This is a genomic window from Gottfriedia sp. NPDC057991 (assembly GCF_042886615.1).
In the GTDB taxonomy this organism is placed as follows: Bacteria; Bacillota; Bacilli; order Bacillales; family Bacillaceae_G; genus Gottfriedia.
Genome location: NZ_JBHVQN010000001.1, coordinates 1,116,438 through 1,174,108, shown reverse-complemented (window position 1 = coordinate 1,174,108; position 57,671 = coordinate 1,116,438). Strand labels below are relative to the sequence as shown.

Here is a 57,671-nt window from a genome sequence, read left to right as displayed (position 1 = left end):
TCTTTTTTTACGGCAAATACGGATGAACTGCAAATAAAATCCGGAAATCGCAAATAAAGTACGCAAATCTGCAATTTAAAATTGAAAACTGCAATTAAATCCAAGTGTATCGCAAATAAAATTAATAATTACCTATACCAGTAAGAGTATTCAGGGCTAATAATTGTCCAATAGCAGAGACTTTTAAATAGAAAACTACTAATATTGTCTAACACATACTAAATCGTACAAAAAACTTCTAATCATCATAAATAAAGAACCGTTTTTTTAACTACAGATGAAAAGTACTATTGAGATACCCCCACTACTTAGATCAACATAACTCAAGTAAAGATATATTATGTTCCCAAAGTGTTCGCATATTCTATTTAAAACCTATTGAAAAAAGAGGCGCCTTTTGTGTCAGTTAACTTGACTTTTGAGACAGCCCCTTCGTTTATTCTTAAATAAAGATATCTAAAATTAATGTAAGTCCAAACGCTACAAACGATAGAAGCGTTTCCATTACTGTCCATGTTTTGAATGTTTCTTTGACTGTTAATCCTAGGTATTCTTTTACTAACCAGAACCCTGCATCATTTACATGTGAAAACATTAGTGAACCTGCGCCAGTCGCAATAACAAGTAATTCTAAGTTTACACCAGTCATATGTGCCACTACTGGAGAAACAATTCCAGCTGCTGTTGTTAAAGCAACCGTAGCTGAACCAGTAGCTATTCTTATTAACCCTGCTACCAAGAATGCAAGCACGATCGGTGATAGTGACATTTGTTCAGCCATTGTTGCAATGGCAGTACCTACACCGCTTTCAATTAGAATTTGCTTAAATGCTCCACCTGCACCAATGATTAAAATAATTGAAGCTAAAGGTGTTAAACATTCATCAGTTAATTTTTTTATTAACGTTTTGTCCATTCCTTGGCGATACCCTAATAAATAATAAGCTGCAAAACAAGAGATTAATAGAGCAATTACAGGGCTACCGATTAAAATTAAGAATTTTGCAATTGCACTTGGTAGAGATAAGTATGGTGTAATTACCGTTAACACCATTAGTAAAACTGGTAGTAAGATGATGAAAAATGATACACCTGTACTTGGTAAAGCATTTGACTTCGTTTCAACTCGAATTAATTCTGGTTCACCAATTGGTGTTACACGTTTGTGAATCCATTTTGAAAAGATCGGACCTGCAATGATTGCAGTTGGAAAAGCAATAATTAATGAATAAAGTAGTACTCGTCCTAGGTTTGCATTATAAATACCAATCGCTGTCATCGCACCAGGATGTGGTGGCACTAAACCATGTACAATCGATAAACCAGCAAGTACTGGGATACCAATTAATAGAATATTTGAATTGGTAGATTTACGAATTGATATAACAAGAGGTAACAAGATTACTAGACCGACCTCGAAAAATACTGGAATTCCAATAATAAAACCTGAAAGCAACATTGCCCATGGTAGGTTTTTCACGCCGAATTTTTTTATAAAGAAATCAGCTACTTGCATACCTGCTCCAGAATCTGACATCATTTTTCCTAAAATCGTTCCTAAAGCTAAAATCCCAACAAGATGACCGAGAACGGCGCCTACCCCTGTTTCATAAGCAGTTACAATTTTATCCATTGATACGCCAGAAAAAACGGCTAGGAAAAGGCCAGCTACAGATAAACTAATAAATGCATGCCATTTCCACCACGAAACTCCTAAAATAACGATAACGATTGCTACTAATGTAATTCCAATCAAATATAAATCCATTATGCACTCTCTCCCTTAGTAATCGCTTACATTTTATAAAATGAAGATTCATTACTGCGCTGAATCATTGTAGGTTACAACGTAATTTTGTTTGGCCGTATTATAGTAACCTTCGCTGATTTCTAAAACATTTCCATCTTCATCACTAGAACGACGTATTCTTTTTAATGTGGTTGTGCCTTTTTCTAAATTTAAAATCTCACAAACATGATCCGGAGCAATCGCTACTGCAAATTCATCTCGGAAAGATTCTAATCGAATATTATTTTCTTCTAAGAAACGGTATAGGGAACTGATCTGTATATCTTCTATTTCTTCTTCGGCTACTTCAATTGAAATAAAGTGTGTAAAGTGAATATACGGTTCATTTTCTAGTAAATAAATTCGCTCAATTTGGACATATTTATCACCAAATACAGAATAAGGGATAGAATCCGCTATTATTTCCGGCTTTTTTATACTCAGTACTTTTTTAGTAATATGATGTCCTTCCTCAACTAAAATTTCTGTAAATCGTTTCCCTTTTGAAAGTTTTGCGCTCGTTACATTCGCAATAACCTTTGTTCCTTTACCACTTTTCTTTTCTAAGTATCCTTCTTGAACAAGTTCTTTTATGGCATTTCTAATCGTAATTTTACTAACACTAAACTCTTCTTCTAATTGAGGTTCAGAGGGAATATTTGTGTGAATTGGATAAACTCCATGTAAAATTCGATCCTTTATCATCTCTTTAATTTGTAAATACAACGGTCCTTTTTTACGATTCACACTCATTCCCTTACCTCTCCTTTTTTAGCGCTTAATATCATCAATTGTTCCAGCCAAAGCTGATAAAATTTCTGCCTCAGTTGACATCGGAGTATCTCCAACGATCGTACATGCTAACATACCTGCTGTTTGTGCAAAATGAACGGTTTTTTCTGGTGAAAACTCAGTTAACACACCATGTAGTATACCGCTAGTATAAGCATCTCCAGCACCAATTCGATCGTATACGGAAAAAGAAGTATTTTCCGAAAAGTGAAATTCACCATTAGTAAATAGATATCCACGTAATGAATGTGAATTGTCACTATTAATTGCTCTGTGTGTTCCTGCAACAGTTTGTATGTTATATTGTTTTGCAACTTTAGGAATCAGGTCTTTCAGTTGTGCTTCCCTAGAAGTTCCTTCTGTCTCCATTCCTAAAACATACATCGCATCTTTCTCATTCATCATGACGATATCAGCTAATGCTAGCATATCTTCATAATGAGGTTTTGCTTTACTATATCCTTCCTCCCATAAAGAAGGTCGGTAATTACAATCGAAACAAACTAATCCACCATTTTCTTTTACTTTTTTCGCAAGAATTTTCATTGTTTCTTTTGTATCATCTGTCATCGCTAGTGTAATCCCACAAAAGTGGATAACATCTGCTTGTTTTGCAATTAGATCAAGATCATAATCCATATAAGATGCCGTATTAAAGCTACTTTCTAAACGATTAGTATATGTCACACGACTAGAGCGCTGTCCAAAACCATTTTCTAAAAAATACAGTCCAAGATATTTTCCGCCTCTAGTAATATAATTTCGATTAATTCCTAATCGTTGCAAGAAAGCAATCGCAGCATCTCCTAATGGATTGTTCGGCAATTTTGTAACTAGATAGCCATCATGACCAAGCTTAGTCATCGCGGACGCAACGTTTACACCAGTTCCTGAGAAAGAATATTGTAATGCGTTTGCTTGTGCCAGTAGTTCATACCCTGGCACTTGCAAACGCATCATTACTTCTCCGAAAGCAACAATTTGTTTACGCATATTTTTCAACCAAACTTTTAGTGATTGCTAATAATCTTCTTACATCTTCAGGATTAGTTTTTCCAGTTTCTTCATTAATAATTGAAGAATATACGTGTGGGATAATTTTAGGTACTTTTTCTTCCAATGCAATTTCTAAAATCTCTTCAAAATTCTCTAAATCAATACCACCAGTAGGCTCTAAAGCAAAACCTTCTTCACCACATGCTTTTGCTACAGCACGAAACTCTTCAACGTGTTTTAATCCTTTCATTGGGAAGTATTTTAATGCATTTCCACCCATGTCACGAACTAACGCAATTGCAGATTTGATTGGTACAATCGCTGTTTCGCTAGCAGCACTTACAGGTCCAGTAGAAATATTTACATAGCCTACTTTTCCAGTTGGAGATACTAGAGAATTGATCCAACTATCTTTTTCACCTAAGTTAGCGCGTGTTGCACCTACTGCAGGAAATACTTGATTGATATGACTTCCTGGATAATGTTTAGCGATTTCTGCTACAACTGCCGCTTGTTTGTTATCACCAGCACCAAGACCAATCGATACTGCTTCATCAATAGCTGCACCGTATTCTTTCATTGCTGTAACAGCAGCCTCTACAGTTGGGTAATCTTTTGAAAGAACTCCTACTAATACATGACCTTCTGCAGCTTCAAAAACTTCAACTGCATTTTCAATACTATTTGCTAAAACATTTAATGCTACGCGGTTGTTATAAAAACGTTTTTCAATATTTGTCATTGTTCAGTTCCTCCTAATATTGCTCTAACTTGAGCTTCAATTACGTAAATATCATCTGATTGTAGTGGTCGTGGATCAATATCGAAAAAGCCTTGACGAACTCCGTAATCACGAGTATAGATCGCAATATTACCATTCTTTAATTGATCATTTACAACCTTCGCTGTCGTTTTCGTTACAACAGGATCAATTTGGATTCGAGCTCTAAAAATAGCTCGTCCCGCTTCATCTTGTACAATCGTTACTTTTATACCATCGATTGACTCTAGTGATTTCAAAACTTCTAAACTAGCTTTTTCATTTTCACTATTGTCTTTCTTGACAAAATATTCATCCAAAGCTTGCAACAGGCCAAAAGTGGTTTCTTTACCAACTTTCATACTTCTACCGATACAATGTAATTGTACTTTTAACCATTCGATATATTTTTTTCTGCCGGCAACAATACCTGAAGTAGGTCCTTCAATCGCTTTCGAACCGCTATATATTGCTAAATCTGAGACTTTGACATATTTTTGTAAATCTTCTTCAGCGGCAGCATCAATAATTAATGGTACATTATTTGCTTGAGCTATTTCCCAAGCTTCTTCAACTGATATCATATTTTTTTGAACAGCATGATGAGATTTCACATATAAAATTGCAGCTGTTTTTTCATTAATCGCATCTGCAATATGCTCAACTTTCCCCTCATTTGCATAACCAACTTCTACTAATTTACCTCCACCAAGGAAAATCATTGTTTCTACTGGAGCGCCATACTGAACGTTATGACCCTTTAGCATAATGATTTCATTTTTTTGAATTGGTTCTTGGTGTAATCTTTCGCTTTTACGTCTGTTTCCTTCAGTCACAATTGCCGCTACTGAAAGGGCAATTCCACTTGAAGCTGAGTTAACAACTACAGCCGCCTCTGATTGAAGTAGACCCGCAATATGATTTCCAGCCTTATCAACTAAGTCCGAAATTTCAACGTAACTTTGACCACCAATTTTCATCGCTTCCATGACAGTGTCCGTTGGGGCAGAAACACCTAATATACTCATCCTACCGCTTGCATTAATAACTCTTTTCAATCCATATTTAGCATTCAATGTGTTCTCCATTGATAACCACTCCTTTTACTACGATTTTTTGTTCAGCTTTACGCTCGTCTCCTTCAGAATCTAGTAAGGATGTCACTTCATCTTCAACAGTAAATAAAGTGAGGTTCGCAAGATCTCCTACCGAAATTCTTCCAAGTTCTGGTTTATTAAGCCACTTAGCCGCATTAACAGTAACAGCATCAATAATCTCTTCTAGTGAATAACCTAAGTATAAAAATTTTGATAAAACATGAGACATACTATAAACTGGGCCATTCAATCGATTTTTTCGATAAATATCAGTACTAATCGTATTGAATTTAATTCCATGTTCTTTAGCTTGAAAAGCCGTTTTGAACGAAAAACTTGCATTTCCGTGCCCAACATCTAAATGAACACCTCGATTAATTGCCTCTAGAAATTTTGGAAGAGGTCTTCCCATCTCATCAAATAAGTTATTTGCTTTACCATTTAAGTAATGCGTAATTATATCTTTATTTTCAAGTAAGTCTAGAACATCATTAATATCTGGCGGTCCTGAACCAATATGAACCATAAGTGGTAAGCCGGTTTCGTTTGAAAACTTACGAGCTATTTCTAGAGGTTCTACACCATTTTCACCTACTACACTTTTACTAATCCTTGCCTTCAGTCCGATGATAAAATCTTTATGTTCTGCAATTGTATTTTTGAGTTGATCCTCGTCTAACCAAGACAAATCAGATAACTCGTCAATTCGTTTTAAGCCAATTCGTGAAATATTTAAAAATGCGAAAACATTTGTTTTTGACTTTTTACAGCTACTTACCAATTTGGACATATTATCAGCGCCAGTGCTACCTGCATCAACAATTGTAGTAACACCTGTTTTATAACCAATCTCGTCGACTTCATCACCATATGGCTCAAATTCTGCATATGCATGGACATGCAGATCAATCCAACCACTAGAAACAAATACATTGTGCTTGTAATCTACTTTTTGCTCACCATTACCAGTTCCAGCAACTACAATGTCTATAATCTTTTTATTTTCTACTATGATATCAACAGAACTTCCGTCTATCATTTTTACATTCTGTAGTACGAAATGATCCTTCATTTCCCCTCATCCTTTTCAGTAAATCATCTAAATTGATTAATGTATTCGTTTACATCTTCTTGTTTATTATTCCAATGTAGAATAACATCTAATTTCTCATTAGTCAATATAACGTTATAATGTTTAATTTTTTTTTATCATATTCCCATAAACCTATTACGAATAAAAGGCGTCAGATGATTCTAATCGTGTCTTACATCCTACTTTAAATTTACCTTTTAAATTTTTTTATTATACAAAAAAAGCTTGTAAACATGGAGGAAACTCCAATTGTCTACAAGCTAAATGGAAAGTGAACTTACCGCATACGTTGTCATAAGCAGTAAATATTATTCTTTTAGTTTACAATTAATTCTTTCTTAAATACTTTTTGTGCTTTTGTGTTTTCGAAACCAATCTTTTTATAAAAAATAAGTGTCTCTAATCTAGTTTCATTTGTTCGTACTCTTATTTCTTTAAATCCCAATAATTCTGACCATTCTTCGCATCTTTCCACTAGAAACTTACCAATTTTTTGCCCCCTATATGTACTGTCAACAATCAACCCACCAATTTCAACATAGGGTGGAGACTCAACCAAATATCGTCCGTGGGCATGAATCCATCCAATAAGTTTACCTTCAATTTCTGCTACAAATACAACATGATCTTTCTGATTTACTATTTTATTTAATCTTTCAATGACTTGATTTTTTTCGACATTGTAACCCAATTGACCTGATAATCTAGCAATTTCTGAACTATCAGTTGTTGAGGCAATTCTATATCTAATATCCATACTACACCTCACATTTAAACTTGTTTTTACAAATTGTTACTTGTACTTCATTTACTAAGGAATGTTCTGATTGAATAATAATACTATTAATTGCCAATTTAAAAAAAGAGTAGAATGATTCAAATTCGCCTACTCTTTACTTTTTTAATTAACATTTAGAGTTTTATCCTTTTGACGTTTAATATTTAGCAATTACATTTCCTTTTTCATCATACGCTGTTCCAGACATTTCCCAATCTTGATACACTGTCGTTTCATTCTCAAAGAATGACTTATCCGGATATCCAATGAACATATTATTTTTTACTGGTATATCCACTTCAATCTTTTCATTAGGGTATTTAATATTTTTGTATATTACTGTTACTTTTGCTATTTTTTTATCTGTTTTTAAAGCTCCCCATATTACATTTCCTATATTTTCAATATTAATTGACCGAATTAAGAATGGAATCCCTGCTTCCGAATCAAAAGTAACTCCATCTTCGTATTTTGTTGAATAGTTGAACTTACCATTTTTTTTCTGAAAAGTACTAAATACATACTGCTTATCCTTTATACCTTCTGTAAAAATCAAAGTTTGTTTCTTGTTTTCTACATATCCGATTTTAACTGTATCGTTATTTTTATGTTTTGATTGGACCGCTTCATTCAAAGTATTAAACGAACAACCTGTAAGTAGTATAACTGTGCTTATAAACAACAATAGACATCTCACTTTATCCTTCTCCCTTATACACCCTGAATATAAGTACTATTTCACTAATTATTTCTCCTGCAAATTATATTTGCATGTACTACAAATAATACATTGCGTTAGCTTAATAAGAGTTATTTATGAAGTTGTGCTAAGGAAAAGCTTTGTGCTGCAACTAAAATAATAATTACCGATAAGACAAAGAATACAATTGACCAACTTTTCTTTTTTAAAATAAATTGCTCGATCCCCGATAAAAACATTGTTGCCGCAAGAGTTATTCCTATAAGTCCCGAATAGAAAAAATTAACTGAATATGATTTTAATGAAAATATAAAAAATACTATGTATGGAATTCCCAGTATTGTCTGAGTAATTGCGATAGGCTTTACTCTATTCTTAAAAAAACGATCACTTAATTTAACATTAATCTCCCTCTCATGACTTTTTTGGATAAAAAATTTACATAAAAATAAACCCCCATACCCGATACTTTAAAAATCGCCAGTAGTTGCAAAAAAGGCATATTTAATCCTCCATCCAATCAATTATTGTAAGGATCATAACAAAGGGTTCATTGACAAAATCAATAAGATGATACCTATGAATAATGAAAGATAACCTATGATTCTTGGTATTACAACCGCTATAGTATTAATTCCTCCAAGAATAAGAGTCAGTGACATCATTGGAAAAAAAATTGGATTTTTAGTGTTAGTTATTAGGTTAATTATGTACATCACCAATACAACTATTGCGAGTAATAGATTAATATATGCTAATGTTTTTCTTGATATCAAAACTCTTCCTCCTAATCGGTGTTTACTACTTTCTTTATTTATAACAAGACAGTAAGTATTTTTGATTTGGGGGAATTTCACCTTTTTATATTTAGAAAGTCCTTGTACAAAATTATCCTGCCATTTACTTTAATAAAAAAACTGCAATTAAGCAGGTTGTGATCTTAAACTAAAGCATTGCAACTGTTGCTAAAGATTGTAAATACTTATTTATTTAAAAAGAAAAATTCTTCGTCAATTGATTTTCCATACTTTTAATTTCATCTTCTAAATTGAAACTATTATTTTAGGAATATTTATTCATTATCAGATTGTGCTGAAACCAAAATGCTTAGTCCTCTTTTTTCTCCATAGTCCCACATTTTTACCCAAGGATAAGTTTTTTCTGGTAAAAAGAAAGAACGCTCTTCTAGAGGTTTTATTACACTTATATCACATTTTATGCCATTAAGTTCAGTAGCAGGATGAATGCTTACTTCTCTACCTGTATCATTATAAAATTTGAATTTCATTGATTTCACTCCTTACTAATGAAACGATCTACTACATCGAATTAAACAATTTATTATATCATTCCTTATGTAACAATAATGCTATTTAGTTCATCAAGAATAGCAACAATCAAAAAAACCTATCCAATTGGATAGGTTCAAAATTTTAATTTATGCCTAAAGACATCTTAATGGAATCAATTGTTTTTCCATTATACTCTTTAACAGCAGTAGGAGTATCTAATAAATAATCATTCTCTTTTAAATAATTAGCTTCTAGTAATTTGAAATCCAACGAGTCTACTTTACCATCAAAATTAATATCAGCATTGCGGTTATTTGTTCCCCAATTTTGTTCAAGAAGTATTACATCATAAATATCAATTACATTATCTTTATTAAGATCTCCAGCATTTTCTCTTACAGTTGGATAAGTAATATTTTCACCTATAAAAACATCTCGATTATTTCGGCCAATTTCCATTGGTGTGTATGTGGTAAAATGACCTGGAACATCTATGATGACAGTATATAATTGTTCTGTAATTGGAAGTTTATTGAATACGATGTTTCCACTTTTTTGAATTTCACCATTATAAATTTGACCTTTGGAGTCTTTCGCTTTTGCTTGTGCACCTATTGTTGTGTAGTCGATCGCAAAATTAAAACTACCATTTGCATTTAACAATCCAGCAGCGTTGATTTTTGCTGTTGCAGTTGAAAAGGCTGGATAGCTCGGTAAATAACCGACCTGAGTATATGGGTTTACAGTTTTACCATTAAGATCTTTATAACTGGATGAATTGATATAGAAAAATGTAGTATTAGGATTAACAAATTCATTTACGTTCGTTTCTACTTGTATATCAAATAAAGGTAGATCCCCTCTTAAACCATCTCCTGGTGCTTTAATATTAATTGTATTTGATTTGCTAGTAGTTCCTGTTGCTGTAGCGGTAAATTGAGTATCATCGGATAAAGCTTTATTTTTATTAATTACGACTGAATTAAAAAATCTTGATGTGTAATCAAATTTAAGTGTAAGATCCTTTGCATTTTGCAAACCGTGAGCATAGAACGTATAAGTTAATTGATCACCCATTGTAAAGGATTCTTTATTTGGTTTGGCATAAATATATTGTGCCCCTGGTTTCATATAGTACACGACTTTTGCCATCGTTGAATTACCAGCTCTGTCCGACGCTACAAATTGGAGCATATTGACTGGATTTGATGAATCAACAGATATTTCTTTCGTAAACTTGCCATTTGCATCAGCAGCAATACCAATGGCCGGAGAGTTAGGACCATACCAGGCATTATTATTTGCTTGAGTTACAATCATCCCGCTATTTTCCATTTCCTTTGCTTCATCATCTACAATACTACCAGATAAGGTAACTGTTTTTTGTCCAGGTGCTAATTCAACAAATGGCAGATCCCCTTTAGGTATTGCGTTTGTGTCATCTAGTGTGAATGTTGGACGGCTATTATCGATATATACTTGGTCTGTCTTTGTATACTGTTTACCGTCTAAATTTGTACCAATAACTTTCATTTTGTATAATCCTGTTCTTGCTAGGATCGATGTGTAGCCAACCGGTTTCTTCGCATTACCAGTAAATGGAAAATACCTACCTGTAAAGGCTTTTTGAATATAGAGATCCTTATCAACTCCTGCACTTGAAACATTAATCGTACCGATTAATCCTAAATCTTTATTTGTTTTTGAATCTACTAAAATAAAATCTAATGTTTTCATAGGTGAATTTAATTTAAAATCTAAATCAGACGCCTTAACACTATAAGGTGCATTTTCACGTGTTGTAGAGATGCTCGGAGAATGAACTTTGAAATATTCAAAGCCTTCTTCTACTAAACGGAAGCCAAATGGAATTTGATAATGATCATCTGGATCTTTTTCATTCACAACATGAATATAACCTTCATATGTTCCTTTACTAGCAGTTGTTGGTATAGTAAGTGTTGCAGGAATCATCTCCTGGCTATTCTTTTTCATTTTTAAGTCATTAGGTACTGTTATTTTAACACCGTTTGCTTTAGCATCCAAAGAACCACGAGTGCCGACATTATACTCTACAGAAATATTATATTTTTGCATTTTATCAGTATGATTTGTGATTAATATATTTGTAGTTTTCGAAATACCATTATTGTCAACTGGTATAAAACCATAGCTAAGTCCACCAGTTTGCTCATCAATATTTACTTTTTCATTATTTTTAATAAACGGCGTTGTATCCTGAACTCCTAGTTCGATGCGTGAATAAATCGCTTCATAAGGATCTACTCTTCCTGCTCCAACTTCAAACACACTGTATTTGCTTCTTAAAGGATCAGCTGTATTCATTAATACAGTTTTTATATCTGCAGGAGTATAATCAGGATGAGCTTGTAAAAGTAATGCAGCAATCCCAGTTACATGTGGTGTTGCCATTGACGTACCAGACATACGTAAATATGCGGATGAATAATCTGTTGCGTTATTTTTATTATTGATATATGCAGGAACAGTTGATAAAACATCTACACCCGGAGCTGTAACTTCAGGTTTAATATCATATAGCGTTCCCGATGGACCTCTAGAGCTAAAGCTAGCTAAATCATCACCAGGAATTTCAGACACACCAGTTTTCCCTAGTGTTACTGAAGGAGTTCCCTTGCTAAATAAATCCTTTACCGCCAAGGCGTCTTTATTCGTCATTGAAAATACTGGTATATTATCATTACTTTCTCCCAAATAATACGGAATTTGTCCTTCTGTTGCATTATTGTTGTAAATAATTATCCCAATAGCTCCATTTTGTTTTGCATAGTTCATTTTATCAACAAGTGCATACGTACCACGTGCAACGAATGCAATTTTACCTTGAACATTTTTTCCTGAATAATCTGCTGATCCACCTTCTCCAACATTTACAATCTCAAAAGTTTTTCCAGACAAATTAGTAAAATCATCTGTCCATTTTTTAGTCATCAATTGTAAAGTACTATCCGTACTTTGACCGTTTACTAAAAATTTACTTCCGAAAGTAGTAACTTTAGTAGGAACAGAGCTCGCACCAACTGTTAAAGCAAGTGCTGCTGCACCTGGAGAGCCTAATGTGTACATACTATCTCCAGAGTTTCCTGCTGCAACGACAGCTGTAACACCATTTAAAACGGCATTATCAATCGCTAAGCTTGTTGCTTCTAACGGATCGTTTATTGAGGCTCCTAGCGAAAGATTAATTACATTCATTCCATCGGCAACCGAACGGTCAATACCTGCAATTACTGCAGAATTCGAACCCGAACCATAAGGACCCAATACGCGGTATACATATAAATCTGAATCAGGCGCTACTCCAGTTACTTTATACTCAGAATTATTTTTTCCCCGACCAGCAATCGTTCCAGAAACATGCGTCCCGTGTTCAGTATAATATGCGCTTCCATTAACAAATTCAGCTTTTTTAGAGGCTTTCCATTGATCGTATGTAGTTTCCATCGGATCATTATCATTATCTACGAAATCATAGCCACCTTTGTATGCATTTTTCAAATCGGGATGGTTATAATCAATACCCGTATCGATTACGCCAATCTTAATATTTTTACCTGTAAAACCTTCCTCATGCAATTTATCAATCTTTAAAAATGGTAAACTATCAACCTTTGTTTGTTCCTTTTCTACTGGTTCAACAGGTGGCTTAATTTGTATTGTTGAATCACTATACACCGCTTTAACTGTATCCAAATCTAACAAATCTTTAATTTGATTTGCTGGAAGTGTCAATGAAACCCCGTTAAACGCATTCTGGTATGTATATTTAATTTGAACTTCTTCATTACTTGATTTCTCTTTATTTCCTAATTTTTCTTCTAATTCTTGTTTAAAGTGAGCATGAGACTTAGTTACATTTTCTTTCGCCTTTTCTAATGAAATTGACTCCCCTTCTACAGCCTTCTCTAACTGTGCTACTTTAGCTGGGAGCTCTTTAAATTCAACAATTACAGAAACATCTTTTTCACTTGATAAATCGATGTCATCTGATAATTGCAAACCTGTTTTTGATTCAGCAAGATCTAATTGATTCAAAGCTTCCCTTTGTTCCGGTGTAAGTGATTGAAGAATGCTTTCTACTTCATTTGAGTTCGCATAAGCCGGCTTTTTAATCATCATAGTCGATCCCAAAATTGTACTGCTAGCTAAAACAAGTACAGATGTGGTTTGAAAAAATTTACTACTTAACCCCTTCATTAAATAACCTCCAACTTTTTCTAAAATGAAAGAATGCAAAATAAGACAAATATGTAATTTTTCAGAAAAATCACTTAACTTAGATTATAGCGAGAGTTTTTCTTTAAAAGTATTGGGGGAATATTCAATAAATGGGAACTTTATAAAACAAATTAAATGTCGGTTTAAGTAAAACCGAGTAAAAAGTTAGGGGATTTTATTTATACAAATATAGATTTATGTAATTTGATGTAAAATTCCCAAAAATAATTTGGGGGAATTTCACTATCTTTGCCTTATATAATTGTTCTAACTAAATTTTTAATTTAAAATTTTTAATTATTTGTAGAATATAAGCGGGAACAGGGCATGGGCGAAGTGAGTGGTATCTCAACAATTGCTTTAATACGGAAATAACCAAAATTCGATTTAGCTGTTAATAATATAAAAAAAGAGTTTCCCAAATAAAACATTTGAGACAACTCTTTCATCATTATTAAACCTTTATCACCAATATTTTTCCATCAAAGCATTTGACCATTCTGCTTGTTTGATCTCCCCTTTAGGAAGAAATTCTTTCATAATTGGTTTGATATCAATGATTGGTGTGCCATCGACTGCATCTAACCCTTTAACTGTAAGACTACGGCCACTGTGATTTAAAAGTTCTACTGTTGTTAAACCTAATTTATTGGGCCGGTTTTTACCCCTTTGAGCAAAAATTCCAACCTTTGGATAATGAATATTATTTCTAGGATGTCTAGCATTGCATTGAATCATATCATCAGTCACTTTATCGAAATAAAAAATAATCTCTAAATGTGAAAAATCACTTATGCCACTTAATGCTTCTTCATTAAACTCCTCTACTAACTCGATTTCAGAGATAATTGAACCCCAGTGATCGTCTTCAATTTCTTTTCTTGAATTTTTAACAAAAGCAATCGGATTAATTGTATATGGCATCATTTAATCTCCTACCTTATTGTATTTTGTCTATATTATACAGAATTTTTTGTTAGCTTTTATAATTTTAAAAAAAGTATGCAATATATCCACATACTTTTTCATGAATCATTTTTAATTTCTAGCTTTCATTTTTAATGGTGCATTGATCATCATTGGAAATGTTAATAATTGAAGTACTATTCCTAACAATCCAATAAAAGTAAAGAAATTGATTGCTTTAATATTTATAATCCAAGTAAAAAGGTCTGAACTAATTCCATTTATGGATAAAAAAGTTACTAAAATACTTAGTAGAACTAGTGCAATTAAAAAATAGAGGATTCCCAATCTTCTAATTAATACCGCAATAAAAGAAGAAAGTCCGAGTATCATAAAACCAACCATTAGGTCGACCCAATAATACGTAAAGAAATGATATTCTGATGAGACTAATTCAGCAGGATGGTAAAAGTGAAAACTATTTATTCCTTTGTCTAATAATATATTCATAATGTAATAAAGTATATTTAAGAAAGTTATACTTGTTATAACCATTAAGTCTGACATCACAATATAAGATTTTAAAAACTGTCTTCTTGTACTACCTAATCCAATTGCAACTTGGAATGGAATGACCAATCCTGCAACCGCGAATGTACTAATCCCCCCATAAATCGGTCCAAACAAAGCTGCACTACTTTGTAAAGGGATTTTAAAAATTATACTAACGAATACATAAACAACTGATAACAACAAAGTAATTAAAGAAAATATTTTGAAATACCATTTCAATTCATCAAAAACTAGTTGATAAGTGCCTCTTATCGAGTTCATCTTTTCACCTCTTTATTTTTTGTTTTATTTATTAAATAGTCTTGTAAAGTTGCTTTTTCAATTGTAAGATGGTGATCTTCAGCGATTTTTTTCCATTTATTTGTAAATAATTCATCGATCATTACTTTTTTTGTCGAACTGATTTTGGAGGATTCAAGTATGGGAATATTTTTAGTTACATGTTCTATTGAATCTATATTTCCAGAAAGAATAATTCCTTTCTCTCGCATTACTTCCATTTGTTCATGAAATAGTACCTTTCCATCATTTACGACAACGATCGTTTCACATAATGGTTGAATTTCTTCGATATGATGTGTTGAAAGTAAAATGAGTCTCGGATTTTCTTCATAACTTTCCATTAATGCATCGTAAAACTGTTTTCTTTTAACTGCATCTAACCCATTAGTTGGCTCATCGAGAATTGTTATTTTTGCGTTGCTAGCTAATCCTAAAATAATTTGCACTGCCGTTTTCATTCCTTTTGAAAACTTAGTGATTTTTTTATTCTTTGGTAATTCAAAAACTTGAACTAAATGTTCTGCAAATTGTTGATCCCAATTAGGATGAAAGTACCTTCCGTATTTTAACAAATCATCTATTCTCCAATTATGACCAAATGGATGATTTTCTTGGATATAACAAATATTCTCTAGTACATTTAAATTATTATAAGGTTCTTCTCCTAAGACTTTGATTGAACCTTCGTTTGGTTTATAATGGCCCGCAACTAAACTCATCAAAGTTGTTTTTCCTGCACCATTTCTTCCCCATAATGCAATAATACTCGGTTCTGTTTCAATTAAATTGAAATCCGTTAAAACTGGTGTATGTTTATAGCCATATGTTAAATTTTTAATTTCGATCAATTTGTACCCCTCCTAATTAGAGTCGTTTTTTCTCTTTATTAATTCAATTACCATTTCTTCATTTAAATGAATTCTCTTTGCTTCATTAAGTAAAGGTGCAACATAATCTTCATAAAACTGCTGTTTTCGCTCTAAAAGCAACTTTTCTTTTGCACCTGTTGAAACAAACATACCTACACCTCTTTGTTTAAAAATTATTTCCTTATCAACTAATGCTTGTAGACCTTTCCTTGCAGTTGCAGGATTAATATTAAAAAAGCGAGATAATTCATTTGTTGAAGGCACTTGCTCACCCTCTTTAATTCTTCCATCTATAATTTCGTCCATAATCATAACCGCAATTTGTTGAAATATTGGCTGTGATTCATCTAATGTCGGTTTCATTAGCACCTTCCTTTCATGCTTAGTTATTTACTTGGTTGGTCATTTAGTTGGTTACTCATGTAACTAACCATACTACTCTTTAAATCATATGTAAAGTGTTTTATTTAAGTACGCCTATTTTTATTATGAAATAAAAAAGCTTAATGCGATTATGCACTAAGCTCATTTTTTTATAATATGTGTTTATTATTTATCAATAATTTTACCAGCAATACAATATTTACCTTCTAAATAGATTGGATTTTGACTTGATTGTAGTATGGTCACAGATTTAATATGTTGACTAGTATAACTACTTGTATTACCTGGCAAAACGGTAATTATATGACAAATATTGCTATTTACTTCAATTGTTATAGCTCCAGTACTGCTTTCGCTATTATAGACTGAAATTGTTGCTATAGCAGTTAAATTTCCACCTAAGCTCCACAGTTCCAATGGTTTTTCAAGATTATCTTGAATCAAAATATTACCGCATAGATCAATTGGAATGCATGGATCGCATTTTGTTGGACTTGGTATTGGTGTTGGTTGGGTAGGTGGTGTTGGCGGAGGTATGGGTGGTAAAGGAGTTGGGGAGGAAACCGGTAATGTAATACTAGGTAAGTTTGATATATCTGGTCTTTTTTTTTTCAATTTTTATCCCTCACTAATTATAGTTAATAGCCTATGTACTTTAAAATACTGAAAAGCCATATTTTTAGTATATAAATCTCAAAAAGAAAAGTGACCACAATTAAACTTGCTCATATAACTTGTAGTCACTTGTTAATTTAAAATATTATAAATTAACCTACTCTAACTATGGAAATTGTAGCAGCGGTAGTACCAGCTGCTAACGTTACTGTAGCCGCTAAAGTAGCAGACACCATTACTTGAATCGTGTCACCTGCATTTATATTAATAATCACTTGGTTACTGACTAAACTTAATCCAATTGCTGCAGAAATATTTGTACCTGCAACACCAGCCCCATTACGAAATAACTGAAAAGTCGTTAATAAAGATAATGTAGGATACACTTGATAAGTTATTAAATATCTACCACTTGTATTAACCGTAAAAATGGTGGCTGTTGGGTTGTTTACTGTTATATCTGCTGATAAATTTTGCGCGTTCGGAAACGATATAGGTGAAGGACCTAAAAGTGTAATCGCAATTGTTGCGCCAGAAGTATTTGCTGCCGAGCCAGATGTATTAAAACTTGCTCCGGTTGAGCCTGTTGCTCCGGTTGGGCCTGATGACCCTGTTGATCCGGTCGTTCCTGTTATTCCTGTTGATCCAGTTTGCCCTGTTGGGCCCGTGAGACCTGTTATGCCGGTTGAACCGGTTGAACCAGTTGGACCCGTTACTCCTGTTGATCCTGTTATTCCTGTTGATCCTGTTGATCCAGTTGACCCAGTTGCTCCTTTTGGGCCGGTTACTCCTGTTATTCCGGTTAAGCCTGTTACTCCTGTTGGGCCTGTTATTCCCGTTAAGCCTGTTATTCCAGTTGATCCTGTTGATCCGGTTGAGCCAATTGGACCCATTACTCCAGTTGTTCCGGTTGCTCCTGTCGTTCCAGTTGATCCAGTTATTCCTGTTGCTCCGGTTGATCCTGTCGTTCCAGTTGATCCTGTTGCTCCAGTTATTCCTGTTGATCCCGTTATTCCTGTTGCTCCTGTTGATCCCGTTATTCCAGTTACTCCGGTTGATCCCGTTATTCCAGTTACTCCGGTTGGGCCTGTTATTCCTGTTGATCCAGTTACTCCCGTTATTCCCGTTAAGCCTGTTATTCCTGTTATTCCTGTTGATCCAGTTATTCCTGTTGATCCTGTTGATCCTGTCGTTCCAGTTGATCCGGTTGCTCCCGTTATTCCAGTTGCTCCTGTTGATCCCGTTATTCCAGTTACTCCGGTTGCTCCCGTTATTCCAGTTACCCCGGTTGATCCCGTTATTCCAGTTACTCCGGTTGCTCCTGTCGTTCCAGTTGATCCTGTTGCTCCCGTTATTCCTGTTGATCCCGTTATTCCTGTTGCTCCGGTTGATCCCGTTATTCCAGTTATTCCAGTTGCTCCTGTTGATCCGGTTGATCCTGTCGTTCCAGTTGATCCTGTTGCTCCCGTTATTCCAGTTGCTCCTGTTGATCCTGTCGTTCCAGTTGATCCGGTTGATCCCGTTATTCCAGTTGCTCCGGTTGATCCCGTTATTCCAGTTACTCCGGTTGATCCCGTTATTCCAGTTACTCCGGTTGATCCCGTTTCTCCGGTTGGGCCTGTCGTTCCCGTTATTCCTGTTGCTCCGGTTACTCCGGTTGGGCCTGTTATTCCGGTTGGGCCGGTTGATCCAGTTGACCCAGTTGACCCAGTTGCACCGGTTACTCCTGTCGTTCCAGTTACCCCGGTTGGGCCGGTTACTCCTGTTATTCCGGTTAAGCCTGTTACTCCGGTTGATCCAGTTACTCCCGTTATTCCTGTTGATCCAGTTACTCCCGTTATTCCCGTTAAGCCTGTTATTCCGGTTGCTCCTGTCGTTCCAGTTGCTCCGGTTGATCCCGTTATTCCAGTTGCTCCGGTTGATCCCGTTATTCCAGTTGCTCCGGTTGATCCCGTTATTCCAGTTACTCCGGTTGGGCCCGTTATTCCGGTTGGGCCGGTTGAGCCCGTTTCTCCGGTTGGGCCCGTTGCTCCGGTTATTCCAGTCGGTCCAGTCGGTCCCGTTACCCCAGTTAAACCGGTTGGGCCAGTTGCTCCAGTTGGTCCCGTTGATCCGGTTGGACCTGTTATTCCTGTTGCTCCCGTTATTCCTGTTGTACCGGTTGCTCCAGTAATTCCCGTTGCACCAGTTAAGCCTGCTTCTCCTGTCGTGCCTGTTATTCCAGTTACTCCATTGAATCCAGTCGAGCCTGTTTGACCAGTGGCTCCCGTCGCTCCAGTGGGCCCTGTTTCTCCTGTCGCTCCCGTTATCCCTGTAGGGCCAAATTTTTTAATCCCATTACAAGAAAAACTATTACAACAACTACATTTATTCGAATTGGAATCGATCCCTTTTACGTAAGGAATTGTTTTCCCATTCTCATCTTTATTATTCATAAAGGAATACATGATCGTTCCTCATTTCATTACATAGGGCTGTTCAAAAAATATTCAGAACAATTCTATTTAGATAAAATGATCTATTACATTGAATATCTGACAGTTAGACAAAACTCACCTTCTACTACCCCAGTTAATCCAGTAGTATCAATTTGAATTTCATCGAATAACTTTTCTGAGAAAGCGACACTACTTTGAGGTGGGACAGTTAGTGTATCAATTACATTTCCTCCTCTTAAAAAATTAACAACGATATTATCTGTTCCAGTATCATTTTTAACATAGCCTGTTGCGGAAATAATAGGAGCGATATTATTAGTAAAGATTGTGATAATACCAGGTGTATTCACTTGCCAGGTTGTACAAACTTTATCTTGAAAAATATTTTTTGTTGAACAACAACTTAAACCATTATTCATTTGCTTTTCCCCTCATTTTCTTCAATTAAACAGAATAACGTGTCGTAATACAAAACTCACCTTGAAATAATATACCTGCTCCAATAGGAATAACAGCTTGTATTACATCAAACCTTCTAATTGTAAATGCTAAACTAGAACCTAATGTTACGGATTCAGAATTAATCGTGCCTCCAGCAGAGTTTAAAAATACAATTTGTATTGGTAAGACAGAAGAACCTACTTCATACTTAACAAAACCAGTTCCTATAATATTTTGGTTAAAATTATTTTGAAAAAGTGGAATTGTAATAGTTGTTGTATCTCCCACTGCTTGCCATGGTGTACAAACCTGATCCTGAACAAAAATTTTTTCAGGACAACAAGTTAATGCTGATGTTGAACAATTACATGATGACATTTATGGTTACTTCCTTTCTTTAAAAGAAAATGAATCATTTTCTACATATAGTAATCAAAGTATCTTGTATATGCTTGTACATTTGTCATAAATTAAAGAATCTATCTCCCATAACTGAGTGATAGATTCGCTTTTAAAATATTGATTTTCAATACTTGATAAATATTTCATATTGAAAAATTAGTGATTGATTTATGTAAAATTACAAAATAAACGATAAAAAAGAAAATTCTTATTTCGCAACTTGGAAATACTTTGTATATAACTTAGTTACTAAATGTTTCATCAATCGCTGAATTCTAGTATAATAGATAAGATGTAAAAATTTGTTTATGATCTTTGATTTAGAAAGGACTTTATAATAGATGGCAAATAAAGAATTAATTAATCAGGTTGCTAAACGCCGTATTTTTGGGATTATCTCTCACCCGGATGCTGGTAAAACAACTTTAACTGAAAAATTACTACTTCATGGTGGAGCTATTCGTGAAGCTGGTACTGTAAAAGCTCAAAAAAATTCAAAATATGCTAAATCTGACTGGATGGAAATTGAGAAGCAACGTGGAATTTCTGTAACTTCTTCTGTTATGCAGTTTGAATACGATGAAAAAATGGTATCAATTATGGATACTCCTGGTCATAATGATTTTGGTGAAGATACATATCGTGTATTAACCTCTGTTGACTCTGCAGTCATGGTAATTGATGCTGCAAAAGGTATTGAAGCACAAACTAAGAAACTTTTCCAAGTTTGTCGTTTACGTGGTATCCCTATTTTTACCTTTATGAATAAATTAGACCGCCAAGCTAAAGATCCATTAGAATTAATGGAAGAATTAGAAGAAGTACTTGGTATGCCTTCTGTTGCAGTTACTTGGCCAATTGGTAGTGGGATGCAATTTGAAGGTGTTTATGATCGATTAGAAAATGAAGTTCATCTTTTCCGTAAAGATGAAGTCATTAAACTTAGTCAAGATGGCGTACACGGTCCTGAATTAGAAGCACATTTAGAGCCTTCAAATTTAGAAAATTTACGTGATGAAGTTGATCTTTTAGAAGGTGCAGGAAATGAATTCAATTTAGATTTAGTTCTAGCTGGTGAACTTACTCCTGTTTTCTTCGGAACAGCATTAGTCGATTTTGGTGTAACACCATTTTTAAATCATTTCTTAGATATGTCACCTGCACCAGGACCTCGTAAAACAATTAATGGTGAAGTTACTCCTACTGATGAAGTATTTAGTGGTTTTATATTTAAGATTCAAGCTAATATGAATCCTGCTCACCGTGACCGTATCGCATTCTTGCGAATTTGTTCTGGCGTATTTGAACGAGGAATGAACGTAATGCTTTCTCGTACAGGTAAACAAATTAAATTAAGTCAATCGACACAATTGATGGCCAATGACCGTGAAACGATTGACCGAGCATATGCTGGTGATGTAATTGGTATTTACGATTCAGGTACTTATCAAATCGGAGATACAATTACATCTAGCAAACAAAAATTATTCTTTGAGCCATTACCAACGTTCCCACCTGAGTTATTCTTACGAGTTAGCCCAGTTAACTCATTAAAATCTAAGCATTTCCATAAAGGTGTTGAGCAATTAGCTCAAGAAGGTGCAATTCAGGTTTATAAAAATGAATTTAATGAAGTCATTTTAGGAGCTGTAGGTCAACTTCAATTCGAAGTATTTGAATACCGCTTAAAAAATGAATATGGTTCTGATATCCGTAAAGACCATGTTGATTACAATATTGCTCGATGGGTTAAAACAGATGACGTAAAAGGACTTAAGAAATATCAAGATATGCGTAACATGCTAGTGTATGACCGTTTCGAACGTCCGCTATTCTTATTTGCAAACGAATTTACTTTCAACCGTTTTAAAGAACGTCATGAGGAACTAGAATTAGTTGAAGCCCTTGATGTGAATAATGAAATACAAGTTGATTAATAAAAAAGTGGATGTTTTAGCATCCACTTTTTTTGCGCAATTAAAGGTAATTTATTTTTTGGGAGCATGTTTAACTGTTTTCAAGCAGAATTCTATATAAAATCGGTTTTATCGTTTCATCTTAATCAAATTAACCTCATCATTCCCCCAAGTATCAAAAACTTAAAGCCTTTATAATAAAAGGCTGTTCTCTTTACTTTTTAAAAATAATATTCAAGTAAGTAAAGTTTTTTCTCACTTGGATTTAGAATAAAAATTGCATATTGATATTGTTTTTCTTTATCTCGTTTTACGTAGTAATAACAATTTTCGTTAAATACAACAGGATTTTCCAATAGGTTTTGTCTACTTTTCATTGAATGTACTGGATATTTCAAAATTGCATTATTATATTCAGTTACTCTTTGATTGAGATTTTTAATATTATTGTTTGATACTTTAATCCAATACTCTTTCTTTTTTAGTTTTTGTATTGTTTTTCTATCGTATGTATATTTGGTATATACTGAACCATCAACACTCAAAGGAGCTGTTTCATCTAAGATTAATTTTGAATGCGTAGGTTGCTCAATATCAACATGCCAATTTAGTCGAACAATCCCCTGTTCGCTAAAAAAATATTGATATATTTCATACCAACCTGCAAAGCCAATTATGATCGAAAATATGATTAAAAAAGGGAAGTAAAATTTTCTACTAATTTGTTTGCTCATTAATCACACAACCATACAACCTAAACCATCTTTAAAAGGTGATTTACGGATAGCTTCATAGGTAGATTTAAGTGGGCTTGACGAATCAGGATAAAGTTTACCTTTTAAAGAGTAAAGTAGTATTTCTTGTTCTTTTATAGATAATTTCGCAATATCTCTTAAGATGTCATTCATGTAAACAGCTCCTTCGAACAGATTCTATTTATCTATTATACATTTTTTTCCAAAAGAGAAACAATTAATACGAAAACAGCCTAAAAAAATGCCGAACCTACTATTATTTGGATAGCAAGTCGGCATTTTTCAATTAAATCTATTATTCTATTATATTACATGTTTTTCTGTATCAACATTAGCTCCCTTATTTCTTGAAAATAAATTAGCCAATGCTTCTGGCAACGCAATCATTGCTGGTAAAAAGATCGGTAATAATATAAAGCAAAGTACTACTAGGCCAGTTATTACCGCTATTGCTAATTCAAACAATAAAAGGATTCCAGATGGCATTAGTGTAGCAAATGTACCTCCAAGTATGATTACCGCTGAAATAATTACTCCACCAGTATGCTTAGATGCTAATACGATCGCCTCTTTAGGTGATAAATGAGTATATTCCTTAAATCTCATCATTAGGAAAATACTATAATCCACTCCTAAAGCTACTATAATGATGAAAGAGAAGAATGGAACAAAAGAAGAAATTCCTTCATACCCTAGCAAATCTATGAAAATATAGTTAATCATAAACATTGCTGTATAGTATGCTCCTAAAAGTGATGCAGTGATAAATACTGGTGTCCAGAATGATTTTATCACTAGGAATAATACAAGTAATACCCCTATTATTACGATTGTTGTTGTTTTATTTAAGTCACTACTCAAAATATTGTTCATATCATTTGTTGTAGCACTTGGACCTGAAACACCTGACTTTGCATTTGAAAGTTCTGTGCCTTTTAGCCCATTTTTAACAGCTGAATTTATTTTGTTGATCGTATTTAAAGATTCTTTTGAATATGGATCATTCGCCAAAACAATTGTTAGTTTTGTAATCTTTTTATCTTTTGACATAAACATGTCTATTGATTTTTTAAAGTTCTCATCAGCTAACGCTTCTTTTGGGATAAAGAAAGTTTTATTAGAATTAAACTGAGTTAAGAAATCATTTGTCTTTCCTAATCCGTCAGAAATTTTCTCTAAACCACCGTTTACATCAGAAAGCTTTTCTCCAAAAGTACTAAATCCATTGATGCCAGCTACTAGCTGTTGCTGACCCGTTTTCATTTGACCAAGTCCATCTGATACTTTATTCATATTTGTTACAATTTTTCCAATTCCTGATGATGCTTGGTTTAAGCCACTTTCAAGTTTTTTCAAACCATCAGCCATTTGATCTAAGCCATTACTCATACTAGAAAGATTACTGTTTGCAGTAGCAAAACCTGCAGTTACAGCATTATAATTAGCATTTAAAGTCTTGATTCCTTCTGGAGTAATTTGATTTAAAGAAGCAACTGTTTGATCAATTGTTTGCTTTAATGATTGGTAATTTACATCATCTTTTGAATTCGAATAACTACTGCCTAGTGCTGTCACCATCGATTGCATTTGAGAAATTGCGCCTTTAAGACCAAGCAGTGCTTGTGCTGATTCTTGGTAATGAGTTCCTAATTCTTTATAACCAGATTGCATTTTCTCATAATTTTTTGCTAATAAAGATACACCACTACTCATTTTTCTTAGATTCAATTCGATAGTTGCTATACCACTAGAGATCGTTTGAGAATTACTAGAACCATTACCAATCCCTGCTTGAATTTGTTTTAAACCACCACTTAACGCTGTTACACCATTTTGTAGTTCTGTTGTTCCGTCAACCATTTGGCTAACTTTTGAAAAATCCGCTGATCCTAGTTTATCTTGGGCTAAACTTAATCCGTCATGTATTTCGTTAACACCATCTTGTGTTTTTGAAATACCATCAGTTACTGTACCCATTTGGCTATCAACATAAAAACTATCAATTTGTTTGCTTTCAGGTTGTGTTACCGAAGATACTTGCTTAACACCCTTTATCTTCTTAAGTCTTTCAGTAACATTATCAATTACTCCAAGTGATTGATTATTATCAAGCGCTTTGTTATTTTCAATAACGACTGTTGCAGGCATTGCCTGACCTTTACCAAAATGATCTGAAACGATATTGAATCCTTTTGATGAAGGATATTTATTTCCAAGTTCACCAATTGTATCAAAGTTTAGCTTTTCTTGATGGAAATAAACCATCGGAGATAAGATCAAAAGTATTGCGACAATTGTGATGATCGGTTTCTTTATTGCAAATGCAGATGAATTACCAAAAAACTTGTTTTCTTTGTGTCCACCAACATTTTTAGATGGCCAGAAAAGCTTTTTCCCTAAAACTTTCATAATAAACGGTGTTAACGTTAATATTTCTAGTAATAATATACATACGCCAATAACAACTACAACACCCGATTTATAAATTGGAGATTCTGCAAATACAAGTGCAAGGAACGCAATAAACACAGTTAAAATACTATAGGCAATTGTTTTACCAGCCGTTTTATAAGTGTTTACAATTGATTCATCAACTGAATGTCCAAGTGAAAGTTCCTCTTTAAAACGATTAAAAAGGAGTATGTTATAATCTGTACCAATCCCAAAAAGAATAAGTATTAGTAGCATTTGAGTAAGACTAGTAATTGGAAATCCAGCTTTATCGATTAATTGAGCAGCTATTCCCATAGAACAGAGATAAGAAAATGCAACCGCAAACAATGATACAAATGGTGTAACGATTGACCTAAACGCAATAATAAGCACGACTAAAATAAAAATAACTGTCAGCGCAGCACTTTTTTCGACTCCCGCTTGCGAAGCCTTTAAATAATCGTTATTGATAAAATCTTCACCACTTAGATAATATTCAACTGGTACTTTACTTAGCTTATTATCAATTTGTTTTTTAATATCATCTATTTCTCTTCCGTTCTTATCTAACTTATAGCTCACCATTAGTGTTGTGCCATCTTTTGATACTAGTGAACTTTTTGCATTTGGAATACTAAACGGATCAATGATTTCCGAAATCCTAAGTTCTTTACTGCTATCACGTATTCCTTTAACAGCATCACTAATTTTGTCCATTTCATCATTTGAAATTTTATTTTTATCATAAAAAACAATCAGATTATTCGTTCCTTTAGCAGTATCCATTTTTTTGAGGATTTGATCTGCCATTACTGAAGGTGAATCGCTATTCGCTCCTTCCTGTCCCTTGTTCCGCAGAATTGCATTTATGTCAGGCTGAAGAACTGTTAACAATACTGTTGCAATTAGCCAAATTGAAAATATAATCCAACGACCTTTAATGATTTTGTTCACTTAATCCCCTCCTCGTTAATTTATTTCTCTTTTTTTCCTTTGTCTTCACCAAGAAAATACAATACATCAAAGAATTCATAATTATCCATTCCATCTGTTTCCATCTTCTTTTTTACAGCTGTAACTAATAATCTCATTCCTTGTTCTACAATCTCCTGTTCATGTGAATCCAAAAAAGTTAACGCACTATTTAATGATTTATTTGCAATTTCAGTAATACTACCATTTATTTCATCCGAAATATTATCTGGTAAGGAAATTTCCACGAATCGTTTATCTTTAGGGTTAGGTGTTTTCAACAAAAGCCCCTTTGTAGTAAGACGTTCAACGATATCTGATACAGTACTTTGCGTCATTTTTAAATTTTTAGAAAGTTGTTTTATGCTCATTGTTTTATGTGCATACACTTCACCAATAACTCTTGCTTGTGGAATTGTTACGCCATGTTCTTCTGAATGCTTTTGAAGACTTTTCATTAAAAATCGTTGTAAAAAATCGATTGATTCACTTATAAATTCAGCTCGTTCTACCATTTAATCCCTCCAACACACAATACTTCCTGCACGATACATCTTATACGATGTATCGCACAAGATTTATATTATTTGTCTTAACCGCATTTGTCAATTTAAATAAATATAAATGCTAATTCCCTTAAAATTAGTTACTCCAATTGTTAAAATTCAACTATTTAAGAAAGATATCCAATAAAAAAAAGCAGTTGATTATTCAACCACTTTTATGTGAATTATGCTTTTTTTGAGTTATATTGGTACGTCGTCTTTTGCTTCGGTTCTTTAATCGATAAATACACAGCTACAACAATAAGAATACTTCCTATGAAAAATGAAGGACTAATTTCTTCATTTAATAAAAAATACCCAAAAATCGTACCTATTAATGGTTGTAAAAAGAAAAATAATGATCCTGTGGAAGTATCGATATATTCAAACCCTTTGTTCCAAAGATAAAACGCTCCTGCTGTAGAAATCGTGCCTAAAAATATAACTCCCATCCAAATCCAACTATTTGATGGTAAGTCAGTTATGTGATTACTTTGTTCTATTATCGTAAATGGTAATGTAAAAATTACACCAAATACTGTTGCCCAAGTTGTTACGGTTAATGATGAGTATTTATTAGTCTGAACTTTACTTAGGACTGTATACAATGCCCAAGTTATTGCAGCACCTACTAAAATGAGATTTCCGAAATACGCTCCTAAATTTGTACCACCTTTTGGTAATCCAATTACAACAATTACTCCAATTGTAGCTAAAATTAACGATACAATCTTACGGCTATTAATCTTTTCTTTTAAAATTAAAAATGCAAATAATGAAATTAACGCCGGAGAAGCTGAAGTAATTAATGAACCCATTGCTGCTCCTGAAAGCTTCGTACCTATAAATTGAAAACCAATGGAGCCAGTATAGCCTACTAAAGCAATTAGCGCGATTGGAAATAAATCTTTCTTACTAATTTTCCAGCTTTTTTGGAAGAAACTGATGATCCCTAAAGTTAGTAATGCTAAAAGAAATCTCATTTCAAGTAATAACCATGGAGAAATGCTATCTAATACTACTTTACTAACAACATAGGTCATCCCCCAAATACTAGCGGCCAATGATAAAAACAATGCTCCTTTAAAGAAATTCATTTAAAACTCATCCCCTACTTTTTATTCCAATCATTTTTCGAAAGTTCAAACATAATTTCGGTTACATATTGGTTTTAAAATAAGAATTTTCTATTATTTTAATCTGTTGAAATCCTAACTTCCTTAATAATTGAATTGAGGATGAATTTTGCTCATCAGCGATTGCGTTTATTTTTTCTTTGTTTAATTCATTGAATAAATAATCTAATATTCCATGTAATGCTTCAAAAGCAAATCCCTTATTTTGATACAATGGCTCCAATGTAAAGCCGACTTCAACTTGATTTGCAGGATCTAATAAAGTATGTACGCCAATATCCCCTATTAGTTGGCCATCCGTTTTATGTTCAATCGCTACTTGAACCCATGAATCAGGAATATTCATTTCAGCTGTTTTTTGTTTTTCTATAAAATTTATCGCTTGTTCGTATGTATAATTCTCCCAACCTTGATAAATCGCCACATCTGGATTTGAACGATATTTATAAAAGTTGCTAACATCTTCATCTTTAAACCTTCGAAGTTTTAATCGACTAGTCTCTATTTCAAAAAATTCTAGTTTGCTCATATTCCACCTCTAAAAATTCACTTTTTATCATAATTGTACATTCTATTATACTTAGAAATTTCAAAATAAACATAATTTTTTGCACTTTGGTATTTTAATCCGAACTTTCTTAGAAATTCATTGCAGGATTCTTTTTTATTTGAATAAAACTTCTGCTTATTGTAGATTTCTTTTTTGTATTTCGTACAAGTATAAAACACACCCCATAATTTAAACTCTAAAAAATATAGTTGACACTTTTAACTGTAAATAATAAAATTACAGTATACTCATTTAAATTGAGTATGGTAGTCAACCTAATTTGTTTAATTAGATAATATATTTTTACTCGTTTTTTATCTCAACTGTAATTTTTTTTATTACATTTTAAATATAAGGAGTGTGTAAAAGAATGGTGAATCTATATGTAACATCAAGTTGTACATCTTGTCGTAAAGCAAAAGCTTGGCTAGAGGAACATGATATAGATTATAGTGTGAAAAATATTATGAATGAATCACTTACACTAGAGGAAATTAAATCGATTCTTCGCATGACAGAAACTGGTACTGAAGAGATTATATCGAAAAAATCAAAAACGTTTCAGGAATTAAATATTAATATAGATTCGCTCCCACTTAATGAATTATATAAATTAATCATAAATAATCCCAAAATGTTGCGCCTGCCTATAATCCTAGACGAAAAAAGATTACAAGTTGGTTATAATGAAGAAGAAATTCGTAGTTTTCTTCCTCGTAAACTACGAACATTTTCATACATTAAGTCACAAAAAGTAGCTAATTAATAATAAAAAATTTCAATTTTTAACATATAGTATTTCAGTACTAAATAAAATCACGAAATATATAAAGAAATTAACGATTTTTAGGAGGCAGACCATGAATAGTGATTTCACTCTTGCCATTCATAGTTTAACTTATCTTGCGCTGCAGCCGGATCGGATGTCAACAAGTGATGCAATTTCAGGGAGTGCCTGTGTCCATCCAGTTCGTATTCGTAAAGTGCTTAGTTTGTTAAGAAAGCATGGATTTATAAAATCGAAGGAAGGCACTGGTGGTGGATTTATTTTTGCCATAGATTTAAATGAAGTAAATCTATGGGACATTTATATGATCACCTCTGAGGGGGCATTGCAACCTAAGTGCCCTGAATCAAATGAAAAGTGTGTTGTTGGGGCAAATATGCAAAATGTTCTTTTTAATATTTTTTTAGGTGCAGAAAAACATCTTGGGGGATATTTAAAGCAATATACTATTAAGGACATTGTCGATCATATCAAATGTGAGAAGTGAGCAGCTAAAAAAGTGAAGGCTAAGCCTTCTTTTATCTGAAATGTAATGAAAAAAATTACAGTTCAATCTAAGTACTGTAATGATCACAAGTTTTTTAACTAAGTAACTCTAAATAAGAAGGTGGAAAAAAATGAACTTAAATAATAATTCTATTTTAAAAACAGGTGACTGGGTTAAAGGTATATCACTGAAAGGAGAATTAGTAATAGGTTATGTTGAATCACTTACTATTCTTGATGAAATAGTAAAGGTAAATGTAATAACTTCAGATAATAAAACGACTGTTGGAAAGACCATTCAAATGCTAAATAGAAACGTAAAAAAAATGCCTGATGCGAAAGTGACAAACAAAGAACAGATTCACTTTCTAATTGACTTGGCACTCTCAACGGGAGATGAGGATTGGTTTAATGAGCTATCTTCACAGTTAAACTCAATGAGGCAACTTGTTAATAGCGTAAAATAAAACTTATAAAACAGAAGTAATAAAAGTTCCTAAAGGTTGTCTATTTAGACAGCCTTTTTTTAGCTCAAAAATCTTAACATTTAAAATTAACAAAGCCTTTTTGATAAGACACCTCTTCCTCGAACGATAAACAAGACGTTCATCTTTAAAATTAATCATCATGAATCCTGCGAGTTATGTTTAAAACATAAAAAAACTGATCAAATCATTGACCAGTTTCAAATCATATTAATATTGGGTTAATTTATTCAATGGTGTTTGAATAATTAGTGGTTTTTTTGCAGGATCTAACCATTTTAAAATGGATACTACATTTGTTTTAGATGTAGCTGTGCAGCCTGCAGTATATCCTGAAGTTCCAGCTACGTGAAAAAATATTGCACTACCTTTTCCTGGGGTTCTCACAGTATTATAGTTAATAACAAATCCATATTCATATTGAGTAATATTCATTTTTTCAGCAGTTTTCCATCTACCGTTATTTTCTGATGCCAATTGCCAAGTATTATATAATTTACTATTTGAATCATCTACAAAAACATCATTTGAAGTAATTTTACGGTATGTCATTTTCGTTCCTGGATTTGTATATCTACCGAATGCTGTTGTAATTGTATATTTCCCTTCAGGTGTTTCATAATCCCCCTCATGCTTACTACTAATCATGCCGTTTTTACCGATCACACCTGAATATGTATGTAATTTTTTCCAACTAGTACCGCTTTTTTCAAATGTTTCAATTAAAACATTTCTTGTACTTTCATTTTCTGCTGACACAACGATTAATTGCTTTGAAGTACCTAAAGTTTTCATTTTATTTACGGTCGTGGCAGAAACTGTAGTTGGGGATTTTTTAATATATTTACTTGAAACCCATCCAGTTTTTGTTCCACTATTTATTTTATACCAAGTTCCACTTGTGCTTGTTATCGTAACTTTCGCACCCTTTTTAAGTGTCCCAACTACTGTATAACTAGTACTAGGACCGCTTCTTACATTTAAAACTGATGCAGTTACTGTACCACTTATCGTCGCAGCTTCCACAGTCTTAATTGAACCCGGAGTAGTATTTCCATAGAATAAACCTCCAGTTAAAATTGATAGTGCTAAAGTCGTTTTGCAAATACTTTTAATCATTAAATCAGCTCCATTGTAAAGTAAAACTATATTCGAGCCTTTATTATACATAACTAACCTTACATAATAAGGACATTTTCATTACAATTCAATTAGTTTTATAACATTTTTCTTAAAATTTTAGAAATTATTAAAATTTTTTAGATACTATTTAAATTATAATCAATAATGACAAAAAAAGAAGCCAATTTTAAATTTGGCTTCTTTTTTATTTATTAGTGTCCTACCATCATTGAAGATTTTGACTCGTCAAGATCTGCTTTTGACGCATCTGCATCTTGCACTTTTGGTTTACGTAAGATAATTGCTAACAACGCTCCTACTAATGCGATCCCTGCTGCAAGTAAGAAAGTATCACCAAACGCTGAAATCATAGCATTTAATGGATTCGTTGTTTTTGCCATATAATCCTTTGTACTAGAAGTTAAAAATCCAGCCATACCTGCTACTGCAAATGATACCATTACTTGCTGTGCAGCTGCAGTTAAAGGAGTTACACGACTTACTAAATGTCTTGGTGCAGATTGTAATACATGTGTATTAATCGGCATCATTGATAATCCCATTCCAGCACCCATCATAGCAAGTGTTAACATAATAAATGTATTTGATGAGTCTACTGAAATTTTAGAGAAAATGAATAATGCAGATGTGATAATTGTTAAACCAACTAACGCCATCGGTCTAGCACCAACTTTATCATACATTTTACCACCAATTGGCATCATTAAAGCCGATGCTAATGCTTGAGGTAACATAATTAAGCCCGTTTCAAATGCCCCATATTGTTTAACTGTTTGTAAAAATAATGGAACAATTAGGAAAGATCCGAATAAAGCAATTTGCATAATCCATGTAATTAAAATACTTCTAACAAAATCAGACGATTTAAATACACGTAACTCAAGTAAAGGTTGTTTTAGGCGAAGCTCAACAAAGATGAAAAGTAATAATGCAACTCCACCAACAATTAAACCTGTTAATGTTCCTTTTGAAGTCCAACTTGTTGAACTTTGACTAACTCCGTAAGCTAACATTGAAAAAGCGATTGGAGCAATTATAATTCCTAATCCGTCTAAAGCAGGTACTGATTTAGATTCAAAATTAGGTAAAAATTTAGCACCAATTATCATGGCAATAATACCAATTGGTAAATTAATTAGGAAAATCCAATGCCAAGTAGAATACTCTACGAACCATCCTGAGATAACTGGACCTAATGCAGGTGCAAGTAACATTGGAATTCCAAGCATCCCCATAATTGATCCGATTTTTTCTGGAGGAGCTAATCTAAAGATAATTGCCATACCGATTGGAGCAACCATTCCTCCACCTACTCCTTGTATTACTCGGAATAAAATTAACTGTTCAGGTGTTTGTGCTAAAGAACAAAGAACTGAACCAATTGTAAAAAACAAAATCGTTAATAAGAAAATTTTCTTAGCTCCAAAACGATCAGACATCCAGCCTGCAAGTGGAATGACAGCTGATAATGCCAATGTATATCCTGTAATCGTCCACTGCATTTTTGTTAAATCAGATTTAAAGTAGTGGGTAATCCCAGGTAACGCTACGTTTACTACCGTACTATCTAAAATAACCATGATCATACCTACGATAACGGCCATCATTGGACCAATAATCGTTTTTACGCTAAACGGCGTTTCAGCCGAATTTTGCTGATTATTCATATATTATCCCCATTCTTCTATATATTTTGAAAAACTGTATTGAAATTCGTTCAAATTTTCAATTCTATTTATTAGTGCAAGAATCCATATTATGATAAAAGCGAAATTTGAATAGAAAGTCTATCATACAAAAAAACAAATAAAATGTAAATAGTAATTGTCCTTATCCTAAAAACAGTACTTACAATAAGTACAGTATATGTGAATTATATGTCCATTTCAAGTTTAATTTTTAATTATTTTTGTTAATTTTTTCTAAACCTACTTAGCTTCTTCAACCAGAAAGTTTACAAATAACTTTCAATTAAACAAATAAAAAATAGCCCTTATGATTCTATTCACTAAGGCTATTTTTTAATCACTTTATTTTAATTATTTATTTTTAACATACTTCATCATTAAATGAGCAATTGTATGTTGCTCTTGTTCATCTGCAACTTCCCAAAGGTCTTTTAAAATTTGTTCTTCAGCATTTTTTGGTTCAACTTCATTTGCTAAATAATTTCCTAAGCGATATGCCATTTCAGAAATAGCGCCTTCACCAACACCTTTGTCACCTGTTGCATCTAAACGATCACCTAAAAAATCTTTCCATTGATCCCAGTTATCTAAAATTGACATCGTTTTCACCTCATAAAATTAGTTGTTGAAGATTACATAAATACTATTTACCTTTTATGAGGTAATTATGTATGAATTATTATCCGGGTAATATTGTCAGAAAATTAAAACAAAAAGCTAATTTCATTTTCTGAAATTAGCTTTTTTATTCATTTTAGTTTTTATTTTCGTTCATAAAAAATATTGCTAAAGTACCAGGCCCTGCATGAGCACCTATAGCAGACCCGATTGAATTAATGACAAATTCCTTACATCCAAATGTCTCCGCCAAAGCATTTTTAATTTCAATTGCTTTATCTAGATCGTCACCGTGAGAAATACCAATTAATTGAGTTGATAAATTTGTCCCACGAGATTCCATAATTTCAAGAATTCTTTTTATCAATTTTTTAGAACCTCTTATTTTTTCAAGTGGAATTAACTTTCCATCTTCAACGTGTAATATAGGTTTAATATTTAATAAATTGCCTACAAAACCAGCCACTTTACTCAAGCGACCTCCACGCACCAAATATTGAAGGTCATCTACTGTAAAGATATGTTCAATATGTTGAATGCTATGTTTTATATTATTAACAACCTCTTCTTTTGTAGCTCCATTCATCGCAAGCTTTGCAGCATTAACAGCTATTAGCCCTTGTCCGATTGATGCACTTTTTGTATCAAATATCTCTAGATCAAAATCAGGAAATTCCTCATCAAACTCATTTTTTACCATTACTGCTGATTGATATGTACCTGAAAGTTCAGAAGAAAAAGCAATATAAATACATGATGTATTTTCCTTTGCATATTTAACGAAAGTATTATAAATATACTCATACGAAGGAAGAGACGTTTTAAATACTTTTCCACTACGCATTTCATTAAATAAAGTCTTTGAATCCAATGTTAAACCATCAAAATATTCTTTTTCATCTTCTGAATATACTCGTAGTGGAATGACATCAATATTGTATTGTTCAATGATCTCCTTTGACAAATCAGCCGCACTATCCGTTATTATTTTTAAACTCATCTAATTATACCTCTGTTTCAAAAAATTGGTTTATTCTATTTTCTCACAAAATGTTTTTACAGAAAAATAAAATGTTCTAATTTAATTTTAATAATAATATTAGCTATTTAAAACCATTTACCTTCTTTTTTTCGTATTGTTCACAACAAAATATCAATTTACCATTCAAATTGTTTATTCGGATAATAACCATACCGATATTCTGAATGATTTTTTTCTTCTTCTTCTCTTCTTATATTGATTAGAGCATACACAATTAAAATCGCTCCAAAAACTTGAACCCAACTACCAACAAGTAGTAGATGTTCTCCTAAAATAATTTTATCATTCAACAATGCTGCATTACCAACTCCATCAATTAATGCCCCTAAAGCGATTAATTCATTACCATAAGCTTCAATTTTTGCTAGTTGAGTCCCCTCATCTAATGTTCCAGTTGTTTCAATTTGGGCACCAATTGCTTGAATAACACTTCCAATGCCATTTAATTTATGTCCTTCTTCCTCAAAGCCTTCACGTTCTAATGTTGTGGCAATTGTATTTGTAATGTTACCAGATGCTTGAATCCATGAACCAAGCATGATTGTTAATTCATATTCATGTTTTTCCTTTTTATACAATTTTTCTCTGCCGATTGCTTGAATGGAGTTCCCAAACGCTTCAATTGCATTACCTTTAGCAAATAAATCTCTTCCAAAATCTTCACTAATAATTTTTTTACTTGAAACACCAACAGCTGAAGTTAATGTTCCAAGTATTAAAAAATATCCACCTATTAATACTAAATCCCCACCAGAATCGTTCATTTTGGCACCACCTATTGAAGCATATTAATCAGTTTATTCAACTTTAAATTTAATTGACAATTAATATTGTTTTGATTAATATAATAACAATTAATATTTCGAAACTTAAAAGCTATGAAGAGAAAAGTAGTAAAGCTAAAATTATTTACAGAGAGCTCCGGAGTGCTGAAAAGGAGTAATAATGAACTTTATGAAAAAAGACTTGGAGCTTCGTATGGAACTAAAGTTCACTTTAGGGATGGTACGACGGGTTCTCCCGTTATAGAGATAGGGTATAAGCATTCGTGCCGTACCTAATTAAGGTTGGTATGGTAACATATCAATAAACTGAGGTGGTACCACGAAGTTAACAACTCTCGTCCTCAAGATGATAAATCTTGGGGGTGGGAGTTTTTTTATTGGAATTAGAAAGTTAAATAAAATAATTTCGAGGTGAAAACATGCATTGGGCAACTAAAATCGCAAATGAATTAATTGAAAAATATCCAAATAAAGAAACTTATGTATGTGCATCTGGCATAAGCCCATCCGGGTCGGTTCATATTGGAAATTTTCGTGAGATTATTACAACTTATTTTGTTGTGAAAGCTTTAAATAATTTAGGTAAGAAAACAAGATTTATCTTTTCTTGGGATGATTTTGATCGTTTTAGGAAGGTCCCGAATAATATTGATCCAACTTTTCATCATTTTATAGGTAAAGCCTATTCAAATATCCCTGACCCATTTGGCTGTCACTCAACATTCGCTGAACACTTTGAAAAGGAATTTGAAAATTCCTTATCTGAACTAGGAATTGAAGTTGAGTTTATCTACCAAAGCAAAGAATACAAATCTGGTAGATACAATGTTGACATTATACACGCTATTGAAAAAAGAAAAGAAATTTATGATATTTTAATGAAGTTCAAAACAAGTGTTCCAAATGAACGAGAACGTAATGATTTTTACCCGATCACTCTATATTGTGAAAACTGCGAAAAAGATGATACTACTATTACTCGCTACAATGAGGAACGAAAAATAGTAGATTATAAATGTAATTGTGGATTTTCAAACCAATTATCTGTAGAAGTTGCAAACAATATTAAATTAAACTGGAAAATTGATTGGGCTATGAGATGGATGAAGGAAGACGTTGTATTTGAACCTGGTGGAAGAGATCATTCATCTGAAACTGGTAGTTACAATGTTTCAAAAGAAATTGCTAAAGCTATATTTGACTATGATGCACCTCATTATACACCATATGAGTTTATTGGAATAAAAGGTCAAAATCAAAAAATGTCTAGCTCCTCTGGAAATTTAATAACCTTAGCTGAGTTATTGCAAATCTATTTACCAGAAGTTATTCTCTTTATGTTTGCTAAATATAAACCAACAGCAGCATTTAATATTGGTCTAGATGAAGATGTGATTAAAAATTATTCAGAATTTGAACGGTATCAATCAAATTATATTGATCAAACTTTACAAGATCTAGATATTTGTCAATCGGTCGAATTTGCACATCTCGCCAAAATTAATAAAAAATATCCAAAGTATAATCATGTCGCTAGCATTCTCCCCCTAGTTAACTACAATGTAGATCTATTACAAGAAATATTTGTTAATAATGGAGAAACCTACTCAGCCAGAGAATTAGAGAAAATTTGTCAGATGGCTGAATATTGGATTAAAAAATACAATCCACAAAAAAATATCATTGTAAACGATAAACAAGCTATTGAGTTTTATCATTCTTTAACTGAAGAACAGCACTATTGGTTAAAAAATTTATGTGACTATTTATTAAATAAGGAGTACCAAGATCAAACTGAATTAATGAAAGAATTATATTCGATTTGTTATCATGACGATAAAAAAGTTATGAAAGCAAACCAAAAATCTTTTTTCACAATGATCTATCAACTCGTTTTAAATAGAACAAGTGGACCGCCTATTCCATTGTTGTTTCAAGCAGTGAATAAGAATCAACTAATTAACTTATTAAGCTTCAACGAAGGCTAATAGATAAGGTAGTAAAAATAAAAATGGACACAGGTATATACAATCTGAGTCCATTTTTATTGATTCTATTGAATGCGATTTTTAAATGCTTCTTCTGTCACTATATAGTCTTCTTCTCGATCTTCATGTTTACGGTCTTCAGGAGCGACTAGTGATCCTTTTGGATGAGTTGGTTCATGACCTTTTTTCTTATGATTAAAGCTTTTACCTCTTGCCAATATAAAAACCTCCTTCGTTAAATCATCATTAATAATATGAGTATTTCAACTTTAACTTATAGATGGTAGATTATTACAAGGAAGAATTTTATTAGGCTGATTTTGATGATATGATGATGAAAAGGACTTAATTAAGTTAGAGGTATAAGATGAAAAAAGAATTTGCAATCAGTATTTCAAATCAGATTAAAAATTGGATGGTTTCGAATAATTCTTTATTTAAGATTGAAGAAATACCAACAGCTTTCAATACGTTACAAAATTTTCAACAATGGACAAACGGTAAACCTATTGTTTCTGCCTTTCATTTAAGTAAAGTCGAAGAAGAAAGCTATTATTTACTATTAATCGACTGGCATCGCAATGAAAATTTTTATTTAGTCATATATGTTGAAAATAAATCAACAACCGCTGCAGAAATAAGAGAAATTCGTGAGCAAGATGGACAATTTTCTTTAGTTTGGAAATATAATCCATTAAAACGGGACGGTAAAAACGCAGAACGAAAAGCTTATTTTAAACAAGTATTTGGTTCACTTCAAGTAGAAATACCAATTCCAAAAACTACTATTGACGTTGAACGATTTTTTAATGATATTTACAAATTATGTAGAAACCGTCAAACAGCTGACCGAATTGTAGATCTATATGATTTTTAAAAATGAGCACTCTAACAAAAGAAAAACCTTCTATATACTAGAAGGTTTCTCACCGTTCAAATCTTCGTAACAAATAACACAATTTTTCCCGTTTTGTTTTCCTGCATACATAGCCTTATCAGCACGATTAATACTCTCAACTACACCTTTTTTAGGATTAAATCTCGCCAATCCAAACGTCATTGTTATGTGTATGTTTAGTTTTTCATAATGATATTCATATTCCTCAATCGCAGATCTAAGCCTTTCTGCTATTTCTTTCGATTGATTAAACGGAGTATTAGGTAATACGATTAGAAATTCTTCTCCCCCCCATCGACTTAAATAATCATTAGAACGAATCAATTCTTTAATTAACTTCGCGCTTTCACTCAGTACAAAATCACCAATTGTATGCCCATAGTGATCATTAATTTTTTTAAAATTATCTATATCAAAAATCAGAAATGAACAGTTTAATTCAGTTTCAGTTGTTTTTTCTAAATCAGATAGGATCAATTCATGGAGCCCTCTTCGATTTAGTACTCCAGTTAAAGGATCCTTTAATGAAAGATCTTCTAATTCCGTTTTCTTGCATTCTAAATCACTTACAAGTTCCTTTAACTTTTTTTCAGCATCCATTCTTTTTTCTGCTATCCATGTAATCCATAATAAAAGAATCGTGATAAATACAATTGGAAGAATCTTAATGCCAATTATTTTTAGCATAGCTGAGATTGTTAAAATATAATAAAATGTCCAGTCCGTACCTGGAAAATCACATTTAAGCACTTTCATTCCGTTAATAGTAGTGAGTGTTTCATTCTGCATTGTATTTATTTTTGCTAAAGATCCTCTAGAAAACTTTTTATCTAATTTAGTCATATTTATGATTTTATCAGATGTTAAAAATTCTTTATTTGAAGAAGCTATGATATTTCCCTCATTGTCCGATAAAATCGCAGTATAATCTTTATTTAATTCTCTACTTAAATTTTCAAAGGTAATATCAATTGAAATTGATCCAACATATCGTTGTTTATAATCAACAGGTGAAGATACTGTTACCATCATCCCTTTTCCTGCCTTGTCCAAATAAGGACGGCTCCAATAAGGTTTGCGATATGGATTTGTTTCGATTGTTCCTAATGTCGTACTTTCTTCTTTTAATAAATCTTTCGAAAACTTAAATTCATTCGACGGAACAAAAGGATATAAATTATTAAAACCAGAGATGCTTGTATAGTAAATCCAAGTAATATCCGGATACGAGCTGTATATTTCTGAAAAATAGTTATTCAATCGATCCGCCAACAAAATCTCTTTAAATTTCAATGGATTATCATTTGGCTTTCCTATTCCCGTAATACTACCTTTTTTATTTTCGTACAGTGTATCTTTGATCGAATCACTATTGAACTCTTTTTTTATCGGATCATAATGAATGTAAATCGTGTCTTTCATAGTAGTATTACTTTCATCTTTGTTTAAAAATTCATTTGAATAGATCCTTAAAACTTCAGTGAAATCAGTGCCTGTTTTTGAATAATGTTGTATGTTACGATAATCAATATCAAAGCTTTTTTCGAACTTAGTTGTTTCAGTTTTATTAAAATAATAAAGTGAACTTCCTACAAAAATGATTGATACTAAAATGACCAACAATAATCGTATACGTTTCATAAAGGTCGACTCCCATTAAACCCGGAATTTTTCAGCTTGTCATGAAACTTATTTTCTAAATCCTCTACAGGTAATGGCTTACTATAAAAATAACCATGTGCGTATTTACAATTTTGAATTTGTAAAAATTCAACTTGTGCTTTATTTTCAACTCCTTCTGGTACCATGTCATATCCAAGTTTATTGCCTAAATCAATAATCGCGCTAAAAATTGCTTCCATTTTTCGGTCATTTACTTCTTTGATTTGTTTTGTATGAAAATTATAGCCATTCTTCCCGGATTCTTTAACAGTATTCATCGCTGTATCGGCATTTTGAAATAGTGACTCTACATTTCCTGCATGTTCAGGATAAATACTAATGCCGATACTAAATGAAACATGTATATTCCGTTCTTCGATTTTTAATGGTTTTGAGAAAGATTGTAAAATCTTTTTAGCCAATTCTTCAGCCTGTATTGAATCAGAATTTTTTATTAAAATTACAAAACTATCCCCATCGAGACGAAACACTTCACAATTTTTACACATGCTTAGTTTTAATCTTTCAGTAACTTTTTGAAGCATCTTATCTCCAAAGCTGTGACCAAATGTATCATTAATATTTTTAAAACGGTCAAGGTCCATAAACAAAATAGACATCGTTTGATTTAATCTTGTACTTTCCAACAAAGCGATTTCAATTTGTTTGTATAACGCATTTTGAATTCCTAATTCAGTGAGCGTATCGTAATAAGCAAGGTATTCAAGCTTTTCGGCGGTTTTTTTACGTTCTGTAATATTTCGTGCAACTACTTGTATAGCATCCATACCTTGGAAAATTGTTAAGTAGCTTAAAGCTTCTGTAAAAATAGTTGCTCCATCTGGTCTTGTGAGAGTATATTCATTCGTAATAATTTCTCCAGATACTACTTTCTTTATATCTTTTTGTGCAATTTCAATTGATTCTTTTGTTAAAAACTCAATTACATATTTTCCGATTATTTGGTTAATATTAGTAGCACCAATTAACTGTAATCCTGCATTGTTACTATATAGTATTTTTCCATCCAACCCATAAATCAACGTAGTTTCAGGTGAAGATTTCACTAATTTTTGATATCGCTCTTCACTTTCCAAAAATTTTCGTTCAGTTTGCGTTTGTTGGGTGATATCCTGTGCAAAATACATTAATTTTTGAACCTTACCATTTTCATCGATGATCGGTACACATTTACATTCTAATACAACCTTATATCCAAGTTTATGTTCAATATTTACTTTAAACTGAGAGCTATTTTTAAATTCCTGACGATTAATAAACTCTTGCTTCATATTTGATGGATCTGCATCTTCATCTAAAAAATTCAAAAATTGTTTTTACTACGTATTCAGATTGTTCATAACTTAATAATGGTTGAACAGAAGGTGAAGTATATTCGATCTTACCAGACAAATCTACTACGACAATAATATCAGACGAATTTTCGACAAACATTCGATAACGGTCTTCTACTGAAGTAACTACTTTACTTTTTTTAATTAATAAAGAGTAAAAATACAAACCACTAAAAATTAAGTATAACTAACGTTCACTCTTAACCGAAAGATAAACAAAACAAACCTAGTCCAATTTGAACTAGGTTTGTTTTCAAAAATTATATTATTAAAACATAATTCCTTTTCTCATATATGTACTCTAAACATTAACGGAGTTTTGAAACCTTGCACCTTTTTTTAATAAAAGAGGAGTTATCATAAAACCGATAATCATACCTGCCAAGTGACCAGTCAGACTTGTCGACGGGATAATTAATGAAGATAGTAATCCAATTCCTAAAAATGTTATGACAAACTTACGATCATCTGAAAAGAGCATCTTTTTTCTAAATAAGGTAATAAATAAATACATTCCTAAAAAAGCATAGCCAACACCGGATGCACCTGTCTCAACTGTATTAGGTGAATAGTTAAAATTAATAATAAGTCCTGTAAGAATAACCGATAATAAATAAAATAGTAAAAACTTAACTGAACCTAGCGCTCTTTCTAATGGTCTACCTAAAATAATCATAAAGGTCATATTCATAAAAAAATGAGCGTAGCTTCCGTGCATAAATGCATAAGTAAAAAGTCTCCATATTTCACCTTGTTGTACTAATTCGTGCTCATATCCACCTAAATTGATAATATTTTCGATCGTATATCCACCTAAAAATGTCGTAATGATCGCTAATATAGTACATAAACCAACCATAATAGTTGTGATTGGATATTTCCTAATAAACGTTTTGAAGTCTTCTGTCACCAAAAACATCAATCTTCATCCCTTCTTGGAGCTATTATCAAGTTGTTATTTATATTTTCTAATTACTTAATTCGACATTTTTCTGTAAATTCCTATTCTCAAATAAAAAAATCACACAAAATTTAGAGGCAGAAATAGAAATTATAGGAGAAAGGTTTAATCTTTTCAGTCAAATTCATTTGTTAATATTAAAGGAAGATATTTTTGAATGATTTTTAATGGGGTAAAAGTATCAATATATTTTGCACTTGTAAAAACTGCTACTAATTGATTTTTTGGTGAAATAATGATAAATTGGCCTCCATAACCCATGGCAAAATAAATCGTTGAATCAAGTTCCATTAACTCTTTATTTTCAAGCACCCACCAATGGTAAGCATATGATCCAACATGCGGATATGTATGGTACTTTGCTTTTGTTGATTTTTCAATCCACTCACTTGAAATAATCTGTCTATTATTCCATTTTCCTTTTTGCATCATTAAAATCCCAAGCTTCAGTAGTTCATCTGTCATTAAACTTAAGCCAAATCCACCAATATTAATTCCTTTTGAATCTTCGTGCCAAATAAACTCTTTTATTCCTAACGGATCAAATAACATTCGATTTGCGAAAGTAGAAAGTTTTTCATTCGTTACCATCTGAATAATTCCACTTAGTACTTGTGATGCTCCAGAATCATAAATCATTTTTTCACCTGGATTATTAACCATTTCTTTTTCAAGTACATATTGTATCCAGTCTTTACTATTAATCATTGGAAATGGACGTCCACCCCATTCGCCCCACTCTTGCCAATCATATCCAGGTGTCATTGTGAGCAAATGTTCGATCGTAATTTCTCGTTTTTTCGTTTCAATATTTGGAAAGTATTTAGAAATTGGTACATCAACACTTTCTATAAATCCTTGATCAATTGCAATTCCTATCAACATCGATAAAACACTTTTCGTAACGGAATTAATTTTGAATAGTTTTGTTTCGCTTTTTGAATTTTTATAAAAATTATATTTAACTTCTCCATTTTGATAAATAAGGCAAGTAGAAATGCGTTCTTTTTTTAATTCATTTTCGAATTTTACATAGTTCATAGAATTTGTTTTCAAAACATTTCTCCTTTCAAGTTGATTTAATAAGTTCTGTCTATTTTAATCATTAATTCTAAATATGTATATTTTACATTATTTCAAAACATTTTTATAAACTTTGTACCCTAAAAAACAAAATCGAGCTGCAATCGCAACTCTAAAATGATTTATTTAACATCTTTTATATTTTCTTTTTAAATGATCTTTAATCAAAACAAGTTTCTTTTTTAGGATTTTGATAATATTCAAACATTAATTCTAATTGAGCAGCAGTATTTCGATTGAGGGAAAGGTCTGGTAAATGCTCTTGATCAAAGAAATCAATATCACTTGTTTCAGTTCCAGTTGATGGATTACCACCAACAATTTCACATTGTATAAATAATTTGTAGTAGTGATATGAATGAGGTGGATGGTCATGCTTTGTCATGTCTAAAACTGCTAGTAGTTTCTTCACTTTAACTTCATAGCCTGATTCTTCATAAATTTCTTTTACTACATTTTCTGAAGCTGATAATCCCACATCACAAAAACCACCTGGTAAAGACCATTTATTTTCTAGCTTTTCTTTTACTAATAATATTTTTCCATTTTTAAAAACGACACCTCTAACATCAAGCTTTGGTGTTGGATACCCCCGTTCATTACGAAACAATCCCTCGATTTCTTCAATTTGTAATTCTGAATAATGATTTAAAATATCAGCACTTATGTGTCTTAGTTCTTCATACCTTTCTTTATCAAAAACATCTTTCGTAAAGGTTAATCCTGCTTGAGAAATTGCTTGGATTCTCTGTGCCCATTCTAGCCATTTTATACTCATAGGAATCCACTTCCTTTTCTACTAATAGGTAGTCTTATTAATAATCTATACTTTGTCCTAACGTTAGTTTACGCAAAATTCCTTTTCGTTGACTCACTGAATGCCCATATAAAAAAAGAAAGCTCTAAAACTTAGAGCTTTTTTCTAAAATTAAATGATCGAATCTTCCATTGTTAAAACAACGGGACAATGGTCACTTCCCATAATTTGGGAGTGAATTTCTGAATTTATTAACTCATTTTGAAGTCTATTTGAAATAATGAAATAATCAATACGCCAACCAATATTTCGTTCACGGACTTTTGCCATATAAGACCACCAACTATACGAACCTTCTTTAGTTGGATTTAAAAATCGAAAGCTGTCAGTAAAGCCACTTTCTAATAATGCTGTCATTTTACCACGTTCTTCTTCCGTAAAGCCAGAATTCGTACGATTTGATTTTGGATTTGCCAAATCAATTTCATTATGTGCGACATTTAAGTCCCCACATAAAATGACAGGTTTTTGTTCATCGAGCTTATTTAAGTAGTTTTTAAAATCATCTTCCCATTTTAATCTTATTGGTAATCTGGCTAAATCTCGTTGAGAATTAGGCGTATAAACATTTACCATATAAAATTTCTCGAATTCTAAGGTTAATACCCTTCCTTCTAGATCTTCTTCTTTGCCGTTAAATCCAAAAGTTACATTTAAAGGTTTATGTTTCGTAAAAATTGCAGTACCTGAATAACCCTTTCTTACTGCAGAATGCCAAAATTGATAATAACCGTCTAATTCCAGCGTTATTTGATCTTCTTGGCACTTCGTTTCTTGTATACAAAATAGATCCGCTTTTTGTTCATTAAAATAATCTAAAAATCCCTTTTGTACACATGCTCTTATTCCGTTTACATTCCAAGATATTAATTTCATACTTTTTTCTCCAATTTACGTTTAGGTTTCGGTTTTACTAATGATGAACGATAATCAAACTGATGAATTTGTCCATGGTAAATTGAAGTTTTCTCATATAACTCTTCAAATGATGACATTTCATATTCGTTCGTTAAATGAAGAAATATTTTCGCGCAAGCCTCAGCATCCGCTAATGCATGGTGATGATGCTCTAATAAAATACCGAATTGCCTTGATAAAGTATCTAATGAATAACGTGATTGTTTTGGTAATACCTTCTTAGCAAGCTGCAGTGAACATAGTAAATTATTTAAAGCTGAAGGTATACCATATCTTGATAAATTATCTTTTAATGCATAACCATCAAATGCTAGATTATGTGCTACTAATGTTTTACCCTCAATTTTATCTTTAATCGTTTCATAAAATTCTGGGAAAAGAGGTGCATCTTGTACGTCTCTTGGTCTAATTCCATGCACAGAAATATTCATCGAATAAAATTCTTCTTCAGGATTAATTAAAGAGTAAACTTGGTCAACAATTACTCCTTCTTCAACAAATACAAAACCGGCAGCACAAATGCTATGTCGATTATAATTTGCCGTTTCAAAATCGAACGCTACAAATGATTTCATATTATCTAACTTCCTCTATTTAAATGATAAGACTATTATAAGCTTTTTTATAAAAAGATGCATTTTTATCATAACGAAAAAAATTCACATTTTCGCCATAATTTATTGTACAATATTAAGATTAATAGTCATTTAGTTAGTAAGAATCAAAGGATGTTGAAAATGAATTTTGTAAAATTGATTGTTCAAATAAGCTTTCTTTACCTATTATTTTTTATTGGAAATATAATTCAGCAACAATTTCACCTGATTATTCCGGGAAGTATAATTGGTATGTTGTTATTATTTTGTTTACTATTTATACCATTTTTTAAGGAAAAATGGATTCGAAACGGTAGTAATTTTTTAAGTAAGCACTTAACACTTTTGTTTATTCCAGCTACTGTAGGAATAATGAATTATTCTTCCATATTAAATTTTCACGGTTTAATTTCTATAATAATAGTATTAGTTAGTACAGCAGTTGTATTTAGTATTACTGCAAGCATTAGTTCGTATTTAACTTCGAGAGCCCATAAAAAACAAACAAATGATTTATTAATTGGGAGGGATACGAATGAAGGACATTAAAAGTTTGCTATTTATCTTCTTAACCATTTTATGTTATATTCTTGCAAAAAAAATGTACGCTAAATTCACTTACTCGTTAATGATTCCGATTGTTACCTCTACTACAGTTATTATCATCATTCTTGTAAATCTTCATATTACTTATGAATCATATATGCTTGGAGGAAAATGGATTAATTTACTTTTAGGTCCTGCTGTTGTTTCTTTTGCCTATCCATTATACGAGCATCGGTCAACATTAAAGAAACATTGTCTTTCAATATTAGTTAGTGTAATTGCAGGAACAATTGTCGGTCTACTTTCAGGTGTATACTTATCACTATGGCTCGGATTAAAAAAAGTCATCCTGCTTTCTTTGGCAGCAAAATCAGTTACAACCCCTTTAGCCATGGGGATCACTTCAATGATAGGTGGAATTCCGTCTTTAACTGTTGTATTTGTAATGATTGCTGGTATTTCAGGATCGATGTTTGGTCCTTTTATTCTATCAAAACTTAAAATAGACCACCCTGTTGCGATTGGCGCTTCGTATGGAATATCATCACATGGGGTAGGAACAGCTAAAGCAGCAGAATATGGTAAAATCGAACAAGCAATAAGTTCAATTGCAATGACACTTAGTGCGATATTTGCCTCGATTCTTATTCCATTTTTCATAAAATTAATCCTAAAATAAAACTTCCCACAAGGTATATATTTTCCTTGTGGGATATTTTTTGATTTTCACAGATCACAGTATATCTCAAAACAAAAAAGTGTCTCAAAAAGTAGGATAACTAATGAGACACCTAATTTAATATTTTTTAAATTTACCAAGGTCTTCCACAACATCCGCCATGCCATCCCCATGGACGATAAAATCCCCAAGGACGGCCCCAACCCCATGGTCTACCCCAGCCCCATGGGCCAAACGCCGCTGCACCAAATAAAAATGGAAAGACGAATGGGAAAAATCTTTCATCCTCTTGTTGCGGTACTCCGGAATATGGATAATATGGCTGCTCAATTTGTTGACGATAATCATACATTATAAATCACCTCCATACAATCCAATGTACGGAGATTAGCTCATTTAGGAGCAATGTCATGTATATAGTCAAAAGTACAAAATAAAGAAGGATAGGTATGTGAAAAGCAGTTTTCAAGGTAAAAACCTATTTACAATGAAATGCAAGCTTATTGTTCAAAACCGATTCGATTTTTCCTTACTACTTATAACATTTTGTACATTTCATATTGAGCAATCGTTTCTTTCTTAAATTCTAGTTTATTAAAGAAACCTTCTAAGCTATTGTTATTTGGTATTGATGTTGAAAACGCTTTTAGATTTAGTTCAGTAGCTGCAGTCTGTAATAAATTAGTTGCTATTTTTCGATTACGGTAAACTTTATCAATCATTAGAAGGCTAATTCGCCCGTTTTCATTGATTGCTAACGCTGCTACATTTTCATCGTTAACTCTAGCTTGAAAGTAGCTAAAATTAGTTAGTTTTTCTAAATAATCAATGTCATTTTGCCAGTTGATATGATAATCCCAATTCGTAACTGTTTCTTTGAAAGTATTAAATTCAACTTTATTTATTTCTGTACTAGATTCTAATTGTAATTGTTGTAAACTTGTTAAATCTGATTTAGAAAAATAAGAAAGATCATAAATCTTTTCATATCCTAGTTTCTTATAAAAATTAATTGCTCGATCATTTCCAACAATTACTTCTAGGAATAGTTGTTTACATCCGTTTTTCTCTGCTTCTTCTTTGTGCAGTTCAAATAATTTTTGGCTTACACCTAATCCCCTATAATCTGGACTAATAGCCAAAGTTCCACATCGCATTGTTTTAATCGTTTCATACATTTTAATACCGCCTAAAATCACACCTACCGCTTCATCTTCATAAATTGCTACGAAAGAGTGCTCAGGTTTGTTACCTTCTGGACCAAAAAACAAATTTACAAACTGCTCTTTAGAATAATTGAATTTAACGATATAATCTGAAAAACCGATTGAAAATGCTTGAAAAGCTAATTCAACGTCTACTTCGCTACATCTGAAATAATTTATTTTTTCAAGTTCTATACTTTTTTTCAATTTTGATTCCATAAATTCACGTCCTTTTTTATTTAGAAATGATGAGTTCATTTTCATTTTGTTGAATTTGATCATAGTTAAAATCAAATTTTTTCTTAAATAGTAAGTAACTGGTTACACATAAAATCATAATGATTAGACTACCATGAAACAACCAAACAAGATGTGGCATTGATAAAAATGATAATAATGGTGATGCAGCTACAAAACCAATCGTAAAACCAACCCTATTTAACAAATTTGCGACTCCGAAGATTCTACCTCTTATGGAATTATCGGTTTTTTGAATCATTGTTGAAAAATAAGTACCTGCTGCATTATCAAAAAAGCCTGTAAAAAATGCGAAGAAGAATACTACCCATAAAATGTGATTCGATAAAAATAAAATGAAACCGATTGAGGTTAAAACTGAAGTTCCGTAATACATAAATAGATAATGTTGTTTTAACCAAGAGACCTTCGGAATTAACCAAGTCGAAAGGATTCCTCCGATCCCCCAAGTTCCCCATATGAGTCCTTGATAAAATGTTGCATGTTCCGAGCTAATTTTTTCTGCTAATATTGGTACTCCGACATTATGAGAGCTTGCTGAAAATGTTTGAAATAGAAATACAATGAATACAAATACTAATAGGGGTTTGATTAGCACATATGTTTTTACTTCTTTCAAATCATTAAATAATTGTTTCCATTGATTGTTATCACCTTTTTTAACTGTATTTTCCCATTTATAAAAGATTAGAACAAATGCAGATAAGAAATAGGAAAGGGCATCTATTCCGATGATTACACGATAATCTACAATGGTTGATAAGAATGCTGAACCTAAAAATCCAATAACCATACTAATGGCAGCAAGGCGCGAAATAAAGGCATTTATTTTTAAAATATTTTCTTCACCAAATATTTGAGGTAAATCCGCACTAAAGCTGACTGAAAAAAAGCTTCCTAATGCGCCAATGATAAAAGCTACAATCGCAAACATTAAAGGTGAAGGGAAAATACATAAAACTAATATACTCATCCCTCTAGTAATATCGCTGAATATCATTAGCTTTCTTCGATTATACCGATCTGCAATTACACCAGAAAATAAACTTGTTAAAATCCCTCCACAAACACGAAGGGCTAAAACCGCTGCCAGCCATGATGTACTTTTCGTCATCGAGTAAATCACCGCATTCATAATAACCAATTCCATCATACTACCTATATCTGAGAACGCCTTTGTATATAAAAAATAGACTTTCTTTCCCATTATAATCCCTTCATTCTACCAAAATTAAAAACTACAAAACTATTAATACATAGACAAACAAATAATTCTAATTTGGACTGAAATCATCGTAATTCCTCCTTTCCAATTAAAACTGACTATTAAGTTTATTTTATTCTATGAATAGTGTATGTTGTTTGCTTTATTTTTAACATAAAAAATTTTCAGATATTTTTTCAGGTAGGAAAGGACTGGCCTTCACTACCCAAAAATTAATTATTAATTACGATATAAGACATAATCATTTCTTCAGCAACTTTAAATTGTGCCTTATAAATTTCATCCTCTTCTACTACTGAATAATGTAAGCATATGCCATCAATATTAGCCCAAAACAAACTAGAAATAATGTCTGGATCGATTGTTTTCTTAAATTCACCAGATTCAATTCCTTGTTGAATAATTTCACTTAAAAATAATCGATATTGATTTTTATACCTTTCAATCATTATGGCTTGTAGATTTTCATGTCTTGCTGAATTAATCCAAAACTCCATATGCACTCTAATCATATTTCGCCATAATTCTGTTAAAGAAATTTCACTGTACATTTGAAATAGCTCTTTTAACTTATCTTTTGATGAACTAAATTTTTGAAATCGTTGATTAATTTTTTCAAATGTTTGAACTGTTCTTTCTTGCATTAAAGTTAAATAAAGCTCTTCCTTACTTTTAAAATAATTATAAATTAGCCCTTTACTCGTTTTGGAATACGCAACAATATCATCCATTGTTGTCGTATGATATCCTTTTTCTCCAAAACATTTTAAAGCACTTTCAAGCAGACTCTCCCTTTTGCGCTCTTTGTAATCATCTGAGACTTTTGGCATTGAACACATTCCTTTACTCATTAAATATATTTAAACTGACTGATTAGTTTAGTTTATCAACTAAATTTTGGAATTTCAAGCGAATATTCTAAATAATCACACGATTATTTTTTATCTCATAAAAAAAAGTGACTAAAAAGTCGTTAAACTTATCTAGTCACTTTATGAAGTCCAAATTAGTTTTGTTCAAGTTTCGCTTGAACAGAAGCTAACTTACCTTCCATTGTACTTTTCTTGTCGCGACGATCATCAATTCGAATAGTCGTTGCAACTCTTGAAATTCCATTTTCGAATGGTACCTCATGCATTTCTTGTACAACTTTTAATAATAACGGTAATTCGCCTTCAATAATTGTATTCATTGGTGTAAGCTGGAATTTTACTTCACCATTATACTTTTCTAAAACTTTATGTATATTTGCTACATACGCACTTACGCTAGGTGTTTCAGTGCCAATTGGTACGATTGAAACGTCAATAATTGCCATTTTTCGTATTCTCCTTTTTATCAATTTGTTACTTGTATATCCTAACATGTTTGTGATATAAATGAAAAATTTAACGATCATTCATCTCCTGGAAGACTTAGACTATAATAGCATTTTACATCATAAAATTAATATCCCTTTTCAATCTTCACTACATTTCTTAGCTTCTCGTTATTTTCTAATGTTGAAAGTGTATTGACAAAACATTTTACACCATCATTTGGTAAAGTAACAGCCGAAATATGTGGTGTTATTTTTACGTTAGGCATTTGCCATAATTCTGAATCAGCAGGAAGTGGTTCAACAGCAAAAACATCTAAAATAGCTTTTCTAATATACCCATTATTCAAAGCTTCTTTTAAAGAGTCCTCACACACAGTTGCTCCTCTACCAACATTTATAAAACCTACATTATTTAAATGTTTAAATGTATTCATATCTAATATATTTTTCGTTTCATTTGTTGAAGGAAGAACACTAATAATCCAATCTGCATGATCTAAAATTGTAGATGCTTCTTGGAACGGAACTATTTTTTCAAAATATGGTTTTTGACTACCACTCATAGAAACTCCATATACTTTCATTCCTAAGCTTGATAAAATTTTTCCGATATAGCCTCCAATTTCACCTGTACCATAAATGACTACTTTTTGGTCTTCTAAAGATTTTGGGATATGAAACTCCCACTTATTTTCATTCTGTAAATTTGAAAATTGTTCATGTAATTGTGAATCCTGGAGAATATAACTTAAACAATATTGACTCATTTTTGGACCAAAAACATCGATCGTTCGCGTTAATAGTACGTCACTCTTCCACTTAATTTTCATGAAACTATCTACGCCCGCTGCTAATGAATGAACCCACTTTATGTTTCCAAATTCAAAATTTGGTGTTGGACGAAAACCAACATATGTATCAGCCCACTCATAATCCTCTTTTGTTACTTCATCTTCAGGTAAAAAACGAAACTCTTTTGATAGATTATGTGATTCAATTAGATCTTTCAGCTTATGATGAATTCGGCTAGTTACTAAAACTCTTTGAATTTCCATTGTCCTACACTCCTTTTTTTGTCTTAAATAAATTTTAGCATAATATTTCGAAAAGAATGAAAAGAAAACACTTCGAGTATAAAATAGCAGCCAAGACTCTTTCATGCCAATCTATTAGGGGTATCTATACAGCACTTTGTTTTTTTAGATGTCCTATTGGATCTTTTCATTCGGTAATTAGTTGATTTTTATCAACTGTTTGAGGAATATAGAAAGAATAAGAGCATATTTGCTAGATTTCCATTTAAAATAATCTCCAATTGTACATTAATCACGTCATAATACCCTAACTGGTATGAGTAATTTTTAGTCTTATTTGCGATTCTAAAGGATTTAATTGCAGTTTTGCTGATTTTAATTGCTGTTTTGTCATTTTTAATTGCTGTTTTGTCATTTTTATTTGCGATTCTCCAAATTTATTTGCAGTTAGTCCTTATTTTGCAACTTTTCATCTTTTATTTGTACTGTTGAACTCCTTATTTGCAATTCGCTTAGAATTAATTGCAGCTCAGACTGAATTTCACTAGATTCATTTTTGTTTAATTTCAAATCTTATTTATCACAAAAAAAAGAGGTTCCCTAAAAAAATTGGGACACCCTCATCTGTTTAATCTCTTCCTTATAATACTTTACTTAAGAAGCTTTTCGTGCGCTCGTGTTTTGGGAAATCAAATATTTGTACTGGACTGTTTTCTTCTACTATGAATCCTTGATCCATAAAAATTACGCGATCACCAACTTCACGAGCAAAGCCCATTTCATGTGTAACAATGACCATTGTCATTCCTTCTTTAGCTAGTTGCTTCATAACTTCTAAAACTTCCCCGACCATTTCAGGATCTAGAGCGGAAGTAGGTTCGTCGAATAACATAATTTTTGGTTCCATTGCAAGTGCTCTTGCAATCGCAACACGTTGTTTTTGGCCACCAGATAGCGAGTCAGGATATACGTTTGCTTTATCGGAAAGCCCGACTTTTTTTAATAGTTCAAGTGCATTCGTTTTAGCAAAGTCATTCGGTCGATTTCTGACTTTTTTAGGTGCTAGAGTAATATTTTCTAAAACTGTTAAATGTGGAAATAGATTAAAATGTTGGAATACCATGCCTACTTCAGTACGAATTTTATTTAAATTTGTTTTTTTATCTGTAAGATCAACATCTTCAATAAAAACTTTACCAGCTGTTATTGTTTCTAACATATTTAAACATCGAAGTAAGGTTGATTTACCTGAACCAGAAGGACCAATCACAACGCATACTTCACGTGGTTGAATTGTAATGTTGATATCTTTTAATACTTCTAGTGAACCAAATGATTTTTTTAGTTTTTCTACTTTAATCATCCCGTAGTCAACCTTCTTTCGATGCGATTTAAAACAAAGCTTAATGTTAATGTTAGGACTAAATAGATTACTGCAGCAGATATATAAGGCTCCCACACTTTATAATATTGCCCTTGCATTGCTCTACTCCAATACATCAGTTCAGGTGCAGCAATAATAGCTGCAATTGAAGATTCCTTAATTAAGACGATAAATTCATTTCCAAGTGGAGGGATCATACGTTTTATAGCTTGAGGTAAAATAACATGTTTCATAGCTTGTACATGCGTCATTCCTAATGAGCGAGAAGCCTCCATTTGCCCCTTATCAATTGATTGAATTCCAGCACGAAAGATTTCAGCAATATATGCTGCTGCATTTAATGATAATGCAATGATTGCGGCCGCTATTGCATTTGTTTCTCCTATAAAATACGGAACTACCCCAAAGTGAATTAATAAAATTTGTACAAATAACGGCGTTCCTCTAAAGAAATTGATGTACCAAACAAAAGGTAGTGCTAACCATTTATTAGATTGCATTTTACCTAGTCCAATAAATAATCCGATTATTGTCCCTAAGAATATTCCTGCAAAAGATAAGCCAATTGTTAATCCAGTTCCTTTAAGGAAAAACGGTATGTATTCTTTTACAATGCCAAAATCAAATCCCATTTCTTTTCCCCCATTTAGATAAAATTGCGTAACACAAGTACCTGTTACGCAATTTTTCATTTCCTATTTATTTTCTTCTGCTTTTAATGTTTCAAGATCTGGCTCTGATCCAAAATGCTCTTTATAAATTTTTTCATAAGAACCATTGTTTACTACTTCTTTAATTGCTTTATCAAGTTTACCTTTTAATTTACTACCATCTTGAAGTAATAGACCGTAATATTCAGGTTCAAAGCTATCTTTATCATCAATAACAACTAGCTTTTTATCTGGATTATTTTTTGCATACGCTTCAAGAACACCATTGTCCGCAACTACTGCATCCGCTCCTCCACTAAGAAGCTCTAAAATTGCTAAATTGTTATTTTCGAATTTTTTTAGATTTTTATTGTTTTTACCAAACATTTTTTCAACAGCTTCTTGACCTGTTGTACCATTTTGCACAGCTACAACTTTCCCCTTCAAATCTGCGGCTGATTTAATACTGCTACCTTTTGGAACTAGAATTTTATTAATTGAAAGAAAATAAGGTGTTGTAAAATCATATGTTTTCTCACGATCTGCATTGATTGAAATTGAAGACATACCAATATCAGCAGTTTTGCCACCAATTTCAGCAAATAATGGGTCCCAGCCAGTATTCACAATTTTGATTTTTACCCCAGCTTCTTTCGCAACTGCATTTGTAAAATCAACATCGAATCCTACTATTTTTCCGTTATCAAGATATTCAAATGGTGCATAGGCAGCATCAGTAACAACTCTTAATGGTTTGTCTGCTGATCCGCTTGTTTTCGCATCCTTACCACAACCCGATAAAATTAGAGCTGTCGTCACAGCAAATGCAAACGATAGTTTTTTAACCTTTTTCATTTAAATCCCCCCAATTATTTATTTTATTTTATGTGAATAAATTTCTGATTAGATTGAATATATTGAAAATTTAATATATTTAGATTTTTAATTATTATATCTATTCTTGTTTAAATATGCAATACTATGTCAATTATTGTTAACTTCTTCCATTGTATAAGAAAGTAAAGTAAGACTGACATATTGATATTGCATTACGAGTTTACTACTATCTAAATACATTTCACACTAAAAAATTCTAATCGAAAATATTATATTAATTGCTCCAGTGAAGTAGAAGGATGATATTTTATATATAAAAAAAGGGCTGTCAATTTAGACATCCCTTTTATGATCTTTTACATCTAATTTAATCCAATATTCCCCAAAAAGAAGTTACCTGTGCACCTTTTATTTTTTTATGTACGCCCATTTGTAGGAATTTTTCACTCCATACGGGTGATTGTAGATATTTTTCACATAAGATTTTTCCAAATATGCCACACCATTCTGATATATAGGTGAAATGGCTGCATCCTTTTCAAGCAATAGCTCTTCAGCTTCTGCTAAAGTCTTCCAGCGTGCTGGCGGATCTTGTAGGAGAGTTGTTTTTGCTTTTGTGATCATTTCATCATACTTCAGATTCGAGTATCCTATATTATTATTCGTTACCCATTTATCCAAGAATGTCATCGGATCCGGATAGTCCGGTCCCCATCCTGCTAAAGAGATATCGTACTGAAGCTTATCTTCTAGCCCAAACTTAATCTGTGCAGGTTGCATCTTGATGTTCACTGTTAAACCAGGTAGATTTTTTTCAAGTTCATACTTCAAATATTGGGAAATTTTCTTATTATTATCGTCTTCTGCAATCAGAAGATCTAAAGTAGCGCTTTGTTTTCCAAGCTCCTGCTTGGCTTTTCCCCAATATTCCTTTGCTTTTTCAATATTCGTTTTATTAAAGTCCCCTGTAGTATCGTGGAAATCTTTCCCATCTGGACCATATGCCAAGTTTCTAGCGACAAAGTCGTAAGCTGGTGTTGACCCGTTATTTAATAATACATCTGTAATCCCTTTTTTGTTGTAGCCCATATCGATTGCTTTACGAACATTCACATTTTTCAAGATAGGATTTTGGTTATTTAGCTTTAAATAAATAAGCCTTCCTTCTTGTGTTGTTTTGAATTCTTTATCGTTTTTATACTTGTCTACATATTCGGCTGTTAGACTTACCCTGTCAATTGCTCCCGTCTGATATAGATTAATAGCCGTGGAATTATCCTTTGCAATATTAAATTTGATTTCATCCAGCTTCACAGTATTTTTATCCCAATATTTCGGGTTTTTCTCAAGTTTAAAACTTTGTTCGTGCTTCCATTCACTCATTTTGAATGGGCCGTCATAAACAACTGAGTTCGCTTCTAGCCCGTATTTCTTACCCTGCTCTTTTACAACCTTTTCATTCTGCGGCATAAACGGGGCAAGTGTGGTCAAGCTTAGAAAATACGGCACTGGGTTATCGAGCTGTACTTCTAGCGTATGATCATCAATAGCCTTTACTCCCAATTGATCTACAGGGAGTTGCTTTTCATTTATCTTTTTTGCGTTTTTAACATCATACATGATGTAGGCATATTCTGAAGCTGTGGCTGGATCCAATGTGCGTTTCCAACTATATTCAAAATCATGGGCAGTCACTGGATTGCCGTTAGACCATTTTGCATCACGCAGTTTAAATAGATATGTCTTTTTATCTTTGCTCACTGTATAAGATTTCGCAATTCCTGCTACTGGCTGGCTGTCTTTTCCTTGTCTATATAGTCCCTCCATAACATTGTTTAACACACTGAGAGTTGTAGAATCTTCCACTAGAGAGGAATCCATTGATGAAAGTTCAGATGTTTCAACTAAACGCAGTACTTGTTTTGCATGTGGCTTGCCCAAGCCCTCGACTGTTGTTGCCTTTTCTTTTTGGGTTGCACATCCAGGAAGTGCAATACCCAAAGTAAGCAGTAAAGCGGTTAATCGTTTGGTTTGTTGATTCAATGAAATCTTCCTCCTCATATCCAAATTTTATTTCCTTGTTTAATAATTACAATATTCTGTATATTCAACACATCACCTCTTTTAAATTCAATTTATCGAACGAAAAATGCGCTCTATTCCTTACTCAAAAGATTACATGCTGCATGCAGGAACATGTTAACACCAATAACAAGAGAATCTTCATCGATTGTAAACCTTGGATGATGATGTGGATACGTACTTTCGCTTTCTTTCGCTCCTGAACCAATTTTAAAGAAGCAACCATCCGCTTTTTGTAAAAATGCTGAAAAGTCTTCCCCACCCATAGATGGTGTGATATACACAACAGATGCATTGCCATATACTTCAATAGCCGTTTGTTCCAGCACTTTTGTGACAGCATCATGATTGATAACTGGTCTGT

General features: G+C 32.5%; 57 protein-coding genes and 1 other annotated feature (1 of these 58 only partly in view). Of the genes, 8 read left to right on the top strand and 49 right to left on the bottom strand.

All coding sequences use genetic code 11. From position 1 onward, the window contains the following. Window positions 1-442 precede the first annotated feature (442 nt). The 18 genes from ACFVR2_RS05950 to ACFVR2_RS05865 all read right to left on the bottom strand — a co-directional run bounded on the left by ACFVR2_RS05950 (window position 443) and on the right by ACFVR2_RS05865 (window position 20,443). Complete coding sequence (locus ACFVR2_RS05950; RefSeq protein ID WP_335414790.1) at window positions 443-1,768, bottom strand: GntT/GntP/DsdX family permease; 1,326 nt, start codon at window positions 1,766-1,768, stop codon at window positions 443-445. A gap of 51 nt (window positions 1,769-1,819) precedes the next feature. Then, window positions 1,820-2,542: a GntR family transcriptional regulator gene (locus ACFVR2_RS05945; protein ID WP_387359750.1), complete on the bottom strand. Its 723-nt coding sequence runs from the start codon at window positions 2,540-2,542 to the stop codon at window positions 1,820-1,822. 18 nt (window positions 2,543-2,560) lie between these two features. Further along, on the bottom strand, window positions 2,561-3,574 hold the full coding sequence (locus ACFVR2_RS05940) for a sugar kinase (protein ID WP_387359748.1): 1,014 nt from the start codon (window positions 3,572-3,574) through the stop codon (window positions 2,561-2,563). Further along, window positions 3,567-4,319 (bottom strand): 2-dehydro-3-deoxy-phosphogluconate aldolase, encoded by a 753-nt coding sequence (gene dagF, locus ACFVR2_RS05935; RefSeq protein WP_387359746.1) that lies wholly within the window; start codon window positions 4,317-4,319, stop codon window positions 3,567-3,569. The genes ACFVR2_RS05940 and dagF overlap by 8 nt, the downstream gene beginning before the upstream one ends. After that, on the bottom strand, window positions 4,316-5,425 hold the full coding sequence (locus tag ACFVR2_RS05930; protein WP_387359744.1) for a DgaE family pyridoxal phosphate-dependent ammonia lyase: 1,110 nt from the start codon (window positions 5,423-5,425) through the stop codon (window positions 4,316-4,318). The genes dagF and ACFVR2_RS05930 overlap by 4 nt, the downstream gene beginning before the upstream one ends. Further along, entirely contained in the window at window positions 5,403-6,506 is a 1,104-nt protein-coding gene (locus ACFVR2_RS05925) for an amidohydrolase/deacetylase family metallohydrolase (RefSeq protein WP_387359742.1), read from the bottom strand. Before ACFVR2_RS05925 ends, ACFVR2_RS05930 begins: the two co-directional genes overlap by 23 nt. A 337-nt stretch (window positions 6,507-6,843) precedes the next feature. Next, complete coding sequence (locus ACFVR2_RS05920; RefSeq protein WP_387359740.1) at window positions 6,844-7,284, bottom strand: GNAT family N-acetyltransferase; 441 nt, start codon at window positions 7,282-7,284, stop codon at window positions 6,844-6,846. 178 nt (window positions 7,285-7,462) lie between these two features. Further along, window positions 7,463-8,002 (bottom strand): hypothetical protein, encoded by a 540-nt coding sequence (locus ACFVR2_RS05915; RefSeq protein WP_387359738.1) that lies wholly within the window; start codon window positions 8,000-8,002, stop codon window positions 7,463-7,465. Between the two features lie 1,075 nt (window positions 8,003-9,077). After that, the gene (locus ACFVR2_RS05910; RefSeq protein WP_387359736.1) at window positions 9,078-9,293 is read right to left on the bottom strand and encodes a hypothetical protein; all 216 of its coding nucleotides are present in this window, start codon (window positions 9,291-9,293) and stop codon (window positions 9,078-9,080) included. Window positions 9,294-9,438: 145 nt separating this feature from the next. Continuing rightward, window positions 9,439-13,536, bottom strand: coding sequence for a S8 family serine peptidase (locus tag ACFVR2_RS05905; protein WP_387359734.1), 4,098 nt, complete (start codon window positions 13,534-13,536; stop codon window positions 9,439-9,441). Window positions 13,537-14,022: 486 nt separating this feature from the next. Then, a complete protein-coding gene (tsaA, locus tag ACFVR2_RS05900) occupies window positions 14,023-14,481 on the bottom strand; it encodes a tRNA (N6-threonylcarbamoyladenosine(37)-N6)-methyltransferase TrmO (protein WP_387359732.1) in 459 nt (152 codons plus the stop codon). A gap of 114 nt (window positions 14,482-14,595) precedes the next feature. Further along, complete coding sequence (locus ACFVR2_RS05895) at window positions 14,596-15,297, bottom strand: hypothetical protein (RefSeq protein WP_387359730.1); 702 nt, start codon at window positions 15,295-15,297, stop codon at window positions 14,596-14,598. Beyond that, on the bottom strand, window positions 15,294-16,166 hold the full coding sequence (locus ACFVR2_RS05890) for an ATP-binding cassette domain-containing protein (RefSeq protein ID WP_387359728.1): 873 nt from the start codon (window positions 16,164-16,166) through the stop codon (window positions 15,294-15,296). Before ACFVR2_RS05890 ends, ACFVR2_RS05895 begins: the two co-directional genes overlap by 4 nt. 12 nt (window positions 16,167-16,178) lie before the next feature. Beyond that, window positions 16,179-16,550 carry a GntR family transcriptional regulator gene (locus ACFVR2_RS05885; RefSeq protein ID WP_387359726.1) on the bottom strand — a complete coding sequence of 124 codons (372 nt, stop codon included), beginning with the start codon at window positions 16,548-16,550 and terminating at the stop codon, window positions 16,179-16,181. 186 nt (window positions 16,551-16,736) lie between these two features. Next, entirely contained in the window at window positions 16,737-17,186 is a 450-nt protein-coding gene (locus ACFVR2_RS05880) for an S-Ena type endospore appendage (protein WP_387359723.1), read from the bottom strand. Between the two features lie 152 nt (window positions 17,187-17,338). Beyond that, window positions 17,339-19,633 (bottom strand): BclA C-terminal domain-containing protein, encoded by a 2,295-nt coding sequence (locus ACFVR2_RS05875; protein ID WP_387359720.1) that lies wholly within the window; start codon window positions 19,631-19,633, stop codon window positions 17,339-17,341. 74 nt (window positions 19,634-19,707) lie between these two features. Continuing rightward, entirely contained in the window at window positions 19,708-20,043 is a 336-nt protein-coding gene (locus ACFVR2_RS05870; protein WP_387359718.1) for a DUF3992 domain-containing protein, read from the bottom strand. Window positions 20,044-20,068: 25 nt separating this feature from the next. After that, complete coding sequence (locus ACFVR2_RS05865; protein ID WP_387359716.1) at window positions 20,069-20,443, bottom strand: DUF3992 domain-containing protein; 375 nt, start codon at window positions 20,441-20,443, stop codon at window positions 20,069-20,071. Between the two features lie 365 nt (window positions 20,444-20,808). Between ACFVR2_RS05865 and ACFVR2_RS05860 the strand changes: the two genes are divergently transcribed. Beyond that, a complete protein-coding gene (locus ACFVR2_RS05860; protein WP_387359714.1) occupies window positions 20,809-22,404 on the top strand; it encodes a peptide chain release factor 3 in 1,596 nt (531 codons plus the stop codon). A gap of 200 nt (window positions 22,405-22,604) precedes the next feature. Here the strand turns inward: ACFVR2_RS05860 and ACFVR2_RS05855 are convergent, their stop codons facing one another. From ACFVR2_RS05855 to ACFVR2_RS05830, 6 genes are all read right to left on the bottom strand, one after another. Next, the gene (locus ACFVR2_RS05855) at window positions 22,605-23,117 is read right to left on the bottom strand and encodes a hypothetical protein (RefSeq protein ID WP_387359712.1); all 513 of its coding nucleotides are present in this window, start codon (window positions 23,115-23,117) and stop codon (window positions 22,605-22,607) included. 3 nt (window positions 23,118-23,120) lie between these two features. After that, a complete protein-coding gene (locus ACFVR2_RS05850; RefSeq protein ID WP_387359710.1) occupies window positions 23,121-23,291 on the bottom strand; it encodes a hypothetical protein in 171 nt (56 codons plus the stop codon). Between the two features lie 150 nt (window positions 23,292-23,441). Beyond that, the gene (locus tag ACFVR2_RS05845; RefSeq protein WP_387359708.1) at window positions 23,442-26,525 is read right to left on the bottom strand and encodes an MMPL family transporter; all 3,084 of its coding nucleotides are present in this window, start codon (window positions 26,523-26,525) and stop codon (window positions 23,442-23,444) included. A gap of 20 nt (window positions 26,526-26,545) precedes the next feature. After that, complete coding sequence (locus ACFVR2_RS05840; protein ID WP_387359706.1) at window positions 26,546-27,058, bottom strand: MarR family winged helix-turn-helix transcriptional regulator; 513 nt, start codon at window positions 27,056-27,058, stop codon at window positions 26,546-26,548. A 215-nt stretch (window positions 27,059-27,273) separates the two neighbouring features. Continuing rightward, complete coding sequence (locus ACFVR2_RS05835; RefSeq protein ID WP_387359704.1) at window positions 27,274-28,185, bottom strand: DMT family transporter; 912 nt, start codon at window positions 28,183-28,185, stop codon at window positions 27,274-27,276. A gap of 61 nt (window positions 28,186-28,246) precedes the next feature. Next, the gene (locus tag ACFVR2_RS05830) at window positions 28,247-28,753 is read right to left on the bottom strand and encodes a GNAT family N-acetyltransferase (protein ID WP_387359702.1); all 507 of its coding nucleotides are present in this window, start codon (window positions 28,751-28,753) and stop codon (window positions 28,247-28,249) included. A 391-nt stretch (window positions 28,754-29,144) separates the two neighbouring features. On the opposite strand from ACFVR2_RS05830, the gene spxA reads away from it, so the two are divergent. The 3 genes from spxA to ACFVR2_RS05815 all read left to right on the top strand — a co-directional run bounded on the left by spxA (window position 29,145) and on the right by ACFVR2_RS05815 (window position 30,514). After that, complete coding sequence (gene spxA / locus ACFVR2_RS05825) at window positions 29,145-29,540, top strand: transcriptional regulator SpxA (protein WP_387359700.1); 396 nt, start codon at window positions 29,145-29,147, stop codon at window positions 29,538-29,540. A 94-nt stretch (window positions 29,541-29,634) separates the two neighbouring features. Then, on the top strand, window positions 29,635-30,048 hold the full coding sequence (locus tag ACFVR2_RS05820; RefSeq protein ID WP_387359698.1) for an RrF2 family transcriptional regulator: 414 nt from the start codon (window positions 29,635-29,637) through the stop codon (window positions 30,046-30,048). A gap of 130 nt (window positions 30,049-30,178) precedes the next feature. Beyond that, window positions 30,179-30,514, top strand: coding sequence for an IDEAL domain-containing protein (locus tag ACFVR2_RS05815; protein ID WP_387359696.1), 336 nt, complete (start codon window positions 30,179-30,181; stop codon window positions 30,512-30,514). Between the two features lie 228 nt (window positions 30,515-30,742). Here ACFVR2_RS05815 and ACFVR2_RS05810 read toward each other — a convergent pair whose 3' ends face one another. The 5 genes from ACFVR2_RS05810 to ACFVR2_RS05790 form a co-directional block, all read right to left on the bottom strand. Further along, window positions 30,743-31,651: an SH3 domain-containing protein gene (locus tag ACFVR2_RS05810; protein WP_387359694.1), complete on the bottom strand. Its 909-nt coding sequence runs from the start codon at window positions 31,649-31,651 to the stop codon at window positions 30,743-30,745. A 215-nt stretch (window positions 31,652-31,866) separates the two neighbouring features. Beyond that, window positions 31,867-33,342 carry an MDR family MFS transporter gene (locus ACFVR2_RS05805; RefSeq protein WP_387359692.1) on the bottom strand — a complete coding sequence of 492 codons (1,476 nt, stop codon included), beginning with the start codon at window positions 33,340-33,342 and terminating at the stop codon, window positions 31,867-31,869. Window positions 33,343-33,714: 372 nt separating this feature from the next. After that, entirely contained in the window at window positions 33,715-33,963 is a 249-nt protein-coding gene (locus ACFVR2_RS05800) for a DUF3243 domain-containing protein (RefSeq protein ID WP_098862265.1), read from the bottom strand. A 154-nt stretch (window positions 33,964-34,117) separates the two neighbouring features. Next, window positions 34,118-34,981: a DegV family protein gene (locus tag ACFVR2_RS05795; RefSeq protein ID WP_387359690.1), complete on the bottom strand. Its 864-nt coding sequence runs from the start codon at window positions 34,979-34,981 to the stop codon at window positions 34,118-34,120. A 158-nt stretch (window positions 34,982-35,139) separates the two neighbouring features. After that, a complete protein-coding gene (locus tag ACFVR2_RS05790; RefSeq protein WP_387359688.1) occupies window positions 35,140-35,787 on the bottom strand; it encodes a DUF6944 family repetitive protein in 648 nt (215 codons plus the stop codon). Window positions 35,788-35,892: 105 nt separating this feature from the next. Next, window positions 35,893-36,154, top strand: a binding site (T-box leader). 73 nt (window positions 36,155-36,227) lie between these two features. Between ACFVR2_RS05790 and lysS the strand changes: the two genes are divergently transcribed. Then, on the top strand, window positions 36,228-37,796 hold the full coding sequence (gene lysS, locus ACFVR2_RS05785) for a lysine--tRNA ligase (RefSeq protein WP_387359686.1): 1,569 nt from the start codon (window positions 36,228-36,230) through the stop codon (window positions 37,794-37,796). 65 nt (window positions 37,797-37,861) lie between these two features. Here lysS and ACFVR2_RS05780 read toward each other — a convergent pair whose 3' ends face one another. Further along, window positions 37,862-38,014 carry a hypothetical protein gene (locus tag ACFVR2_RS05780; protein ID WP_165347078.1) on the bottom strand — a complete coding sequence of 51 codons (153 nt, stop codon included), beginning with the start codon at window positions 38,012-38,014 and terminating at the stop codon, window positions 37,862-37,864. 149 nt (window positions 38,015-38,163) lie between these two features. Here ACFVR2_RS05780 and ACFVR2_RS05775 point away from each other — a divergent pair, with 149 nt between their 5' ends. Next, entirely contained in the window at window positions 38,164-38,673 is a 510-nt protein-coding gene (locus tag ACFVR2_RS05775; protein ID WP_387359684.1) for a hypothetical protein, read from the top strand. Window positions 38,674-38,703: 30 nt separating this feature from the next. On the opposite strand, the gene ACFVR2_RS05770 is transcribed toward ACFVR2_RS05775, so the two are convergent. The 8 genes from ACFVR2_RS05770 to ACFVR2_RS05735 form a co-directional block, all read right to left on the bottom strand. Continuing rightward, complete coding sequence (locus tag ACFVR2_RS05770) at window positions 38,704-40,335, bottom strand: diguanylate cyclase (RefSeq protein ID WP_387359682.1); 1,632 nt, start codon at window positions 40,333-40,335, stop codon at window positions 38,704-38,706. Further along, window positions 40,332-41,684 (bottom strand): diguanylate cyclase domain-containing protein, encoded by a 1,353-nt coding sequence (locus ACFVR2_RS05765; RefSeq protein ID WP_387359680.1) that lies wholly within the window; start codon window positions 41,682-41,684, stop codon window positions 40,332-40,334. Before ACFVR2_RS05765 ends, ACFVR2_RS05770 begins: the two co-directional genes overlap by 4 nt. Further along, on the bottom strand, window positions 41,668-41,811 hold the full coding sequence (locus ACFVR2_RS05760; RefSeq protein ID WP_387359678.1) for a PAS domain-containing protein: 144 nt from the start codon (window positions 41,809-41,811) through the stop codon (window positions 41,668-41,670). The genes ACFVR2_RS05765 and ACFVR2_RS05760 overlap by 17 nt, the downstream gene beginning before the upstream one ends. A 201-nt stretch (window positions 41,812-42,012) precedes the next feature. Beyond that, window positions 42,013-42,630 (bottom strand): rhomboid family intramembrane serine protease, encoded by a 618-nt coding sequence (locus ACFVR2_RS05755; RefSeq protein WP_387359675.1) that lies wholly within the window; start codon window positions 42,628-42,630, stop codon window positions 42,013-42,015. 156 nt (window positions 42,631-42,786) lie between these two features. Continuing rightward, window positions 42,787-43,728: a serine hydrolase domain-containing protein gene (locus tag ACFVR2_RS05750; protein WP_387359673.1), complete on the bottom strand. Its 942-nt coding sequence runs from the start codon at window positions 43,726-43,728 to the stop codon at window positions 42,787-42,789. A 187-nt stretch (window positions 43,729-43,915) separates the two neighbouring features. Then, the gene (locus ACFVR2_RS05745) at window positions 43,916-44,533 is read right to left on the bottom strand and encodes an NUDIX hydrolase (RefSeq protein WP_387359671.1); all 618 of its coding nucleotides are present in this window, start codon (window positions 44,531-44,533) and stop codon (window positions 43,916-43,918) included. A 150-nt stretch (window positions 44,534-44,683) separates the two neighbouring features. Continuing rightward, window positions 44,684-45,448, bottom strand: coding sequence for an exodeoxyribonuclease III (locus tag ACFVR2_RS05740; protein WP_387359669.1), 765 nt, complete (start codon window positions 45,446-45,448; stop codon window positions 44,684-44,686). Then, complete coding sequence (locus ACFVR2_RS05735; protein ID WP_387359667.1) at window positions 45,445-46,065, bottom strand: 3'-5' exonuclease; 621 nt, start codon at window positions 46,063-46,065, stop codon at window positions 45,445-45,447. The genes ACFVR2_RS05740 and ACFVR2_RS05735 overlap by 4 nt, the downstream gene beginning before the upstream one ends. Before the next feature lie 162 nt (window positions 46,066-46,227). On the opposite strand from ACFVR2_RS05735, the gene ACFVR2_RS05730 reads away from it, so the two are divergent. Both ACFVR2_RS05730 and ACFVR2_RS05725 read left to right on the top strand, forming a co-directional pair. Beyond that, window positions 46,228-46,635: a CidA/LrgA family protein gene (locus ACFVR2_RS05730; protein ID WP_387359666.1), complete on the top strand. Its 408-nt coding sequence runs from the start codon at window positions 46,228-46,230 to the stop codon at window positions 46,633-46,635. Continuing rightward, window positions 46,622-47,311 carry an LrgB family protein gene (locus ACFVR2_RS05725; protein WP_387359664.1) on the top strand — a complete coding sequence of 230 codons (690 nt, stop codon included), beginning with the start codon at window positions 46,622-46,624 and terminating at the stop codon, window positions 47,309-47,311. The genes ACFVR2_RS05730 and ACFVR2_RS05725 overlap by 14 nt, the downstream gene beginning before the upstream one ends. A gap of 133 nt (window positions 47,312-47,444) precedes the next feature. Here ACFVR2_RS05725 and ACFVR2_RS05720 read toward each other — a convergent pair whose 3' ends face one another. The 11 genes from ACFVR2_RS05720 to ACFVR2_RS05670 all read right to left on the bottom strand — a co-directional run. After that, window positions 47,445-47,663 carry a hypothetical protein gene (locus ACFVR2_RS05720; protein ID WP_387359661.1) on the bottom strand — a complete coding sequence of 73 codons (219 nt, stop codon included), beginning with the start codon at window positions 47,661-47,663 and terminating at the stop codon, window positions 47,445-47,447. 184 nt (window positions 47,664-47,847) lie between these two features. Continuing rightward, on the bottom strand, window positions 47,848-48,735 hold the full coding sequence (locus tag ACFVR2_RS05715) for a GNAT family N-acetyltransferase (protein ID WP_387359659.1): 888 nt from the start codon (window positions 48,733-48,735) through the stop codon (window positions 47,848-47,850). A gap of 16 nt (window positions 48,736-48,751) precedes the next feature. Then, window positions 48,752-49,981: an MFS transporter gene (locus ACFVR2_RS05710; protein WP_387359657.1), complete on the bottom strand. Its 1,230-nt coding sequence runs from the start codon at window positions 49,979-49,981 to the stop codon at window positions 48,752-48,754. Window positions 49,982-50,211: 230 nt separating this feature from the next. After that, complete coding sequence (locus ACFVR2_RS05705) at window positions 50,212-50,829, bottom strand: TetR/AcrR family transcriptional regulator (RefSeq protein ID WP_387359655.1); 618 nt, start codon at window positions 50,827-50,829, stop codon at window positions 50,212-50,214. Window positions 50,830-51,005: 176 nt separating this feature from the next. After that, on the bottom strand, window positions 51,006-51,317 hold the full coding sequence (locus tag ACFVR2_RS05700; RefSeq protein ID WP_097978604.1) for an MTH1187 family thiamine-binding protein: 312 nt from the start codon (window positions 51,315-51,317) through the stop codon (window positions 51,006-51,008). Between the two features lie 128 nt (window positions 51,318-51,445). Continuing rightward, entirely contained in the window at window positions 51,446-52,375 is a 930-nt protein-coding gene (locus ACFVR2_RS05695) for a D-2-hydroxyacid dehydrogenase (protein WP_387359653.1), read from the bottom strand. 619 nt (window positions 52,376-52,994) lie between these two features. Next, on the bottom strand, window positions 52,995-53,717 hold the full coding sequence (locus ACFVR2_RS05690) for an amino acid ABC transporter ATP-binding protein (protein WP_387359651.1): 723 nt from the start codon (window positions 53,715-53,717) through the stop codon (window positions 52,995-52,997). Continuing rightward, complete coding sequence (locus tag ACFVR2_RS05685) at window positions 53,714-54,370, bottom strand: amino acid ABC transporter permease (protein ID WP_335492060.1); 657 nt, start codon at window positions 54,368-54,370, stop codon at window positions 53,714-53,716. The genes ACFVR2_RS05690 and ACFVR2_RS05685 overlap by 4 nt, the downstream gene beginning before the upstream one ends. A 63-nt stretch (window positions 54,371-54,433) precedes the next feature. Further along, entirely contained in the window at window positions 54,434-55,243 is an 810-nt protein-coding gene (locus ACFVR2_RS05680; protein ID WP_387359649.1) for a basic amino acid ABC transporter substrate-binding protein, read from the bottom strand. 390 nt (window positions 55,244-55,633) lie between these two features. Continuing rightward, window positions 55,634-57,268: a peptide ABC transporter substrate-binding protein gene (locus ACFVR2_RS05675; RefSeq protein ID WP_387359647.1), complete on the bottom strand. Its 1,635-nt coding sequence runs from the start codon at window positions 57,266-57,268 to the stop codon at window positions 55,634-55,636. Window positions 57,269-57,381: 113 nt separating this feature from the next. Beyond that, on the bottom strand, window positions 57,382-57,671 hold the 3' end of the coding sequence (locus tag ACFVR2_RS05670) for an amidohydrolase (RefSeq protein ID WP_387359644.1). 895 nt of this gene lie beyond the right edge of the window; 290 of the gene's 1,185 nt are visible here — the last part of the coding sequence; the start codon falls outside the window, past its right edge; the stop codon is at window positions 57,382-57,384.

Excerpts from the sequence above, each read along its gene's own strand:
- ACFVR2_RS05950 (WP_335414790.1), bottom strand. The coding sequence starts at position 1,768 with ATGGATTTATATTTGATTGGAATTACATTAGTAGCAATCGTTATCGTT.
- ACFVR2_RS05945 (WP_387359750.1), bottom strand. The coding sequence starts at position 2,542 with ATGAGTGTGAATCGTAAAAAAGGACCGTTGTATTTACAAATTAAAGAG.
- ACFVR2_RS05940 (WP_387359748.1), bottom strand. The coding sequence starts at position 3,574 with ATGCGTAAACAAATTGTTGCTTTCGGAGAAGTAATGATGCGTTTGCAA.
- dagF (WP_387359746.1), bottom strand. The coding sequence starts at position 4,319 with ATGACAAATATTGAAAAACGTTTTTATAACAACCGCGTAGCATTAAAT.
- ACFVR2_RS05930 (WP_387359744.1), bottom strand. The coding sequence starts at position 5,425 with ATGGAGAACACATTGAATGCTAAATATGGATTGAAAAGAGTTATTAAT.
- ACFVR2_RS05925 (WP_387359742.1), bottom strand. The coding sequence starts at position 6,506 with ATGAAGGATCATTTCGTACTACAGAATGTAAAAATGATAGACGGAAGT.
- ACFVR2_RS05920 (WP_387359740.1), bottom strand. The coding sequence starts at position 7,284 with ATGGATATTAGATATAGAATTGCCTCAACAACTGATAGTTCAGAAATT.
- ACFVR2_RS05910 (WP_387359736.1), bottom strand. The coding sequence starts at position 9,293 with ATGAAATTCAAATTTTATAATGATACAGGTAGAGAAGTAAGCATTCAT.
- ACFVR2_RS05905 (WP_387359734.1), bottom strand. The coding sequence starts at position 13,536 with ATGAAGGGGTTAAGTAGTAAATTTTTTCAAACCACATCTGTACTTGTT.
- tsaA (WP_387359732.1), bottom strand. The coding sequence starts at position 14,481 with ATGCCATATACAATTAATCCGATTGCTTTTGTTAAAAATTCAAGAAAA.
- ACFVR2_RS05895 (WP_387359730.1), bottom strand. The coding sequence starts at position 15,297 with ATGAACTCGATAAGAGGCACTTATCAACTAGTTTTTGATGAATTGAAA.
- ACFVR2_RS05885 (WP_387359726.1), bottom strand. The coding sequence starts at position 16,550 with ATGAAACCGACATTAGATGAATCACAGCCAATATTTCAACAAATTGCG.
- ACFVR2_RS05875 (WP_387359720.1), bottom strand. The coding sequence starts at position 19,633 with ATGTATTCCTTTATGAATAATAAAGATGAGAATGGGAAAACAATTCCT.
- ACFVR2_RS05870 (WP_387359718.1), bottom strand. The coding sequence starts at position 20,043 with ATGAATAATGGTTTAAGTTGTTGTTCAACAAAAAATATTTTTCAAGAT.
- ACFVR2_RS05865 (WP_387359716.1), bottom strand. The coding sequence starts at position 20,443 with ATGTCATCATGTAATTGTTCAACATCAGCATTAACTTGTTGTCCTGAA.
- ACFVR2_RS05860 (WP_387359714.1), top strand. The coding sequence starts at position 20,809 with ATGGCAAATAAAGAATTAATTAATCAGGTTGCTAAACGCCGTATTTTT.
- ACFVR2_RS05855 (WP_387359712.1), bottom strand. The coding sequence starts at position 23,117 with ATGAGCAAACAAATTAGTAGAAAATTTTACTTCCCTTTTTTAATCATA.
- ACFVR2_RS05850 (WP_387359710.1), bottom strand. The coding sequence starts at position 23,291 with ATGAATGACATCTTAAGAGATATTGCGAAATTATCTATAAAAGAACAA.
- ACFVR2_RS05840 (WP_387359706.1), bottom strand. The coding sequence starts at position 27,058 with ATGGTAGAACGAGCTGAATTTATAAGTGAATCAATCGATTTTTTACAA.
- ACFVR2_RS05835 (WP_387359704.1), bottom strand. The coding sequence starts at position 28,185 with ATGAATTTCTTTAAAGGAGCATTGTTTTTATCATTGGCCGCTAGTATT.
- ACFVR2_RS05830 (WP_387359702.1), bottom strand. The coding sequence starts at position 28,753 with ATGAGCAAACTAGAATTTTTTGAAATAGAGACTAGTCGATTAAAACTT.
- spxA (WP_387359700.1), top strand. The coding sequence starts at position 29,145 with ATGGTGAATCTATATGTAACATCAAGTTGTACATCTTGTCGTAAAGCA.
- ACFVR2_RS05820 (WP_387359698.1), top strand. The coding sequence starts at position 29,635 with ATGAATAGTGATTTCACTCTTGCCATTCATAGTTTAACTTATCTTGCG.
- ACFVR2_RS05815 (WP_387359696.1), top strand. The coding sequence starts at position 30,179 with ATGAACTTAAATAATAATTCTATTTTAAAAACAGGTGACTGGGTTAAA.
- ACFVR2_RS05810 (WP_387359694.1), bottom strand. The coding sequence starts at position 31,651 with ATGATTAAAAGTATTTGCAAAACGACTTTAGCACTATCAATTTTAACT.
- ACFVR2_RS05805 (WP_387359692.1), bottom strand. The coding sequence starts at position 33,342 with ATGAATAATCAGCAAAATTCGGCTGAAACGCCGTTTAGCGTAAAAACG.
- ACFVR2_RS05800 (WP_098862265.1), bottom strand. The coding sequence starts at position 33,963 with ATGTCAATTTTAGATAACTGGGATCAATGGAAAGATTTTTTAGGTGAT.
- ACFVR2_RS05795 (WP_387359690.1), bottom strand. The coding sequence starts at position 34,981 with ATGAGTTTAAAAATAATAACGGATAGTGCGGCTGATTTGTCAAAGGAG.
- ACFVR2_RS05790 (WP_387359688.1), bottom strand. The coding sequence starts at position 35,787 with ATGAACGATTCTGGTGGGGATTTAGTATTAATAGGTGGATATTTTTTA.
- lysS (WP_387359686.1), top strand. The coding sequence starts at position 36,228 with ATGCATTGGGCAACTAAAATCGCAAATGAATTAATTGAAAAATATCCA.
- ACFVR2_RS05775 (WP_387359684.1), top strand. The coding sequence starts at position 38,164 with ATGAAAAAAGAATTTGCAATCAGTATTTCAAATCAGATTAAAAATTGG.
- ACFVR2_RS05770 (WP_387359682.1), bottom strand. The coding sequence starts at position 40,335 with ATGAAACGTATACGATTATTGTTGGTCATTTTAGTATCAATCATTTTT.
- ACFVR2_RS05760 (WP_387359678.1), bottom strand. The coding sequence starts at position 41,811 with ATGTTTGTCGAAAATTCGTCTGATATTATTGTCGTAGTAGATTTGTCT.
- ACFVR2_RS05755 (WP_387359675.1), bottom strand. The coding sequence starts at position 42,630 with ATGTTTTTGGTGACAGAAGACTTCAAAACGTTTATTAGGAAATATCCA.
- ACFVR2_RS05745 (WP_387359671.1), bottom strand. The coding sequence starts at position 44,533 with ATGAGTATAAAATGGCTAGAATGGGCACAGAGAATCCAAGCAATTTCT.
- ACFVR2_RS05740 (WP_387359669.1), bottom strand. The coding sequence starts at position 45,448 with ATGAAATTAATATCTTGGAATGTAAACGGAATAAGAGCATGTGTACAA.
- ACFVR2_RS05735 (WP_387359667.1), bottom strand. The coding sequence starts at position 46,065 with ATGAAATCATTTGTAGCGTTCGATTTTGAAACGGCAAATTATAATCGA.
- ACFVR2_RS05730 (WP_387359666.1), top strand. The coding sequence starts at position 46,228 with ATGAATTTTGTAAAATTGATTGTTCAAATAAGCTTTCTTTACCTATTA.
- ACFVR2_RS05725 (WP_387359664.1), top strand. The coding sequence starts at position 46,622 with ATGAAGGACATTAAAAGTTTGCTATTTATCTTCTTAACCATTTTATGT.
- ACFVR2_RS05720 (WP_387359661.1), bottom strand. The coding sequence starts at position 47,663 with ATGTATGATTATCGTCAACAAATTGAGCAGCCATATTATCCATATTCC.
- ACFVR2_RS05715 (WP_387359659.1), bottom strand. The coding sequence starts at position 48,735 with ATGGAATCAAAATTGAAAAAAAGTATAGAACTTGAAAAAATAAATTAT.
- ACFVR2_RS05710 (WP_387359657.1), bottom strand. The coding sequence starts at position 49,981 with ATGGGAAAGAAAGTCTATTTTTTATATACAAAGGCGTTCTCAGATATA.
- ACFVR2_RS05705 (WP_387359655.1), bottom strand. The coding sequence starts at position 50,829 with ATGCCAAAAGTCTCAGATGATTACAAAGAGCGCAAAAGGGAGAGTCTG.
- ACFVR2_RS05700 (WP_097978604.1), bottom strand. The coding sequence starts at position 51,317 with ATGGCAATTATTGACGTTTCAATCGTACCAATTGGCACTGAAACACCT.
- ACFVR2_RS05695 (WP_387359653.1), bottom strand. The coding sequence starts at position 52,375 with ATGGAAATTCAAAGAGTTTTAGTAACTAGCCGAATTCATCATAAGCTG.
- ACFVR2_RS05690 (WP_387359651.1), bottom strand. The coding sequence starts at position 53,717 with ATGATTAAAGTAGAAAAACTAAAAAAATCATTTGGTTCACTAGAAGTA.
- ACFVR2_RS05685 (WP_335492060.1), bottom strand. The coding sequence starts at position 54,370 with ATGGGATTTGATTTTGGCATTGTAAAAGAATACATACCGTTTTTCCTT.
- ACFVR2_RS05680 (WP_387359649.1), bottom strand. The coding sequence starts at position 55,243 with ATGAAAAAGGTTAAAAAACTATCGTTTGCATTTGCTGTGACGACAGCT.